This is a genomic window from Methylophilus sp. VKM B-3414 (assembly GCF_032248435.1).
Taxonomy (GTDB): Bacteria; Pseudomonadota; Gammaproteobacteria; order Burkholderiales; family Methylophilaceae; genus Methylophilus; species Methylophilus glucosoxydans.
In genome coordinates this window covers 599,218-656,888 of sequence record NZ_JAVTLI010000003.1, presented here as the reverse complement: position 1 = coordinate 656,888, position 57,671 = coordinate 599,218, and the positions used below count along the sequence as shown (strand labels likewise).

The following is a 57,671-nucleotide window of genomic DNA, read 5'->3' as shown; positions in this document are numbered from 1 at the left end:
GCCCGTAAAGACTCCAGCAGATTGCTCATTTAGATTTTCTTCAAGCCTAATTTGGCAAACAGGGCATTGTCAGACTCAACCTCAGGGTTGCCGGTCGTCAGTAATTTTTCACCGTAAAAAATACTGTTGGCCCCGGCATGGAAGCACAAGGTCTGCACGGCTTCGCCCATGCTCTGGCGGCCAGCAGACAAGCGGACAAAGCTGGTCGGCATGGTGATGCGGGCGATGGCAATCGTACGCACAAACTCCAGCGGATCCAATGGGTCGGTGCCATGCAAAGGCGTGCCTTCCACTTGGGTTAACAAGTTGATGGGCACGCTTTCCGGCGGTTGCTCCATATTGGCCAACTGCGCAATCAGGCCCGCGCGCTGCGCACGGGTTTCACCCATGCCAATAATGCCGCCGCTGCACACATTGATATTCATGCTACGCACGCGGTCCAGGGTGTCCAGACGGTCCTGATACGTCCGCGTGGTAATCACATCGCCATAGAACTCGGGCGCGGTATCCAGGTTATGGTTGTAATAATCCAGCCCAGCCTCTTTCAGTTGCTCGGCTTGCCCATCCTTGAGCATGCCCAGCGTGGCACAGGTTTGCAGCCCCATCGCCTTCACTTCAGAGATCATTTTGAGCACAGGCTCCAGGTCGCGCTGTTTGGGTCCGCGCCAGGCAGCTCCCATACAGAAACGGCTGGCACCGCTTTCTTTGGCTGCTTTGGCTGCGGCCAGCACCTCGTCCAACTGCATCAAGGGCTCGTTTTCAACCTCGGTATGATACCGCGCAGCTTGCGGGCAATAGCCGCAGTCTTCGGAACAGCCGCCCGTTTTAATCGACAGCAGTGTGCTGACCTGCACGGCGTTTGGATCAAAATGCTCCCTATGCACAGTGTGCGCTCTGTGCAGCAAATCATTGAACGGCAATTCAAACAGTGCCATGATATCTGCAACGCGCCAGCGCTCAACCGTTGGATGACAGGAAGCCGCAGGCTTCAAGCCATCCAGATTAATGACGGAGGTTTGCATTTCGGTGCCACAAGCAGTAGCAGAGGTGTGTTGTTCCATAAGTCCCACGCATTAAAAAATAGATGAATAATCCGGCCGAATTATATGTTGTTTAAAATCATACGTGAAAAAATTTTACAACAGCTTAAAATTTAAACAAATCAACACCACTCACTGGTTGTCGCAGTGGCTGGCAACGACGCTGCCCTGCCCGCTGTGCCATCAAGCCCCAGGCGCTCGCCAACCTTCAGCGACTGACGAGCCAATCCCCCCTCCAAACGGACTTTGTTTAGACTGCCAGGCCAGCCTGCCCTGGTACCAATCGCCGCGTTGCCCACAATGCGCATTACCAAATACGCGAGGTGAGCTGTGCGGCATCTGTTTACAGCATGCCCCCGCTTTTGACCAAACGCTGACCGTTTTTCGCTATGCCTATCCGCTAGATCGACTCTTGCATCAATTTAAATACCACCAGCAATTGCCATGGGGGGCGCTATTGGCACAGGCCTGGCTATCCCGCCTGCCAGTGTTACCCGCGAGCCAGCAGCCAGCCGTCCTGGTGGCGATGCCCATGCACCTGAACCGCATCAAACAGCGTGGGTTTAATCATGCGCTTGAATTAGCCAGGCACTTGCAAAAGCAGTGGCAAATTCCGTTAAGGATAGACGGCTGTGAGCGATTGATAGACACGCCAGCGCAAGCAGCGATGGACATGAAAACAAGAACACGCAATCTACGCGGTGCCTTTGCGACCTCGCAGCGATGGCAAGGTCAGCATGTGATGATCGTGGATGATGTGATGACGACAGGAGCCAGCATGCATGCGCTGGCAAAAGTTTTTAAACAGGCGGGAGCTGCACAGGTGACGGCGCTCGTGCTGGCACGCACCCTCAAACAGGATTAGCTAGCACAGATTATTCGGCATTGGCTTGTACGCTGCCGCCCAGTTGACGGATGCGCTGCGTAACAAATTCGAGCAAGCGCTCGCTTAAAGGCAGGCTTTGCGCCTGTTGCAAGTGCTGCAAGGCTTGCGCATTCTGGCCCACAGCTTGTAATGAAATGGCGTACGCCACCATCCATTGTGCATGCCCCGGCCGCAACAGCGTCGCGCGTTCAAAATGTGGCAAGGCGGCGGCATGCTGGCCGGTTTGCTGATAAGCCATGGCCAGCATCCATTGCGATTCGGCATCTTGCGCTAGCGCGCTGGCCACCGGTTTTAATGTTTGTAACACCGCCTCTGCCTGACCATGTGCCAACTGCCATCTGGCGAGTGATTTGGGCAAGCCCGCTTGAGCCGGAAACTGCTTGATGCCTGCCTGCAGAACCGAGACAGCCTCGGCCTCTTGCCGGGACTCAAATAAATAGGCGGCCAACAGCTGGCGTGCATCTTCAGACTGCGGATAAATCGTCAGCGCTTGCCTGAGCATTGCCAACGCCTCGTTCAAACGACCTTTTTGCTCATGATCAACGGCACGCTGGATCAAGACATTCACTTCCTGCTCCGGTCTGACATGTTTATTGACCATGCCTTTTTCGGCTGACTTTTCATCACTTTTGCCCTGGCTCTGCTCCGCATGCGTCTCCATCGTAGGCGCGATGGTGGCAACCGTGATTGCCGCCGTATCCGCGGACTTCATGCTGAACTCACCCTCGACTTGTTGTGCAGCAGCATTAGCCACTGGCTTCACTTGAGCAACGACAGCGCGCGCACTGGGCTTTGTAGAAGCAGATTCGGACTGCCAGGCACTGAACAATGACCTGGTCAACTGCGGCGGCGCCCAAGTCGCCACCGTGCCTGTCTCTGCGGCTACCGGGGCTAAAACAGTCTGTACGCGTGTTTTTTGACCTTGAGCCTGCGGCGCGGCCTGGGGTATCGCAGTCACATGCTGCGGATAAAAATACGCCATCAACATGGGCGCATTCATCCACACCCATCCGGCTGTCGCAAGCAGCAGCCCGCCGCCTATCAGGCGATTCAGCCAACGGCCAGGCGTTGCTGTCTGTGCAGACAACACTGGCTTGACCTGCCCGGTCCAACCATCAGTGGCGTTGCCCTGACGGGCCTCTACGTTTTGTAACACCTGATTAATCAAGCTCATTTGATTCCTCCGTCGCCTGCTAACGACCAAACCCGGCCAGGGTGGCATGCAAAGTCAACCACCATTTAAACCCATGCTCCAGCCAACGATGCTGTGCTTTGACACTGGCTTGTGTATCAAGAATCGCCGCTTTCACATCCTCGGTTGTAACCCTGTGCTGGCCGCGGCCAAACGCAGACAATAATGCTTTATGCGCCAGAATATTTAACAAGCGCGGAATACCGTTGGCATACCGGTATAGCAATCGCATGCTAGCCGGACTAAACACCATGCCGCCCTGATACCCAGCCACATGCATGCGATGATTCAAATAAAACGCTAATTCTTCCCATTGCAGGCCTTTGAGGTGATATTCAAAGCCAATGCGCTGCCGCAGTTGGCGAATAGACGAATGGTTGAGACGTTCTTCCAGCTCAGGCTGGCCAAAAATGACCACTTGTAACAACTTGCGCTTTTCGGTTTCGAGGTTACTCAGCAAGCGCAAGGCTTCCAGCGTTTCCAGCGGCATGGCTTGCACTTCATCAAGGCAGACCACCACATGCGTGCCTTTTTCAGCAAAGGTCAGCAATGTGCGATGCAGCGCATCTATCATGTCATGGTGGGTAAACTCAGGCTTGAAGGCGACGCCAAACTCGGTGGCCAGCGTCATCAGTAAGGCGTGCGGATCTAGATAAGGGTTGGGAAGGTAAGCAATCTGGCAACCGGGTTCCAAGGCTTTGAGCAGGCGCCGGCAGAGCAATGTTTTACCGGTGCCAACTTCACCTGTGATTTTGACAAAGCCTTCACCCGACTCAATCGCAATCAATAGCGTATTCAGCGCTTCTTGCAACGTGCGTGTGGCGTAATAAAAGCTCGTATCCGGCGTGATCGAAAATGGAAACTCTTTTAAGCCAAAATGCTGCAGGTACATGCCCGCTCCTAAAATGCGTTGTCTGACTTGAGTTTTTCTACCCGGTCCTGGCTGTCGAGCATATCTTGCGCCCAGTTATCGCCACTGCGGACCACGGTGGATTTGAGCAGAATGACCAGTTCTGTTTTGGTGGAGCTTTGGTCTTTCTGGCGGAACAGGTTACCCAAAAATTTGACATCGCCCAAACCAGGTACTTTTGTCCGTGTATTATCCACGGACTCTGACATCAGCCCGCCGATCGCAATCACACTGCCATCGCGGGTACGCACGATGCTATCGGTTTCATTGATGTTGGAGGAGGCCGTTGGAATCGTGTAGGTGCCACCGTTGGCACTGGACAAACTCACAGTACGGTTGACCTGGGTGACTTCACTGATAAACGGATGGACGTGCAGAATAATGTTGTCGTCTTTGTCAATTTGCGGTGTCACATCCAGTGAAATACCAGAAAAATACGGTTGCAGCTGAATATCTGGCGTCACTACGGCGCCACCCGTGGTGGTGGTGACATTGGTACGCACATTGGTCACGTAGAACGCATCATTCCCCACCTTGAGTACCGCTTTCTGATTGTTGATGGTGGCAATGCGCGGACTGGACAGGACTTCTACATTGCCCTGTGTTTCGAGAAAGTTAAGCAGCGCAGAAAAGTTTTTGCCTTGAACCGCTAACGCAAACATTGAGCCGCCTATCGACACCGGATCACTGTTACTCAAAGCGCCAGGTACGGTGCTGGTCAGCGTGCCGTTGGTCAGGGCACCGGTTTCTCCCAGGGTGGTATTGCCGTTGACGTTACCAAAGGTGTAATCGCGGCCGCGAATATTTCTGACCGCCGCCCAGTTAATCCCTTGTTGCGAGTTTCTATTCAGTTGCACCTTGATAATCTTGGCTTCCAGAATCACCTGACGATCTACGGTCACCTGCATCAGACTCAGAAATTTCTCCACCTGGCGGATTTCCTTGGGCATGGCTTTGACCATGATCAGGCCAGACTGCGCGTTAATGACTACCTTGCGCCCGTTTTCTTCGCCAATCAAGCTACTCAATGAGCCTGCAATCTCGTCCCAAAAGTCATTATTGGTACGCATACTCACATCTGAAGCATACACTTGCAGGTTGGAGGCGCCCGAGGCCGCCTGGTTGCCTGTGCCTGTCCCGGTTGAGCCAGAGCCAACGCCCATGGCGCCGTTCATGGCGGCGGCCTGCCCGGCCACGCCTGCGGCACCGCCCGCACCAGAACCGCTGGCCGTCCCGGACGTGACACGGGTGGCAGAAGACCCTCTGCGAGCGCCTGTAATGTAATTAACCTGGAAAACCCGGGTTTGCAGGGTTTGTGGCTCGACAAAAATCTGTTTGCCGTTCATTTTGTACTCATAACCATACAAGTCACGCAAGGCATTGAGCGCTTCAAACAGCGTGACATCGCGCAGGTTAATCGTAATCTCGCCTTTCAGCTCTGGGCTCAAGGCAATGCTATAAGGGCTGCCAGAGACGATACCCATCAATACCTGGCTAGCCGGGGCTTTGTTAACCACGAGGTCAAAACGCGGCTCGACACGTTTGGCCAGCGCTTTGGGTGGCTCAATTTTAAGTGGCTCAAACAACTCATCCGTCACTTCTTTAGGCGGCGGCACCACTTGTGCTTGCGCCTTGGCCGCAGAGGTCGCCAATTCGTTTTGTATTTTTGGCTGAATTGATGGATTGGTCGGCGTGAACGGGTTACTGGTGCATCCAGCCAACCCGGCGCCTATCATCATCACACCCAAGGTATTCACAAAAGTTTTCATAGCAGTCTCTCTATTGATATTCACCTGGCGGCCACTTCAGCCAATCGCAGGCATTTTCACTTTATTTTTTAACCGTTTTTGCCTGTTTGGCTTTTTTTACCTGCGCAGGCGGCGGTGCCTGCATCACAACACTGGTCAACCCCAAACCCAACAGTTTTTTCTCACCGTTTTGATTGGTAAACACCGCTTGCTGGTGCTTGACCGAAACCAGTTTAAAGCCTTGATAACGCTCACCCAAGTTGACGAGCTCGCCATTGACCACAGCAAACCCATGCTTGCCGTTGTCCTGAATGGCCGTGACTTGCCAAGCCTGCGCAGTCTCCGTTTGCGCCTCTGGCAGATAAGGCAATACGGCAGCTGGCGGCTTCGTAGGATCTATCATTTGCTCGGCGGCCTGGCTATGTGCCACGCTGACCAATACCATCCAAATCATGAATATGCGCATGCTATATCCCCAACCAGGCGTTTTCCCCACTCAGGGTATACACTTGAAAAATCAATTCGCTTTCTGGGTAACCGCCTTTAAGCTCGGCATTGTCCCATGCCAGCTGACGGCCGATCGCTTTCAGGGACTTGCTATACGCCATCAACGCAAAATACTGCCCTTTTAAATGGACTTTTACGGCGTGCTGGTAAACATGTGGCATGTTTTTCCAAGCCTCTTCCGAGGTTGATGACGCTTCAGTTCCTGGCGCGGCTTGCGCCTGCAATAACTTTCTTCGCGTTTCAATAAAATCCACCACCGGCAAGGATTGCATTTCAATCACTTGCACATCGGTATGCTTTTGCAACAGCTTTTTCAGCATCTCCACCATGGCTTGCGGTGGGACCATAAAGGCAGAAACTTTAAGTAACTCATCTGCCTGGCTAGCCATTTTTTGTCTGGTTTCTGCAATCTCCTGCTGAAACGCCTGCGTAGCTGGCTGTGGCGCCGCCTGGGCAGCAATCTTGGTCAGTTGCTCGGTCAGGGTGGTGGTATCGTTTTGTATCTTGAGGATTTCTTGCTGGGTATTAGCCAGTTGCACCCGCTGTGGCTCCAGCAAAAAGGTATCCATCAGGCCCACCACGGCAAACAAGCCGGTGCCAAACAACATCCAGCGCTCGCGCATGGAGAACGCTTGCCATTTGTCGCTGATTGCCTGTAGTTTTTCAGATCGCATGACTTACTGCCTCCCGCTCTGGTTGCCGGGCTGAGGTGGCACCGTCTGGCGCACAAATTCGTCCCAACTCATGCCATTCACCAATTTGTTTGTGGCTTGCGTATCACGCCCTTTGACTTCAAAGGTATACACTTTGAGCACAGGCAATGCTGTGTTCGCCTGATTCGAAGGGCCATTCCCGCCTTGTGGATTAACAGGCGCGGCTGAGGCCGGCGTCACTGGCGGAGCACCCCCGTCTTTGCCTGCAGGCGAGGTTGTGGCAACCTCTGGCGCTGGCGCAAGCGATGGACTCACTGCAGAGGCTCCAGCATTTCCGCCTGAACGCGACTGCGGCTGTTGCAACTCCAGTTGTTTGAACTGAATACCTGAGAACTCAGTCCCGGCAAATACAGACTGGTGAGAGAGCAAATCCAGATAGGCTGGAATATCTTCTGACTGCAACGCTTGCCCGGCAAGCGTCAAGTGTTGGACGGCAGGCTCAACTTTAAAACCGGTTAACCAGACGCCAGGTTGCTGTTGCCCGGTAAATGCACGCATGTAGTCGATCAGGTGTGCCGATTGTTCTGAAATGGACTGCTGGAAAATAGCCAGAATTTGGGTCTGCATCTCCAGTTGCGCTTTTAATGCTTTTAACTCAGCCTCAAGCTTGGTGTTATCGATAGGCATCGCCTTTTTCGAAAAAGCTTCCACTTTTTTCTGCATGGTTTCATACTGCGCAAGGGCTTGGTTACGCTGCACTTGCAATTGCTCGTTTTCAGCAGCCAGTCCAGTATAAAAGTAATACATCACCACTGCGGCCAGCACATAGACGGCCGCCACCATCGGCAGGCTAAACCACTCTCTGGCTTTAACACCACCGCCTTCATACAGGTTAATCTGCTGACTCATACGGCCGCCTCCTGACGCAAAGCAGCACCCAGGGCAGGCATCAACATGGCCTGTTTTTCAAGGCTGGAAAAATCCTGGTTGGCAGGCAGCTCAACAACATCTTCCAGGTTAAAAACGTTGACCGGCACATAGAGGCTGGAACTCAGGCCGCTCACCAGATAATCGCGATGCACGACCGGCGCCACCACCATACGGTTCAAGCTCAGGAAAGGAAACTGACGGTCAAAGCTGTCCAGCGAGCGTTGCAACTCAAGCACCAATTTATCAAAATTGATTCTGAAGATTTCATCCCTATCGTTCAAAAAGTCGCGATCCAGCTCAATCAGACGCGTATGGTAAAGCTCACCTTTTGCCGTAAACGTGATCAGGCAACCGCGTGGCAGGATGCTCACCATCACCAGCGCGCGATCTTCGTGTTCAAGCAAATGGGCAATATTGCGTTGCGCCAGCGCGTGTACATCAATCGAACGCAGGTTAAATCCGGCATCGACCAAATGATTACCCGCCCCGGTTACCGTAGCTTTTTTGGCGCAAATCGCCAGCATCAGCGCTTGGCGATTTGCCACAGAGGGATCCGAAGGCAGATCAATCCCATCAACCACCGCTTGTTCTACCGCATAATCAAGCAATCCCTTGAGTTTCCAGCGTAACGCCGGTTTTACTTCATCCTCTGGCAAATTGGGCTTGTCAATTTGCACGATGTTGTACTGGTCCACATTGAGTACCAGATTGCAGGGTAAAGACTTGAGGTCATTTTTGGTCACAAAGTGACGTAATGTGGAAGTAGCATCCAGCGGTATTTGCTCAACCGCCGCAAACGAAACCACCGGCTTGGTCCCTTCTGCAGGCGGCGTCAAGGCAACAGTACTCACATGCATGTCGGTAAAACTCACCCCTACCTGCTGCTTGTTTTTTTGTCTTTTAAACCATTGCATAGAGAGTCGCCAGTCTTTCAGAGTCACTTTACCATTTAAAATCAAAGAATAATAATACTTACTTCAAGCACAATCGCAAATTAGTATACACAAAAAAGCCGCACATCAAATCATCTTCTTATGCGCAAAATGACTTAACTGGCCATGCGCCATCGTGGCACCAGACAATCACGCTATCCGGCCACGCCTCATATATGCGAGCAACTTTAGTGCCTGAAACGGGAGATCAAATGCAGGAATAAGACGACAAAACCACCTGATTTAGGTGGTTTTGTATAGGCGAGGACGGATATCAACTAAAAGTTCTCGCGCATGTATATGATAGGTGCCTTATAAATACCGAAGGTGGCGCGCGCACTAGGGTCTGCGCCAAACCATCCCCCCAAACCATCTGTCCCGTCAGCGGCGTTAGACTGAACACTACTGGTACAAGTACGATCTCCGCCGGCACTGCCAAAATTGAGATCCAGATCTACACTCCCTGTATTGGGTGTTGTGCCCGACACGCCCGGAGCGCTCAAGCGCAAACTCATAACCCCATTATTCATGGCACTGTTCACGCTCAACACGGTTTCACAGGCATTAAGATTGCCTCTGTAGTTTTTCATGGCGATGGTATTCAGTGGAAAGCTGGTGCACGTATCGTCTGAACTGCGGCGATACCCACCGCCACCCCAGTACTGCACTTCAACGGGAACAATCAACGGCAATAACTCAGAGCCATGCGCAGGCGTAATGGCAACTCGTCCATAACGGTAGGTGGCACTTGATAAAGTAATCGTGGCAGGATCGGTTGCAACGCCATCGGAATCCTGTACGCGCGTCGTCACCGAAAAGGTTTGCTCTGCAATAGGGCTTGCAGGACGTGTCACGTTAAATCTTGCGGTCATCGCCGCTTTCCCGCCAGACCACCCCCCCTGTAGCGCAGGACTATGGACACTTTGACTTAATGTCCCACCTACCAGCGGAGGATTAGTTGAGAAATTAAAGTTTGCCCAAGCACTTGGATTATTGAACTTGGCATAACTGCTGGGTCCCGTGCCTGTGTAATATGTCGTGGTCGCCCCATACCCATTCTGGGCAGTAATGGTAAATGGTATCTCCAAACCAGCTTTGGTGATGGTATCCTGATTATAGTAGACAAAAGTACTACAAGCTTGCTTGCTCCCCCCTGTAGTGATCACAAACTTATTCGGAATGAATCTGCCAAAAAAACTACTTGCAGCGGTATTGCCAAAATTGCAGCCATATTTCTTGGGGGTACCCGTGCCCGTATTATCAAATCCGCCATTATCACAATCTCCATTAGCTTTATCTACAGCGGTAAAAGTATCGTCATAGACCCCTTGGGCTGCAAATTGAAAAAAGCCAACCTCACTGTACTTAAAACTATCACTGCTACTGGTGCCACTACTGGCCGCAGGAAATTTGTTAGGAGTTATAGGGTCATAGCTAATCTGCCCCATCGTCACTACACCATCATGCTGATAGACTTTTGACGTATCTATAGAAGGGGTTCCGTTATAGCCGCTTTCACCAGTCACAGCTGTTAAGTTAAAACTATCTGTGCCTGCCTTAAGCTTGTAAGTATAGGTCGGCGAGGGGGTAGTAGACGAGAGGCTTGTGTTGGTAGTTGAAACTGTAAAGGACTGCGGCCGAATGGCAAAGTTATCAGAAGAACAACCCGATTTGTTCTGACCGGCGTCACTCACCTGACAACGCACCTTGGTATATGCTTGCTTCACATCTGAGGCGTTGAATGTCACTGTTTTATGCCCGCCATCCGAAGCCATGAAGCTAACAGACTTGGTCGCGATGATGTTCGTACTGCAGGTGTTATTACTATCGGTGACCAAATCAACTTTTAAACCAGACGAATTGTAGCCGTTGGACTGTTCACCATTGGCAAGTACGGCAACCACCTCAACATTAAAAGACTGACCAAGCACCTTGGTGTAGAGTGGGTTACGCTTAGATGAGTCAGCTTTTAGGTTGTTATATTTAATGGGGGCACTTTCCATACACTCAAACGTATTCACACACGCCGTGTTCGTCATGGTAAAACTACAACTTTGCGAATTATTTGCCGTGTTCCAGCACTTGATGCCATTCATCGGCCCTTTGCTGAGGCCCGTCGCTCCCAAGGTATAAGTAGCTGCAGCGCTACCTTGTAAGGTAATGGTGTCAATGGTGCGGTCACTCCCAACGTCGAACTGGGCGTCCGGTGTCACCGTGACGGTTGGAGAGCTGGGAGAAATGGTCAGCGTCCCCGTAAGGCTACCTGAATTGATTAACTGGTTATCCGGACAAGGCATGGTAGAAACCAAACAAGCCATGACCTGAATATCGACCGGACATAAAGAGGAACTGCCAGGGTGGCGTATTTCCAGGTGATCATAATCAGGCACCAGGGTTGAGCCAACCACAAAGTCATAGCTGAATGTGTATGTTCCAGGCGATGTAAAGTCGTATTCAATCGCAGCGCCTGTGTCTGTTAAAGTGGTATTGACTGTATTCCCCAATGGGTCTGTTTTGGCTAGCGCACAGGCGACGGAATTGTCATTGGTCCAGAATGTTGCGTAATTGCCTACGCAATAACGGCTAAATTGACCATCCCGCTCCCTGAAGCTTTCAACCACATCCAAATTGGCAGGAAGCGCTGTACTAGAGGGACATGCAATATTGGTTGAACCACTTCCAGATTGGCATTTTCCCGCATAAGGATAAGTCCCGGCCACCTGTTTGCCGTTGGTATCCACGTAGCGGACACCACATCCGCAGTCAGAGCCGCCTAAATAGGTATCCACCACATGGTAATACCGCACTGGATTACTTGAGCTCACTGGATACAACAAAGGAATATTAATAGTCACCTTTGCAGTCACAAAGTCATAAGGATAGGTATAACTCCAGTCTATTGTTACTTGTGGCCCGCCTCCGACATTGCTCCCGGGAACGGTGAACTGCGAACGGGTTGTCTGCGCGTTTCCAGCTGAGGCGTTGGCCGGCGTCACCGCTGTCATCGCTTGAGGGGTATAGTTTGATGGCGAATCATAGGCAAAATGATCAGGTCCATAAATGGTCTTATTACCACGGATGTAAATGCCGTTATCAAGCCTATTCTTCGATCTTGGACTAATAATTGTGTCTTGTGGCGTCATATCTTGGTCTGGCTGACCTGAGAATAACTGGCCCGATCCATTTAATCGTTGCACCTGGATTTGTGTGTAACGGTCAATAAAAACTCTTAATCCGTTACTGCTGCTCGTACCACCATTCTGGTTCAGGATGGCCGTCGCAGCCAACACGAATCCCGGAGCTAACAGTCCGGCAATACAAAGCCCCCATAAAACAGTTAATCTCAACCAGGCAAACAATGTCTTATTCCTTCTCAACTACACTCTTCTGTACCCATCAGGCAACGACTCAAGCTCACTGTTACTTTGCGCTCAATATAATCAAGCGCGCCAGCCGCTCCTTTTGAGGCGGTAGCGGTAATGGTATACATGCCGATATTCTGTGTCCCTGCCCGGTCTTGTGGCATCGGGTTTGTTTGATTACATGTCAATGCAATGTTAAAGCCATTAATCGTAAACGGATTAGGCGGCGTAGGGCATGGTTGCATTGAGGCCGACCCTGGCGCAATCACCTGATAAGCCGCCCACTCGACGCCAGCCTTGGCAGCCAGGTAAGCTTGTGCACCTTGCACATCCTGTATCGTGCCTTGATTGGCCAACAATGACAGCCGCATGGAATAACCCACAAGCGACGCCAATATCACCATTAAGAAGATTGCCACAGGCAACATAAATCCTTTTATGCGATGAAGCGTATTTTTCATGGCGAATTCACCACATTAATCAGGTTAACCAGGCGCACAACGCCACCATTTTTACTGAGCTCTAGCTGTGCTATTACCACGCCGCTATGCTGCATGACGCCTTCTGTATAAGTAAAACTACAGCCCGTGACATCTTGCGCAACGATACTCGGGGTGAGTCCGGCAAAGTTTGAGGGGTGCGCAGAGGGAATCGCGTAATTTGAATACATCAACAGGCGTCGGTTGGCTAAATCGCACACATAAAATACGGCTCCGTTCACCACATAAAAACGGCTCCCTGGAGAAGGCAATGGAAAGGCGGAACCACTAAATGTAAGCGTGCTGAGATTAGTGCCAGTGCTGGTTAAGGATCGAATCGTATCCCCCGCATACACATCTGCTCCTTGAATACCAAGGTTATAAATCACCAACTGGTCGCCAGAGTCTACAGAAGGCACACGGTCGCCGAGTACGTTAAAAGTGTCATTCGCACTGACAAAATCCAGCGTATCCTGCTGGTAGCGGCCGCCAGCTTTGATCGGCACAAACTCTACATAGGAATTATCAGCAGCCACCCAGACACTGTTTGGCAAGGCGTTGCGGATATCGCGTGACATGCGGCGCAATGAGATATCGGCGCGATCAGCGAGCTCATAATAAGCCTCGGAATTCACATAAGCCAAAATGGAATTTTTGATAAAGGTGACGGAAATACCGCCGAGAATTGCCATCACCACAATGACGATGACCAACTCCACCAAGGTGAAGCCTGAAATAGCAGATTTGGGTTGGTTAAATTTTCGGCGCATAACGAACCCTGTATCCAGTCAGCCGGATGGTAGTGTCTGCGGGACCTGTCACCGTAATCACAATCTGTAACACCGCATCTGCTGGCAGCGCTGCAAAAGCACCACTCCCGCCCGCCTGAGTAATTGCAACGGATGCCGCGTAAGGGTTTAAGCCCGGTAAGGCAGTCGCATTGCCAATGCGGCAAATGCCGGCACATCCACCACCAGGCATGGAAAATCCACCATAATCGGCCACATTATCAAATGGATCGGTGGCACTGTAACGGCTCTCTGTAGAGGGAGTGGGGCCATTTAAGGTCGCATTTTGTGGATTGGTACAATCGCCATAACTTGTCGCCGTAGAAGCATTCGGGTCATCGGGATCACAATAAGTAAAAGGCATTTGCTGGACTTCTTGCATCAGCGACTCAGCAATGGCGATTGCTTGCTTGCGCGCCAGTGGATCTGCAGAATGACGTCCCATAAATGAGAGCGCACCGATAACACCGGCGATGGCGGTGGTGACAATCACCATAAACACCACCATCTCCACCAATGAAAAACCTGCATGCAAGCGCACGCACAATTTGCCTGGTTGTCTGTAAGAGTGATGTTTGTTGTGATGCATTGTTATTATCCAGCCTGTAACTGGTGGACTGATCAGTGTATGTATCCGGTGTCCGCCTCAACAGTCACGGTCACAGATTGCGCATTATTTTTCTTGTTGGTCGCTTTATAGTTAACCGTAGAATTAGGCACCACCCGCCCGAGTGCGTCAAAGCCAACGCTTACGTTGTCTGAGGTGATATCCACATTCTTGCTGCTGGTAAATACATATGCAGCAGTCGTCTCAGGATTGATCACTGCCTGATTGCACGCGGTATCGAAACATAAGCTAACCGTATCTGGCACCGCATTATTGAGAATCACATACACATTCCGACGCTGGGCAATTGCCGTTTTTTGCGCATAGCGTAATGTAGATGAAAGTAAACCCGCGTCACCGCGGGTTTCGAAGATATCGCCGTTGGCAAATCTAGGAGCAGCTACCGCCGCTAATATCCCCATTAGCATAATCACAACCACAAGCTCAACGAGGGTAAAGCCCTTCATTACCAGCGCTTAGCTAACAGGCATTACCTACAGTTGCCAAACCAGTAGTAGGATCGTAGGTAATAACACAACTCCCTTTAGTGTAGGTTGCATTATTACTACCAGCTGCGAATGTAAAACCTGCTCTATCTTGAATCGCCGCATCAATGCCACCACTAGTGGCAGCAGGCCATCCTTCACCAGTTGAACCTGCAGCATTTACCGTGACATTAGTATTATCCATTTTTACAGTTGTGCCCGAAGCACCACCTGCTATCCATGCCGCCTTGGCCAAGCTTGCTGCTGATGACACCGCACCAGCCAATCCTTGTGCAGCCGCTTTTTGCGCATTTGCTTGCACATTGATAAATCTCGGCAAGGCTGTCGCAGCCAAAATACCGAGTACAGCAATCACAACCACCAACTCAACTAATGTAAAACCAGCTTGTTTTTTCATTACTCAAACTCCTAATCAAAATGCCCTGCCGTTCTTATCACAGTGGCAGGTTAACACTGCGTTAAACTCTCATTAGCAAATACTATGCCAGACAATTTTGGTCCATTGACTCTGGTCCAGTTTTTAATCATGCCAGAGAATGAGTTTAACTCCCTTTAAGCATCACTGAACTCATATCCCATATTGGTAAAAACACCCCCAACGCAAGTATTAACACTAGCACCCCTAGAAATACAATCAAAATAGGCTCAATCTGGGCACCCAAAGTTTTAACGTCATACTCCACATCGGACTGATACATATCAGCAACCTCCTGCATTAAGGTGTCCAAGGAACCGGACTCTTCACCTACCGCAATCATTTGCAAAACCAGTGAGTTAAAGACCCCGGTTTGCGTCGCAGTTCTGAGAATGGTCTCACCTCGCTCGATGCCTGCAGACATGCTTAAGATTTTGGCCGAAATATAGTCATTTTCAACCGTTTGTGACACTAGCCGCAACGCGGAGAGAATGGGCAATCCACTCCGAGTAGACAGCGCAAAGCTACGCGCAAAACGCGCCATGGTACCTTTAAAAATAATTTTTCCAGCAATCGGGATACGCATTTTGATACGGTCCCAATTAGACCGACCACTTGCCGTTTTAACATAAGCTTTAAAAGACCAACCTGCCGCGGCTATCATGCCGATCAGTACAAACCAGTAGTTGCGCATGAAGTTTGAAAAAGCGATCAGCATTTTTGTAATCAATGGCAAATCGGCATGCATGGTGGCAAACACTTTTTCAAACTGCGGAATCACCATGACGTTAATCACCACAATGGCAATGGCCATGGCGGTAATTACAAACATGGGGTATTGCAAAGCTGATTTGATTTGCCCACGCATAAAGCGGTCAAACTCTATATGTTCGGCCAAGCGCAGAAAAATATTGTCCAGATTACCCGTTGTCTCACCCACTCGAATCATACTTATGTAAAAATTATCGAACACCTTTGGGTGTTCAGTCATGGCAACCGACAATTCTCGGCCAGAATCCAGGCCCACGCGCAATTGGCCAATGACTTGCGCCAGCTTAGAGTTGCCCACCGAGCTTTGAATTCCTGAGAGGGCGCGCATAATCGGAATCCCAGCCTTGAGCAAGGTATACATTTGCCGACTGAAGATCATTACTTCAAGACTGGTAATTTTCTCTTCAAACAGGTTAATCGCAACAGCACCCGTTTTCTTGGGCTTAATCTCTACCGGCGTAATTCGGGTACCAATTAACGCGGTGCCCAAGGCATCGGCATCGGCGGCTTCTTGTACCCCAGTCACCACCATGCCATCTTCGGTACGCCCTTTGTATTCAAATAATGGCATAGGCGTTATTCTTCAAACTGGTTATCGACACGCATGATTTCTTCCAGCGTGGTTTTACCTTCAATCGCCAATTGCAGCGATTGGTCGCGCAGGGTTTTACCTTTGAGACGTTCACGCGCTTTTTTGATAAAGATGTTGGTATCCGGCATGTTGGCTGCCATTGCCAGCTCATCGGTCATTTCAAGAAACTCATACAAGCCCACCCGCCCCAGATAACCGGTGCGGTTGCAATGTTGACAGCCTTTGCCATGGCGGAAGTTGGTCGGTAAGGTTGCATCCGGCAACACCTGATTGAGCCACACTGTTTCACTCTCTGTAGGTGCATGCTCTTCAGCACAGTGCGGGCAAATTAGCCTTACCAGACGTTGCGCCATAACACCGAGCAAGGACATGGCCACCATAAAGCGCGGCACGCCCATGTCAATCAAACGCACCGGAGCAGTTGAAGCATCGTTGGTATGCAAAGTGGAAAGCACCAGGTGACCCGTCATGGAGGCACGCAGACCGGTTTGCGCAGTTTCTTCATCCCGCATCTCGCCCACCAGCACAATATCGGGATCCTGCCGCAAAATGGCACGTAGCAACTTGGGGAAGTCCAGCTCGATTTTTTCATTCACCTGCGTCTGAATAATGCCGGGTAAACGATACTCCACCGGGTCTTCCACCGTAATGACTTTGGTCTCAGGCGTATTTAGCTCGCTAAGCGCTGAATAGAGGGTGGTGGTTTTACCACTCCCGGTAGGCCCGGTAACCAGTACCATGCCACTGGGTCGATTAATCATTTTGCGGAAGCGTGCCAGCAAAGCCGGCGGCATACCCAGTTTATCGAGCTGAAAATGGGCAGTGTTCTGAATCAGCAGACGCATGACCACCGTTTCGCCATACTGCGTTGGCATGGTCGAAATACGCATATCGACCGCCTTACCTTTGACCGAGAAGCCAAAACGACCATCTTGTGGCAGGCGCTTTTCAGAGATATCCAAGCCAGCCATGATCTTGAGACGCATGACCAACGCAGTGGCAATTTTGATATCTGCCTGGGTTTGAAAATGCATGACACCATCAATCCGAAAGCGGATCAGCAGCTTGTTGTCTTGCGGCTCAATGTGCACGTCAGACGCTCGCACTTGCACCGCGTCCTCAAAAATCGTCTGCAACAGCTTGACCACAGGCGCATCGTCCACGCCCAGGTCTACACCCATCATGCTTGAGAGATCGGCATTGCTGTCTGCCAGGTCCTCTTGCAACTCAAGCGCCAGTGAAGAAATCTGCTCAGTCTGGCGATAGGAACGATCAATGGTCTGCATGAGCAGACTCTCTTGCACCACGACGATATCAATATCACGCCTGAGCAGCCTGACCAACTCGTCATAGGCATAGACATCCGAAGGGTCAACCATCGCCACCAGAATGCTGTCTGGGCGCTCTTCGAGAAAAATGGCACGGAAACGACGTGCCTGCACTTCAGGGAGTTTTTGAACCTGCTTGGGATCCAGCTCATACTGGCCAAGATCCAGGAAAGGGATATTGAGCTGATGTGCAACGGCTTCAGCAATTTGCCGCTCGTTGGCATAGCCTTTTTCAGCAATCACCCGTCCAAGGCGGCGGCCTGTCTTGCGCTGCTCTTCCAGCGCCTGATCCAGTTCAGCTTGGGTCATGAAATTCTGTCTGACCAGAATTTCACCTAATCTAATTTTCTCGGGACGAGCCATGGCGTTGTAATTATTTATCTTGAGATACTTTCTCGACTATCATATCACCGTCATACTATCCTTGCGTAAGCAAACAAGCAGCCAAACATGTTTCATATCGTGCTTTTCGAACCCGAAATCCCGCCCAATACAGGCAACATTATCCGTCTCTGTGCCAATGCAGGTGCCAAGCTACATCTGGTCAAACCACTGGGTTTTGAACTTTCAGATAAACAGTTAAAGCGGGCTGGGCTGGACTACCATGAATATGCAGCGTTGACCGTGTATGAAAACTGGGCGGAATGCCAGCAAGCGCTGCATGGAAAACGCATGTTTGCCTTGACCACCAAAGGCAGCACGCGCCACAGTGATTTGCAGTTTAAAGACGAGGATGTATTTGTGTTTGGACCAGAGTCACGTGGCTTGCCAGAAGAAATTCGCGCCCAATTTGCGGCAGAGCATCGTGTCAGATTGCCAATGTTGCCGCATAGCCGTAGCCTGAATTTATCCAACTCAGCCGCAATTTTGCTGTATGAAGCCTGGCGACAAGTCGGATTTACCGGTGGTGTTTAAAATCACCTTCTAAAACTTACAGACAAAAAAAGCCCCGATTAAGGGGTAAATCGGGGCAATAGGCCTCATCGTAAAGGCTTCCGCTCAGGGAGGAAAGAAGCGGAAAGATGATTCATCATCATCGTGCAAGTATGAGTGTAAGAGGTTTTAAAAAGTTCCAGAAAAATGTTGAGTGCAACGATTTGCCGACTACAAGCACGTGCTTAGACTGCGCCTGAAACGCTGCATCATGCGATAATAACGGCATGTATTCTGAAAATAATCTGTTACAGGGCCTGAATGATAAACAACTGCAAGCGGTCACCCTGCCGCATGTCTCGGCACTAATTCTAGCCGGGGCGGGCAGTGGCAAAACCCGCGTGCTCACCACACGGATTGCCTGGCTGATCCAAACCGGGCAAACCTCCCCCATGGGCCTGATGGCAGTGACGTTTACCAACAAAGCAGCCAAGGAAATGCTGACCCGCCTCACCAGCATGTTGCCGATTAATACACGCGGCATGTGGGCAGGCACATTTCACGGCTTGTGTAACCGCATGTTGCGCGCGCATTACCGTGAAGCGGGCTTACCGAATACCTTTCAGATTTTAGATACCGCCGACCAGCTTTCTGCCATCAAGCGCGTGATGAAACTGATGAATGTGGATGATGAAAAATATCCACCCAAGCAGGTGATGGGCTATATCAATAGCTGCAAAGAGGAAGGCCTGCGTGCGGATAGCGTCGATGCTTACGACGGCCATAGCCAGAAACTGCGCGAAATTTATGCGGCCTATGATCAGCAATGTAACCGCGAAGGCGTGGCCGATTTTGCCGAATTATTGTTGCGTTGCTACGAGCTGCTAGAACGCGAACCGCACATCCGTGCGCATTATCAGCAACGCTTTCAATATATCCTGGTCGATGAGTTTCAGGACACCAACCGTCTGCAATACCTGTGGCTAAAACTGTTAGGCGGCGCACATAACAGTATTTTTGCCGTCGGGGATGACGACCAGAGCATTTACGCATTCCGTGGCGCACGCGTCGGCAATATGAATGACTTCCAGCGCGACTTCAACGTGCAGAATATCGTCAAGCTCGAAGAAAACTACCGTTCGCACAGCAACATCCTCGATGCCGCCAACGCCATCATTGCCAACAACCGCAACCGTTTGGGTAAAAACCTGTGGACCTCGGCCGGCAAGGGCGAGCCGATTCGCATTTATGAGGCTTACAACGATACCGACGAAGCGCAGTTTATTGTCGATGAAGTGAATATGCTGCAAAAAGAAGGCGTGCCCTTGGGCGAGATGGCCCTACTCTACCGCAGCAATGCGCAGTCCCGCATTCTCGAACATACCCTGTTTTCGGCCAACATCCCTTACCGCGTGTATGGGGGTCTGCGCTTTTTCGAGCGGGCTGAAATCAAACACGCTTTGGCCTACATGCGGCTGATTGCCAACGCCAACGACGACACGGCCTTGTTGCGTATTATTAACTTCCCGCCCCGCGGCATCGGTGCGCGTGGACTGGAGCAACTGCAAGAAGCTGCGCGCCAAAATGAATGCAGCTTATGGCAGGCCGCCACCAACAAAGTCGGTGAAGGCAAGCTAGGCAGCAAAGGCTTAGATGGCTTTGTCGCCTTGATCAGGCAAATTGTTGACCAAGGCTACGGCATCACGCTGGGTGAAATGGCAGAAATGGTCATCAACCTGAGTGGCCTGATGGCGCACTACCAAAACGACAAAGAAGGCGAAGACCGCATTGAAAACTTGCAAGAGCTGGTGACGGCTGCGGTCGCCTTTAGCAAGCAGGACTTGGGCAACCATCACAACATGGAGGAAGATGCCGACCTGCTGACCCAGTTTCTGAACCATGCCAGCCTAGAAGCAGGCGACCATCAAGCCGACGTTGGCCATGAGGCCCTGCAACTGATGACCGTGCATGCCGCCAAAGGTCTGGAGTTTCAGAGTGTGTTTATCAGCGGCGTTGAAGAAGGCCTGTTCCCACACGAGCAAGCTGCCTATGAAAATGGTGGCCTTGAGGAAGAGCGGCGGCTTATGTACGTCGCCGTCACGCGCGCGCGCCAGCGCTTGTATATGACATATGCGCAAAGCCGCATGCTGCATGGGCAAGTCCGCTACGGCATCCCGTCACGCTTTGTCGATGAAATCCCTGCCGACCTCACCAAACGCCTGAATAGTAAACCGGCTGCCAAACCTTATGCGGCAGGCGGTCAATACAACATGCCAGCTGCACAACCGGCAAGCACCCAGTCCAACTATCCGTTCAAGATTGGTCAAAGTGTGCGCCACAGCAAATTTGGCGAAGGGGTTGTGGTTAGCTATGAGGGGAACGCCAGCGATCTGGCGGTGAAAGTGAATTTTGGCAGCAGCGGATTAAAAACACTGATGCTCGAATACGCCAAGCTGGAAAAGATCTAGCCAGACCAAACCATTGAAAACCTATGCAGAAAAATTGGGTGGCTCAAAAATGAGTCTTTATCTGATAGGTGGCATGTTTTGTCTGCCATTCGTCATTGCCTACCACGACGTCCCAATCCCGAACTTCTACAATGAGTGGATCGCCGGGCTGCTTGGATTACTGGCACTTTGGCCCTTGATCACCAAGCCGTTCTGGCAATCGCCCACGCTTCCCAGATCAAGCTTCATCTTTTTAGTACTCCTGCTACTCACTTACTTACAAGCCATGCTGATTGGGGCTACTGCCCCCCATTTGCCTTTGATTCAAGGGTACTTGATCTGGGGCTTTTTGCTTACAACGCTGGGGTATCAATTGCGCCAACAGCATGGCTGGGAAGCTGTTTCCATTGTGCTTGCTTGGTCACTACTCATCGGCAGTGCAATCAATGGGTTATTTGTTGTAATGCAACTTTTACAGCACAGCGGCATCGTCCTTCCTATCCCAAGGCTGGAAAGCTACGGCATGTTGGCACAACGCAATCACTTTGCAAATTTCATCAGCCTTGGCATCGTGTCATTAATGTATTTACATGCCAAACGCGCAATCCAGAATCGATGGACTGTCATTAGCCTGGCGATGGCTTTAGTAATGCTGTCTTTTTCTGGCTCGCGCAGTGCAATGCTTTATTTGGGCGCGATTGCATTGCTGTGCGGGTTGTTGCATTTAACCTTGCAGTATCAAAAACGCTCAATTCAAACCACCGAGCGTCTACTCAAGATCAGCCTCATGTTACTGCCCAGTTTTCTCATGCTTCAATTAGCAATGAATTCCTGGCTTCCTGAGACCTTTATCCAGACCCCTCTTACGCGTGCCATGGACGGGATCAGCAACCCTTCAGCCTCGTTACGCCTGCAGTTCTGGCAAACCAGCCTGGCTTTGTTTAGTCAGTCTCCCCTACTAGGCATGGGCGTTGGGCAAATGCGCTGGCAAACTTATCTTCTGGCCGCGACCCCCAGCATAAACCCATCCCATATGTTCTTTGAGCATGCCCACAACCTGTTTTTAAACCTGATGGCAGAAATGGGCCTACTCGGCTTACTCACGGCATTGGGCGGATTATTGTTATGGGCAAGGGCATTTTTCAGGCACCATGTCACGACAGTGGAAACCTGGTGGTTGCTTGGGTGCCTGGGCATCATTTTCATACACAGCATGGTTGAATATCCTTTGTGGTATAGCTACTTTCTTGGGATCTTCGCTTTTTTGCTCGGAATGGGGGAAGCCTCGACAGTTACCCTCGCCAACTTTTCTCAATCCGCCCGTAAGTTATTAAGGCTATCACTGGCAGGCGTATTAGTGTATGGCCTCTGGCAACTGGCCTTCATGCAGATCGGCTATCAAAAACTTGAAAAACAAATTCTGTTTGCCAGCCAGCCAGAAATGTCGCTTGCTCAAAAGCAAGACTTTGTGAATAAGATGCTTTGGGTCAATCAAAATACACTGCTTGCTCCTTATGCTGAGCTGGTGTTGGCCACCTATTTAGCCCCCAATCCAACTCAAGCAGAGCTTCAACGATCGATCGCAGAAAACGCGATTCGCTTCATTCCGCTGCGAAGACCATGTTTACATTTCATTCTATTGCTGGAGCTACTTGAAAAACATGATCAAGCCAGCGCGCACTTGAGACGTCTGCTCAGCGTTGCAAATGGAAACCTGGAGCAGGACATACAACAGCTGCCGAATCAAGAAGCACGGATACTGAGGGAGATGGTGATCCAGCAAAAAAACGCTGACGCCACTGCCACGGCGCCCTAACAACATTCAGATAGTCATAAATATTTCATCCAATCTTGACATTTCCTTGATCAAGAATCTTCACGCTTCGTCGATACTGCTAGCATGATTTATGCTGCCCCCAATACCGAAATTGAAGCCATCCTGGCACAGAGAAACCTGTTGCCCTTGTTTCAGCCCATTATTGATATCAAGCAAGCGCAGGTGTTTGCGCATGAGGCGCTAATTCGTGGACCACTGGAGTCCAAACTACATGCGCCGATTGCCCTGCTCAATGCAGCCAAGTTATGTGGGCGGGATATCGAGATGGAGTCTATCGCGCGCGATGTGATTTTTGAAGAATATCGCCGGGCGAACCATGCCATGCCACTGTTTGTAAACTTTAGCCCAGATGCCTTGCTGCACAGCGAAAGTGACTGGTCATTAAGCTTGGCGCAGCTGGAGAACTATCAGCTTGCAGCCAGCGATATTGTTATCGAAATCACCGAGAGTTCCACCATACGCGATTACGCCGAACTCAAAGAGGCGGTCACCAAACTCAAGGCACTCGGGTTTAAAATCGCGCTCGATGATCTGGGTGAAGGGACTTCAAGTTTGCGTTTGTGGTCTGAGCTGTCACCGCACTATGTCAAAATCGACAAGCATTTTATTGCCAACATCCACAACGATCCGATCAAGCTGGAATTTGTCCGCGGCATTCAGAAAATTGCGCTGGAGTCGAACACGCTGACGATAGCCGAGGGCATAGAAACCAAAGAAGAGCTGGCGGTCATCAAAGACTTGAAAATAGACTATGCCCAGGGCTACCTGCTGGGCCGTCCGTTCCCCAAATTTCAGGCGACTTTGTCCGAAGAAGTGAGCACGCTGCTCAACAAAAACATTATTCGTTTATTTGCGGACCAGCAAACCATGGTCTCCAAACAAGCAACCGTATCCGGGCTCACCAGCTATCAAGTGGCGGCGCTGCCTGAAATGACCAATGAAGAAGTCTATGACTGGTTTCATCACGACAACAATCTCAACTCTATCCCGGTCACCGACCATAAAGGCAAGCCACTGGGGCTGATCAGCCGTTATGACACCATAGACCGCTTTGCGAGGCGTTACCAAAAAGAATTACATGGCAAGAAATCCTGCACCACATTTATGGATACGCAATGCCTCATCATCCAAAAGGACATGCACATCCTGGCCTTGAGCGAGCTGATCCTGCAAGCCGATCCCAAGTATTTACTGAACGGCTTTATTATTGTCGACGGCGAGCGTTATGTGGGCATGGGCAGTGGTCATGCGCTGTTGCGCGAAGTGACCAACATGCAGATTCATGCCGCACGCTATGCCAACCCACTCACCCTGCTCCCGGGCAATGTGCCGATTAATGCTCATATCGACAAGCTGCTGGAACGGCGCATAGCGTTTGTCGCCTGTTATTGTGACCTTGATCATTTCAAGCCGTTTAACGATGCCTATGGTTATCGCCGCGGCGACGAGGTGATCCAGTTTGTCGGACGCATGCTGAGCAGCATGGTGAACCATGAGCATGATTTTGTCGGCCATATCGGCGGTGACGACTTTGTGATTGTGTTTCAGAGTGAAGACTGGGAAAGGATATGCCGCGACATTCTGGACACGGTGGCGAAGGTCATGCCAGACTTTTATGACCTCAAGGATGTGCAGTCAGGTGGCATTCATATTGAAGACCGCTTGGGCAATGAACACTTTTTCCCGTTTGGCAGTTTGTCTATCGGCGCAGTGAGAGTTAGCGCCGAGTTTTTTGCCAGCCATCATGAAGTGGCTGGCGCCATGAGTCATGCCAAAAAGCAAGCCAAAAAGATTGTCGGTAACAGCCTGTTTACCGAGCGCCGCAAGCGATAACGTTGCAAGCAGCAAGCAATTAAACGCTGGCCTCGACTTGTGGTGCTGCCCTGAAGGCATCTTTGTAGCTGATGTATTGAAAGGCAAACATCAGTGCATTGATGACCAGCAAGGCAATAAATACCAGCAGCGGCATCAGCAGCTGCGTGACCGTTGGAATCAGCACGCCTAAAATGCCAATCACCAGCCCCAGTCCCAGCATTACCACCAGCATGCCCAGCATCATGACTAGCCAGGCTACGCCCATGGGCACGGTATATTGCAGCATGCCGGCGATACTGGATTTGATCGCTTTCACCAGCGGATAGCCATTGAGGGCAATCAGCATGGGGGAAAACCAGGTAGCAATAAACAAAGGCAAGAGCAGTAACAGCAACTTCACAATAAATGACAACGTGTTTTCAAGAAACTTGGTCATTTGTGAATCACTCATGCCGGCTTTGGTCGGCGCATGCGAAATGAGCGAAGCAAGTTCGCTGCTGAGCAGATAGGTCGCCAACACGGCATAAATCAGGCAGCTAGCGCCCAACAGCAACAAAGGCTTAAGATGCAGCTTGAGATGTTGCCAGGCATCACCGGGCGACATTTCACCGTGCATATCCACCTGACGGTAGAGCATCACAATCCAGGCCATGCAGACGGGCCAGATCACCACACTCACCATGCCTAGAAACCCCAGCAATGGCAAGGATGGCAACACCATAAAAATGAAGATGTAGGCCAGCGAGCACAACATCCAGATATGTGGCTGCGTTTTAAATAAAGCCAGGCTTTCTTTGACCCAGCGAATCCCGCGCTGGCTGTTTGTTTCTGTCATGTGACTCCCTTTTATAGCGCGACTAAGTAAGCGCTTGACGATTCAGCAATACCCGCTCGAAATGAGCCGGGTCTTTGGCATGGGTCAATTCCCCCGCCACAGGATAGTAAAAATCATACAGGCGCGATAGCCAGAAGCGCAAGGCAGCGCGGCGCAACAAGGCCGGCCAGAAGGATTTTTCTTCTGCAGTGAACGGGCGAACCGCGTGATAGGCATTCATGAACACGGCCAGCTTGTCATCGACAAACGCACCGTTGGCGTCTACGCACCACTCATTCACCGCAATGGCCACATCGTAGGCCAGTACATCATGGCAGGCATAGTAAAAATCAATAAAGCCGCCCAACACATTGCCGTCAAACAACACGTTATCGCGGAATAAATCGCCGTGTATCACACCATGTGGCAGACCAGACAAATCCAGGCCATGCTGAAACTGCAATTCCTCTTGCAACAAATGCTGCTGTACGGGTGCAAGCTTGGGCATCACCTGCTGCGCTGTCATCACGCGCCAGCCCTGACCGCGCTGATTGTGTGATTGCTCATGAAACGCCATACCCGCCAGATGCATACGCGCAAGCGTCTGTGCCACGGCTTCAATCTGGGTCAGGTTAGGTTGACTGACATCACTGCCACGCAGGCAGCTCACCATCAGGGCAGGTTTGCCATGAATCCGGTGCAAGGCCACGCCGTCTTTATCGACAATCGGGCTTGGGCATTGAATGCCGTGCTGCGATAAATGCGTCATTAAGTGCACAAAATAAGGCAGCTCGTCAAAATCGTTTTTCTCGAACACGGTCAGCACAAAGCGTGACTCACTGGTTTCGACAAAATAATTGGTATTGGTAATGCCAGCCGCAATGCCGCGCAAGGTTTGCAGCTCGCCAACATTAAAAGGCGCCAACCATAGGCGCACTTCATCCAGACTCAGAGTGGTAAAAACAGACATGTGGGTGACAACCCTACCCTTACGGGCAGGTCAAAAACATTTAGAAGCGGAAAAGAATCCATTTGGGCACGGACACCGGGCGAGAAGGACCATCATGCACCCACTCGCCATTACGGTCTTCCCGGTGCAGGTAGTAAGACTTGCCGCTCGGTGGCGTCACTTTCACCATATAGACCTCACCATTCAGGCTATATTCCTCAACCTCGTTATCACCATCCTTGCGCTTGGAGATGGTCGGCTGGTCTATGGGTTGTCCTTCAATGACTTTGGGCGGAGAGGGAATGTCATCCAGCAACTCGGCATCTTTGGGGGCCGCAGCACTAGCCAGCATGGAAAAACTCGCAAGGCACAGTGTGGCCAGCATAAAACGGGAAACATTACGCATGGAAGACTCCTTAGTCAGTGATCGCTATTCTAGCAAAAAGCCGTGCCGTGGCGGACATCCAGCGCTGAATAAACTTTAAATATCCTGGCTTTGCGCGCAGCGATTACAGGTACAACTGCATCTTGCGCTCCGCCGGCGTCAATTCGAAGCCAGTGGTTTCATAATGTTTGAAAATCGCGTCCACGATCTGTTGCGGCTCATCAATCACCTGCACCAGATGCATATCGGTCGGCGAGGCCATGCCTTCTGCCACCAGCGTATTGCGCAACCAGTCTATCAAGCCTGCCCAAAACTGGCTGCCGACCAGGATAATCGGAATCTTGCGGCTTTTGCCCGTTTGCACCAGCGTGATCGCTTCCATCAGTTCATCCAGCGTGCCAAAGCCGCCCGGCATGACGACAAATGCGCTGGCATATTTAACGAACATCACCTTGCGCATAAAAAAGTATTTAAAACTGATGCCGATATCCTGATAGGGATTACCGTGCTGCTCGAAAGGCAACTTGATATTCAGCCCGACACTGGCGCCACGGCCTGGAAAAGCCCCTTTATTGGCCGCCTCCATAATGCCTGGCCCGCCGCCAGAAATCACACTAAAGCCGGAGTCTGATAATAGTCGGGCAATTTCTTCGGTGCGTTGATAATACGGATGGTCAGGCTTGGTACGAGCACTGCCAAAAATCGACACCGCAGGCGTAATCGCCTTGAGGTTTTCAGTGGCGCCGACAAACTCGGCCATGATTTCAAAGGCATGCCAGGATTCATGGCTGGCACTATCGCCATTGAGCAACTCAGGCTCGACCATAGTTGGCAGCTTGGGGGTGGTCATCATTCAATCCTTCAACAATCAAAACCAAATTAGTGTACATGAAGTGGCTTTGAAATGCGTAAAATACGCCATTGATTTGACTCTTGAGAACACACGATGAAAACCCTGCTTCTGGTCGATGGCTCCAGTTATTTATACCGCGCGTTTCATGCCATGCCGGATTTGCGCAACTCGGCCAACGAGCCGGTCGGGGCGATTCAAGGCGTGCTGAATATGTTGCGGCGCCTGCACAAGGACTATCCTTCTGACTATAGCGCCTGTGTGTTTGACGCCAAGGGCAAAACCTTTCGCGACGATCTCTATCGCGAATACAAGGCCAACCGCGCCAGCATGCCGGACGATTTGCGCGTGCAGATTGAACCGCTATACGAAACCATCCGCGCGATGGGCTGGCCGCTGATTATTGAAGAAGGCGTTGAAGCCGACGATGTGATTGGCGCACTGGCCAAGCAGGCCGAAAAAGAAGGTATCCGCACCATTATCTCGACTGGCGATAAAGACATCACGCAACTGGTAAATGAAAATATTACCGTGGTCAACACCATGCGTGATGCCTTCCGTAAAACCGATGATGTATTGGATATTGCCGGCGTAGAAAATAAATTCGGCATCCCGCCCAGCAAAATTATCGACTACCTGACATTGGTCGGTGACAGTGTAGACAATGTGCCTGGGGTCGAAAAAGTCGGCCCAAAAACGGCGGTCAAATGGCTGACAGAATATGGCTCTCTCGACAATATCATTGCCAATGCCGACAACATCAAAGGCGTGGTCGGCGAGAACTTGCGCAAAGCCCTACCCTGGTTACCCACGGCACGCGAGCTGATCACCATCCGCTGTGATATCGGTATCCGTGAGCATTTTGATGAACTGATCCCCAAAGCCCCGGACAAGCCTGCACTACTCGCGCTGTTTGACCATTTTGAGTTCAGAAGCTGGAAGCGTGACTTAGACAAATTGCCAGACGGTGCCACAGCACCATTGATTGAAAATTCAGCCCAACCGACCGTCGAGGAGCTTAGCGGGCAAGCCGGTGGCGATTACTCGCCGGATACGCGACGGCTTTACCAGACCATCTTATCGGACAGTGAACTGGAACCGTGGCTCACCAAACTGGAACAAGCCGCCCTGCTTTGCTTTGACACTGAGACGACCTCACTGGACCCCATGCAAGCCAAAATTGTCGGCGTCTCGTTCAGCGTTACGCCGGGGGAAGCGGCTTACATCCCGCTCACCCATGATTACTTTGATGCGCCTCCACAACTGGCTTTGACGGCGACCCTGGCTAAACTCAAACCCATCCTTGAAAACCCGGACATTAAAAAAGTCGGCCAGAACCTCAAATACGATATGCATGTGCTGGCCAATCATGGCATCACGCTGCAAGGCATTGCGCACGACACCCTGTTGCAATCGTATGTGTTTGAGAGCCACAAAGGGCATGGCATGGATGAACTCAGCGAGCGCCATCTGGGCATTGCCCCCATCAGCTACGAAACCGTGGCGGGCAAAGGCGCAAAACAAGTGTCGTTCAGCCAGGTCACCGTCGAGGTGGCTGCCGAATATGCAGCGGAAGACGCCGACATCACGCTGCAACTGCATCAGGCCCTGTACCCGCAAGTGACAGTCTCGGACAAACTGCGCTTTATTTATGAGCAGGTGGAAATGCCCAGCATGCAAGTGTTGCAACGCATGGAGCGCAACGGCGTGTTGATCGACAGCCACATGCTCAACCGCCAGAGCAATGAAATTGGCCTGCGTTTGATGGAGATTGAAAAACAGGCGTATGAGCTGGCCGGACAACCGTTTAACTTGGGCTCGCCCAAGCAGTTGCAAGAAATCCTGTTTGGCAAACTGGGTATCAAACCCTTGAAAAAAACGCCTTCTGGCGCCCCCAGTACCGACGAAGATGTATTGCAGGAACTGGCGCTGGATTACCCGTTGCCCAAGGTAATTCTGGAACACCGCAGCTTGGCCAAGCTGAAATCCACCTACACCGACAAGTTGCCGAAAATGATCAACGCGCAAACCGGGCGCGTGCATACCAACTACAACCAGGCAGTGGCAATTACCGGACGGCTGGCCAGCTCGGACCCCAACCTGCAAAACATTCCGGTGCGCACCGCCGAAGGCCGACGCATCCGCGAAGCTTTTATCGCCCCGCCCGGTAGCCAGATCATCTCGGCGGACTATTCGCAGATTGAGCTGCGCATCATGGCGCATCTCTCACAAGATGCCGGAATGCTGACGGCCTTTGCCAATAACGAAGACATCCATCGCGCCACGGCCGCAGAAATTTTTGGCGTGGACAAAGCAGCCGTAGATAACGAGCAGCGACGCTATGCCAAAGTGATTAACTTTGGCCTCATCTATGGCATGAGCGCGTTTGGCCTGGCGCAAAACCTCAATATCGAGCGCGGCGCGGCGGCCAATTACATTGAACGCTATTTTGCGCGTTACCCCGGTGTCAAAGCCTATATGGAAAACACACGCGCACTGGCCAAGCAGCAAGGCTATGTCGAAACCTATTTCGGCAGACGCTTATGGGTACCTGAAATCAACAGCGCTAACGTACAAAGAAGAAACGGCGCAGAACGCGCCGCCATTAATGCCCCCATGCAAGGCACGGCGGCCGACCTGATCAAACTGGCGATGATCGCCGTCGACCAATGGCTGACCGAGCAAAAACTGCAGACCAAACTCATCATGCAGGTGCACGATGAACTGGTGCTGGAAGTGCCTGAACATGAACTGGCATTAGTCAAACAAACCTTGCCCGTGCTCATGCAAGAAGTGGCAACCTTATCGGTGCCGTTACTAGCCGAGGTTGGCGTAGGCAACAATTGGGAGAGTGCCCACTAGACAGTGACCTAACTTACGGTCAATATGAGCCTATCTTTTTTAACTGTTGAGCTTGGTCATGAAGTCATTAGTGATGATAGGCATTATATTGATTGCAGCCGGTGCAGCCGGGCTGATTTTCAAAGGGTTTAGTTACGAGAGCACAGAGACCGTGGCAAAAATCGGCTCTTTAGAGGCCAATGCAGAGATCACCAAAGAGGTGGAAGTCCCGCAAGCGCTGAGCCTGATTGTGATTGCGGCGGGGGCAGCCTTGTTGATCATCGGTCTGAAAAAATAAATCCTCAAGTCAGTGTAGGCGCGGCGCCATCTGGATGTTTGCAGTGAGTGAGTCAGCTGAATCTGACAGGTTTTTCCTAGATGGGCTGACAGATGACAGGCGCAACTGTGCTTAGCATAGAGCTTCATCATAACAACAGGGGAGTACACACATGCTTTGGACAATTGTTGTAGGGATTATCGCGGGTTGGTTGGCAGGCTTGATCATGAAAGGCGATGGCTTTGGGCTGATTTGGGATTTGGTGCTTGGTATTGCCGGTGCAGTGGTCGGCGGCTGGCTGTTTGGCCTGCTGGGCTTGAGTGCCAGTGGTGGCATGATAGGCAGCATTATCGTCGCCACCATCGGTGCCGTCTTCCTGATTTTTATTTCCCGCCTGCTCAGGTCGGCATAAAGCAGCATTCACCGTTACTGCAGTACAGCCTAGCTGGAAAAGATGACTTTTCCAGCTTCGCCTTTTTTGGCCTGATACATCGCATTATCCGCCTTCTGCAGTAAGGCTTCGATGTCGTCGGCCGTTTTAGGCCAGTCATAAGCAATACCGATACTACAGCCTACCGCGATCTCCTGACCTGATTGCAACTTGATGGGCTGACTGATGCTTTCGACCAGCTTGCCTGCAACCATGCGGGCCAACTCTTCCGGCTGGGAGGCAAAGGTCAGCAAAATGACAAACTCATCCCCGCCAAAACGACACACCATATCTTCTTCGCGCAACACATCAGGTAATCGTTGTGCGATGGCCATCAACACTTCATCGCCCACAGGATGGCCATGGGTATCGTTGACAGCTTTAAACCCATCAAGATCTACAAATAATAAAATAATGCCCCGTTGCGGCTGGCTGCTTTGAAGCTGGCTGACAATGCCATGCATCATACTCAGCATGCCGCGCCGGTTGAACAAGCCGGTCAGCGGATCTTCGGTCAACAGTTTCTCTAGGGCGTTTTGCTGCTGGCGAAATACGGTTAAATCCATCAAAAAGCTGATACAAAAATCCAGCTCATCTTCAATCACACGGGTCAGTGCAATCCGCAATGGAATTTCGCGCCCATCCGCATGTATCCCGTGACGCTCAGCGACCACTTTTCCAGCCTGGTCATGTTGCCTGCGTTTGCGCGAGAGTGTGCTGAGCTGCTTCCAGTCGGGGATCATTTTGCCAAGCGAACGGCCCACGATTGCCTGCGACTGAACGCCAAACATAGCCTCAAAAGCGCGGTTCACCATCTGGATATGTCCCTTGGCATCCGTAATCACAATGGCGTCTATCGCGTGCTGAAAGATCACGCGCATTTGATGCTCCCTGAACTGTAACTCGCGGGCCAATTGCCGCTGCCGACTAATCATGGTTTGCGCCAGAATAGCGCCTAGCAAGGTCACCAAGCCCATGGTGACCAGCAAGGACAAATACAGCCGGTCTACGGTGGGCACAGGCTCATCAAACTGTATGGGGCCAGTAAAGCTGGCCGCAGCCATGCCAAGATAGTGCATGCTGGTAATGGCAGCCGCCATGACCAGGCCGCTGAACAAATGGCGCCAGGGCCGCAGTCGCCGCAAACGGGTACAGCGTTGATGAAACCACAACGCCAGAATGGCTAGCATCACTGCTGAGAAGACGGACACCAGTACCAGCCATGGATTAAACGCCATAACAGCAGCCGTTTGCATGGCCAGCATGCCGGTGTAATGCATCACCCCGATGCCCAGGCCGATCAAGGCGCCGCTAATGGTTAAATCGTAAGGAGATTTTCTTGCTTGCGCCAACCATTGCATGGATGCCCAGGAGGCAACAAATGCTGGCAGCAAGGAGAGCAAGGTGATGACCAGCTCATAACGCACCGTGGCACACAGCTCGAAAGCCAGCATGCCAATAAAATGCATGCCCCACACCGCGGCACCCATCGCCAGGCCACCGCCAAGGATGGTCAAGCGGCGGTCGCGCTTGAGTTTGAATTGCTGGGAGACCTCGGCCAGATGGATGGCAATGACTGAGGCCGTGAGTGCGATCAGGTAGGATAAGGCAACCATCGCGGGATCATAGCGAGATGAAAGGATGGTGTCTGCTGGACTCACAAAATCAAAGAGAAAACTGTTCAATGGATTTCTTTCGATAATGTACTGATCACTGACTGAAAAGCTGGCTAGGCCAGCACGCAATGGGTCAAAACCACATCAAAGCACTTGTACACTTACGCACTCACCAGACTGCAAAAGTGCTGCAACAATGGCTATGCTGTGAATTTTCAGCAATTGCTTGGTATTATGCTGCTGTTAAAACGCTCACTCAAAAGTAATTTACTCAATATAACATGCGCCAATTTGGGATTTATATCATCGGTGACGAGATCCTGTCCGGCAAGCGCCAGGATGCCCATCTCAGCAAGGTCATTGCGCTTCTGTCTGCCCGCGGCTTGCAACTGAGCTGGGCGCATTTTATCGGCGATATCCCCGAGCAAATCACGCAGTTACTCAAGGCCAGTATGGCGCGCGGCGAGATTGTGTTTAGCTTTGGTGGCATCGGCGCCACCCCGGATGACTACACCCGCCAATGTGCAGCCGCGGCTGCCGGGGTACCGATTGAGCGACATGCAGGCGCCGTTGCCAATATTGAAGCGCAATATGGGGAAGCGGCTTACCCTAAACGCGTACTCATGGCTGATTTTCCGCAAGGTTGTGAGCTGATCCCCAACCCGATTAACCGCGTGGCCGGATTCAGCATTCACGAGCATTACTTTGTGCCCGGCTTTCCAGAAATGGCACACCCGATGGTGGAATGGGTGCTGGAGACGTATTACAGTCACCTGTTTCATGGCCAGGACTATCTGGAGCAAGCCATTGTCGTCACTGAGGCTGGCGAAAGCGACTTGATTGACTTGATGAACAGCATGCTCAACCGTTATCCCATGCTCAAGTTGTTCAGCTTGCCACGCACCAACCAGCGCCGCACCACTGAAGTCGGCCTCAAGGGCGAAAGTGCGCATGTGCTTGCAGCCATGCTGGAGCTGAAGGCTGGCGTGTCTGCATTAGGCTACCCCTGGGTGGATGTTTAACCCGAATGGAATGCCGCCAACACTGCGGAGCCTGCTGCATTGCCCCGTCTATCAATAGTCCGATCCCCGGCATGCCACATGGCAAGCCCGCGGGTGTGCCATGCATACAACTAGATGAGGCCTATCGCTGCAAATTGTTTGGGCAGCCACAACGCCCAGCGTTTTGTGGCGGATTAAGCCCTAGCCTGGAGATGTGTGGCGAAGAACAGCAAGGAAGCGAATATGCCATCCAGTGGCTGAGTGCCCTCGAACGTGCCACTCAGCCAGGCAACGCCTAATGGAAATCTGGCTTTAGGACTGACGATACGCCCTGCGCATGAGCCAGAGCCCTGCCAGAATCATAGGCACACAGAGCCATTGTCCCATGCTGAGCCCCAGCGATAGCAGGCCCAAGAAGCTATCTGGCTCGCGCGTAAACTCAACCAGAAAACGGAAGCTGCCGTAACAGAGCAAGAACATGGCGGACACTGCACCGATGGGTCGTTTTTTGCCCGCAAAACACCAGAGAATCACAAACAGCGCGATCCCCTCTAGTGCAAACTCGTACAACTGCGAAGGATGCCGTGCCACCTGATCCACGGCTGGGAACACCATGCCCCAATCCGCATGGGTAGGCCGCCCCCATAACTCGCCATTGATAAAATTACCCAGTCTGCCTGCCCCCAGGCCAATCGGCACGAGCGGCGCCACAAAGTCCATCAATTGCAACCAAATCACGCCGCGCTTGCGGGCAAACAAGGCCATGGCCACCATGACGCCAATAAAGCCGCCATGAAACGACATGCCCCCTTGCCACAGGGCAAAGATTTCCAGCGGATGTTGCAGGAAATAACTGGGCTGGTAAAACACCACATAGCCTAACCGCCCACCCAGCACGACACCGAGCGCGATGTAAAACAGCATGTCGTCCGGGTCACGCGCCTGCCAGGGCGAGTTAGGGTCCAGTTTACGCAACCGGTTGACCTGATACTGCCCCAACCACAGGCCACCAAAAAAACCGATCAGGTACATCAAACCGTACCAGTGGATACCGAAACTGCCGATTTGTAATGCGATGGGGTTAAAGCCCGGATGGGTAAACATGCCGTATCACCGTGAAAAAAACTGCATTATAACTGCTGACCCGACCAGCGCAGGCAAACAGAGACTAAAAGCCACTCAATCACTGAATGCACCCAGCATTCAATCCGGGTTGGATGCGCTTGGCGACATGCGCCAGACGGCCAGCAAACTGATCAAGGCCATGCTGGAAAGATAGGCCCCTACCCAGGTCAAGCCGCCCTGATTGACCAGAGATTGAGCAATGGCCGGTGCGAAGGAGGCACCCAGAATACCACCGAGCTGATAGCTGAGCCCTGCCCCACTATAACGCACAGCAACCGGGAACTGCTGTGGCAGAAAAGCGCCCATGGGGGCAAAAGTGACGCCCATTAAAAACAGCGCGGCAAACAGAAAAACTAGGATCAGCCAGCTATCTGCACTGCCTAGTAACGGCGCCAGGGCAAATCCCAGCAATACGGCCAGACCTTGCCCGAGCATCAGCACGGGTCGCTGGCCAACCTTGTCTGAACACCAGGCAGCCAGCGGCGTCGCCATGGCCATGCCAAGCACAGCGATGCACAACAGCCCTAGAAAAACCGGGCGCGCAATGTGCAAGGTTTGCGTGCCATAACTCAGGCAAAACACCGTCGCCGTATAAAACAGGTGATAACACACCCCCATGGCCAGCGCACCGAGCACAATGGCACGTCCATGCCTGACCAACAATGCCTTAAGCGGCCAGCGATGCAACTCTTTTGAAGACTGTGCCTGCGCGAATGCGGGCGTTTCAGCCAGCTTGAAGCGGACATATAGCCCGACCATGACCAGCGCCGCACTGACGATAAACGGCACGCGCCAGCCCCACTGCTCAAATTGTGTCTCCGTTAGCCCCAGAGTTAAGGCCAAAAAGGTCAAGGTTGCGAGTAAAAAGCCGATCGAAGGCCCCAGTTGCGGAAACATGCCAAACCAGCTGCGACGATGTACGGGCGCATATTCGGTTGCCAGCAAGGCAGCCCCTGCCCACTCGCCGCCCAAGCCGATGCCTTGACCAAACCGTAACAGACAAAGCAGCGCCGGCGCCCACAGCCCCCATTGATCGTAGCCTGGCAAGACGCCAATCAGAAACGTCGAGCAGCCCATGACCAGCAATGACGCGGCCAGGGTGGATTTGCGTCCGATACGGTCACCAAAATGACCAAACAGCAAAGCGCCCAGTGGCCGTGCAATAAACGCCAGACCAAAGGTTAGCAAGGCATTTAACGATTGCACCGCTGGCGCGCTGGCGGGGAAAAAGACCTTACCAATGACCAGCGCTGCCGCCATGGCATAAATATAAAAATCGTAAAATTCGATGGCTGTACCAATAAAACTGGCAAAGGCAATGTGCTTGAGTGAGGGGCTAGACATCGCAGCATCTTAGCTGGCAGACCGTAAATCTCCAAGCCTCGCCAGCATGCGGCCGGCCAAATAAAAACGCCGGGAGATAATTACTCCCGGCGCGCTGAATAAAGCCATGACTTACTTGGAAGCCTCGGCTTTTTTCTTTAGTGGCTCTGGATCCCAACCCGCGCCCAGGGCTTTAAACAGTGACACGGTGGCTGTCAGCGTGTTTTGTCGGCTCTGAACCAAGGCTTGTGTCGCCTCATTATGGTTACGTTGCGCATCCAGCACTTCAAGATAGCTGGAGTAACCCGCCTGATACCGATTTTGCGAAATACGCAAAATGTTGGCAGTGGTTTTTTGCTTGGACTCTGCAACCGCTTCTTGTTCACGGTATTGGCGCGCATTCACCAGCGCATCATTCACTTCGCTAAACGCAGTCCGCAAGGCAGCCTGGTAGTTAATCACGGCCTGCTTCTGCAAGGCAGAGGCCTGATCGACCCTGGCGTTCAAGCGTCCACCATTGAATATTGGCAAGCTTGCTGCAAAGCCCAGTGTCCAGATTTTGGCTGGCGCCGTAAACAGGTCACTCAGGATTTTACTCTCGCCACCATAAGCCCCGGTCAGTGACAAGGTCGGATACAGGGCTGCTTTTGCCAATTTCACATTCGCATGTGCAGCGATCAAATCCTGCTCAGTCTGGCGGATATCCGGACGTGATTCCAGCAAGGTGGATGGCAAGCCTGCGGGAGGCATCGGCGGTATCGGCATGGACATTAAACCGCCGACCGGGATTTTGACGCTTAAGTCTGCAGTCAACACTCCGAGCTGATGCTCGCTGATTGAACGTTGGCGCTGCAACTCCAGCGATTGCGCGCGTAAATTGGTCACCACCAGCTCAGCCTGATTAACATCCAGCGCGGTATTGACGCCTGCATCCAGCTGCCGCTGTGTCATGGCCAGGCTTTCTTGCGCCGTTTTGATGTTTTCGGCGTTGACTGCCAACTGTCCATCCAGACTACGGATTATCAGGTATTGATTGGTCACGAGCCCTACCAATGACCAGCGTACTGCCTCACGGGCATACTCGGTCGACAGCAGATTGGCCCGTGCCGCGACATTGGCCGTTCTCAACTTGCCCCACACATCCAGCTCAATACTGCCGTTTAACGCCAGTTTATTGTCATTACGCGGGTTGACCCCGAAAACCGGGTTAGGCCCTGCCCCGGTAATTCTGGTACGGGTATTGTTGTTGTCCAGCGTGATGGTCGGCAGCACATTGCCAGAGGTTTCACGCGCCACGGCATCGTATTGTTCAATGCGTGCCACGGCGAGCTGCACATCACTGTTGTTGACCAGCGCAGTATCAATCAGCCGGGTTAACACTGGATCATTAAACAAGGACCACCATTGCTGCATTTGTGCCGCAGGCACCGCCGTCGACGTCGCCGCTTGGGGCTCGACATACCCCTGTGGCAGCGGACTGTCAGGGCGGCTGTATAGCGGGCCCAGTAACTGGCAACCTGCCAACGACAAGGCTGCCAGCGCGATGATGAGCGGGCGTTGTGCCCACACCAGTTGTTTTACTGTCGGTTTCATACCGCTTCCTCTTCTTCAACATGACCATGGTGACGCACTTTTTTCTCACTGGTCAGCCAGGTAAAGAACAATGGGATAAAGATGGTGGCAATAAAGGTTGCCAGCAACATGCCGCCGAAGACGCCCGTCCCCATGGATTGACGCGCTGCAGCACCTGCACCGGTCGCAAATACCAGTGGAATAATCCCCAGCACAAACGCCATGGACGTCATCACAATCGGTCTGAAGCGCAAGCGGGCGGCTTCAAGCGCAGCTTCAGCCAACGGCATGCCCTCTTCCATTTTTTGCGAGGCAAATTCCACAATCAGGATGGCGTTTTTAGCCGCCAGACCAATCAGTGTAATCAGGCCAATCTGGAAGTAGATGTCGTTGTTCATGCCACGCGTCAACACTGCCAGCAAGGCACCTGTCATGGCAAACGGGATCGCCATGATCACTGCCAGCGGCAAGGACCAGGTTTCAAACTGTGCCGCCAGGATCAGGAACACCATGATGGTGGCGAAGCCAAAGGCCACCAGCGCAGCAGAACCGGTCCGTTTTTCCTGGTAAGCCTGACCGGTCCAGGCAATCTGGTAACCATCCGGCAAGTTTTCCTTGGCGATTTTTTCCACCAGTTTGATCGCATCGCCAGAGCTCACGCCGGGCGCACCGCTACCGAACACTTTGGCAGACAGCAGGCCATTGTAGCGTTCCAGCTGTTCGGCACCGACGATGTTGCTGACTTTTGCCAATGCAGACATCGGCACCATATTGCCATTCGGATTATCATCCGTCGGCTGGCTACGTACATACACTTTGCCCAGGTCTTCAGGCTTCATGCGGTAACCCGCCTCGGCTTGCAACTGCACGCGGTAAGTCCGGCCATTACGGTTAAAGTCGTTAACATAGAGCGAACCCATGGTGCTCTGCAAGGTCGCGTAAATATCCGCAATTTTCACATTCTGTGACAAGGCTTTGGCTTCATCTACCTCGATGTACAACTGCGGTACGGTCGGCCGGAAGAAACTATTAATCTGTGTCAGTTGCGGATTGGCACGCATTGCATCCATAAAGTTGTTCATGACTTGCGCCAGCTTGATGGGATCCGTATCCCCATGACTCTGCACATAGACCTCAAAACCACCCGCAGAACCCAAGCCACGAATCGCTGGCGGGTTCACGGCAAAGCCCATGCCATCCGGCTGACTCATGCCTATGCCGATCAACTTTCCAACCATCTGGTCGGCATTGGTCGTACGCTTTTCCCAATCCGTCATACGGACAAACATGGTCGCCGCATTGGTTTTGTTGGCGCCGGTGAGCAATTCAAACCCATTCACCGCAAACTCATGCGCAGTGGCAGGATCTTTCGCGACCGCTGACCGGATGTTTTCCATGGTCTGGGAAGTCCGCTTCAAGGTGGCACCATCTGGCATCACCACAATGCTAATGACATAGCCCTGATCTTCTGGCGGCACAAATCCACCGGGCACGGTACGGAACAGGAAGATCATCACCACCAGCATGGCCCCAAACACGACGGCACCAATCAATTTGTGACGAAGAGTCAAGCGGACGGTGCCCGTGTACAAGTTTGTCAACCGGCCAAAGCCCTGGTTAAACTTTCTGAAAAAAGCATTTTCGTGATGACCGCCACTCTTCAGAATCATGGCACATAAAGCAGGGGTCAGCGTTAACGCCACCACGCCTGAAATGACCACAGCAATGGCCACAGTGACCGCGAACTGACGATAGAGCTGCCCGGCAATGCCGCCCTGGAATGCCACAGGAACAAACACTGCGCACAGGACCAGTACAATCGCCACCACCGCCGCTTGCACTTGTGCGATAGACTTAATCGCCGCATGCAGCGGGTTCAAGCCTTCCTCTTTCATCAAACGCTCGGTGTTCTCAAGCACCACGATCGCATCATCCACCACAATGCCGATGGCCAGAATCATGGCAAACAGAGTCAGCAGGTTGATCGAAAAGCCGAACACATACAAGCCGGCAAACGTACCAACAATCGAAATCGGCACTGCAATCATCGGAATGAGGGTTGCGCGCCAGCTTTGCAGGAACAGGAACACCACGATCACGACCAGTACCAGTGCCTCACCAAAGGTATGGAACACTTCTTTGATGGTGGCTTTCACAAAGTCACTGGTGTCATAAGGAATGTTGTATTCCATGCCTTGCGGGAATTTGGCTTTTAACTCTTCCACCTTGGCCTTGATCGCATTGGCGGTATCCAGTGCATTGGCACCGGTCTGTAAAAAGACCGGCATTGCCACACCGGCCTGGCCATCGAGTGCAGAAGTCACGTTATAGCTTTGTGCGCCCAACTCGATGCGTGCCACATCTTTCAGGTGCAAGACACCGTTGGGGCCTTGCGCACGCAAAATAATGTTGCCGAACTCTTCAGGGTCAATCAACCGTCCTTTAGCTGTCACGGTAAATGACAATTGCTGATCAGGCAAAGCGGGCTCGGCACCGATCTTGCCTGCGGCATACTGCGCGTTTTGTGCGCTGATGGCCGCAGAAACATCGCTGGTAGACACCCCCAGTTGCGCCATGCGGTCAGGACGCAACCAGACACGCATGGAGTAATCTTGCCCACCAAAAATGGTGACATCGCCCACGCCCTTGATGCGCTTGAATTCATCCAGCAAATTCAAGGTGGCGTAGTTACTCAGGAACAAACGATTATGGTCTTTGTTTTTCGAGGTGAGCATCACGACCAGCAGGATGTCATTCGAACGTTTTTGAACCACAACCCCGGTCCGGCGTACATCTTCGGGCAAACGCGGCAACGCAATGTTCACGCGGTTACTAACGTTAAAGGTCGCCTGATTGACATCGGTACCGACATCAAATGTGGCGGTAATGGTTAAGGTCCCACTGCTGTCAGAACTGGAGTTAAAGTAAAGCAGGTTTTCCACACCACTTAGCTGCTCCTCAATCGGGGCAGCCACGGTTTTTGACAGTGTTTCTGCGCTGGCACCAGGATAGCTGGCCGTAATCAGCACCGTAGGGGGTGCAATTTGCGGATATTGGGCAATCGGCAACTGGAATGCCGCTGCGAGACCTGCCAACACGATGATGATAGACAGCACGCTGGCAAAAATCGGGCGTGTGATAAAAAATCGGGTCATATCGTTTTCCCTGAGACGGGCCTGGTACATGCCCAGGCCCTTGGTAACATAATGGGCTTATTCAACAAAGACGGTGAATGCGTTAAGACTTGGCTGGTGCCGGTGCCGCTTGGGCTGGCGCAGCGTCTGGTGCATGTGGAGCCACCGGTGCACCAGGTCTCACCTTGATCAGGTTGTCGACAATGACCTGATCGCCGGCTTTCAAGCCATCCAGTACCGTCCAGCGGTTGTCAAACCAGCCACCCGCGACAATCGGCCTGACCGCGGCCACCGTTTTGCCTTCTTTATCTTTTTCGGCCACAAAGACAAACTTGCCTTGCTGACCAGTCAATACGGCCGTTTGCGGAATCAGGAAGACGCCATCACGCTTGCCAGTGGTCAGGCGCACTCGCACAAACTGACCTGGCAACAAGGCACTGTCCGCATTCTGGAACTCGGCCCGCAGTTGCTGCGTCCCCAATGCCGGGTCAATCTGACTGGCAGAGAAGTTAATCTTGCCTGAATAACGATATTCAGTATTGTCTGCCAGGATCAATCGTACATCCTGCACGCGGCCTGGGCGCAAATGCCCGCCCAACGCTGTGAGCTCGGACTCGGACAGGCTGAAGCGGACCCAAATCGGCGACAATTGTACGATGGTGCTCAACAGGGTAGTGTTGGCACTGACCAACGCCCCTTCTGACAACACAAAGCGACCGGCAATCCCACTCTCTGGCGCTTTAACATGCGTATAAGACAGATTCAGCTCTGCTTCACGCAGTTGCGCCTGATATTGCAACAAAGTCGCTGCGGCAACAGAGTTATCAGAGGCCGCATTATCATATTCACGCTGACTGATAGAGTGGCTCTCCAGCAAACCCTTAAGACGTTGCGCCTCACGTGCCGTTTGCTCAATGCGGGCTTTTTGCTGTGCAATCAGCGCCTTGGACTGATCTACCTGCAACTGGTACGGAACAGGATCAATCAAGAACATATCCTGCCCGGCCTTGACCGCATCCCCTTCTTGATAGAGGCGTTTAAGCACAATACCACCGACGCGGGGACGCACTTCAATTTGCTTGGCGCCCTCGGTTTGCGCAACCACCTCAGTCTGCACCGGGATGGTTTCAGCGGCGACGGTTTGTACGGTGACTGGCATCGCAGGCATGCCGCCTGCGGCTGGATTTTGCTGCTGTGAAGATTTTCCGCAAGCACTCAATCCCAGGCTTAAAGCAAGCACGAGCAAGGCATGACGAGGCTGGATAGTCTGTGAAATCAACATGTTATCCTCTGTTTAGTTTTAAAATAGACTTGATTACATACATCATTGGATGTATATTATATACAAACACGAATGTATGTAAATGGATTTTGCAAAAAATTTGCCCATCTCGAGCCGTCACAAGTTGCCAGTGACCGCTGATAAAATACGCCATTCAAATGAAACATTCATGAATTTATGAAAGAGCGATAAATACTTATGGTACGTAAAACCAAAGAAGATGCCGCCATCACGCGCCAACACATTATTGATGCTGCGCGACAGATGTTTCTGCAAAAAGGGGTTAGCCGCACCAGCCTGGAACAGATTGCCTCCCATGCCAATGTTACGCGCGGCGCCGTCTATTGGCATTTCCAGAATAAGGCAGATTTGTTTCATGCCATGCGCGAAGAAGTGTATTTGCCACTGATAGACCGCATGGATGACACCCTACTCGGGAACGCGGAAGAGTCCAATATTGACCCGCTGGGCCGCATTCGCAAACACCTCGAAAACACCGTACAGATTCTTAATGACGACACCACCACGCGCGCAACTTATGAAGTCATGATGACCAAGTGTGAATACGTGGATGAGTTTGCCGATGTACTGAAATCTATTTTAGGTAACTGTAGCGGACTCGTGCACAAAATGGAACAGGCCTACGCCAAAGCACAGGAAATCGGCCAGGTCGGCACCCAGCTTAGTCCGCAAGAACTCGCCTGGGACACCCACCTGTTTTTCTCAGGCCTAATGCACATGTGGGTCAAAGACACCGAAGGAACGTTATTCCGCGACCGCGCCATGCAACTAATCAACACACACATTAATCTGCGTAAAAAATAAGCAAAAATGCTACTTTAAACATTCCCTCGTCTGCGATTTGCAGTTAAAATAGTCAGTCTTTTCACTGACTTATCCAAGCATGCAAATCGGACCGCATCAACTTAAGAACAACCTGGTGGTTGCCCCTATGGCGGGCGTGACTGACCGTCCTTTCCGCATGTTGTGCAAAAAAATGGGGGCAGGGCTGGCCGTCTCCGAAATGGTCACCTCCAATTCCTTATTGTATGGCAGTGAAAAAACCAAGCGCCGCGCCAACCATGAAGGCGAAGTCAGCCCGATCTCGGTACAAATTGCCGGCGCAGAACCGGCCATGATGGCCGAGGCCGCCAAACATAACGTCGACAATGGTGCACAAATCATCGACATCAACATGGGTTGCCCGGCCAAAAAAATCTGTAATGTGATGGCAGGGTCTGCCCTGCTGCGAGACGAGCCGCTGGTGTCCCAAATTCTCAAGGCTGTGGTGAATGCGGTGGATGTGCCAGTCACCCTGAAAATCCGTACCGGCTGGGATAGACAAAATAAAAACGCCATCCAGATTGCCAGAATGGCAGAAGACATCGGCATTCAGGCGCTGACGATTCATGGCCGCACGCGCAATGACCTTTACCATGGCGACGCCGAATATGACACGATTGCCGCCGTCAAGCAGCAAATCAAGATTCCGCTGATTGCCAATGGCGATATCACCACGCCAGAAAAAGCCAAATTTGTGCTTGATTACACCCAGGCCGACGCCGTCATGATCGGCCGTGCAGCCCAAGGCCGCCCCTGGATCTTCCGCGAAACCGAGCACTTTCTGAAGACTGGCGAGCACATGCTGCCGCCGACCGTAGATGAAATTCACCAGGTGATGCTGGAGCACTTGCATGACTTGTATGCTTTTTATGGTGACCTCACTGGCATGCGCGTCGCACGCAAGCATATTTCCTGGTATACCAAGGGCTTATCTGGCTCTGCTGCCTTCCGTCACAATATGAATACCTTGCAAACCATAGAATTACAATTACAAGCCATCAATGACTTCTTTACCGAGCTCCGTGCGAAAAACGACCGTCTGGTCTACGCCGAGGAGACTGAACTGGATCAAGAGCACCCAGGCACCCAGGAGCTCGCAGCCTAATGCAAACTGATAGTAAATTAAGTCTCGCCGTACGCGAGTCTCTGGACGACTATTTCATGCATCTGGATGGGCAACCGCCGCATGCGATTTACGAAATGGTGCTTGGCTGCGTGGAAAAGCCCATGCTGGAATACGTATTGAACAAAGTGGGCGGCAACCAGAGCAAAGCCGCCGACATGCTGGGCATTAACCGCAATACCCTAAGAAAAAAAATGGCCGCCTACGGCCTAGAATAAGCATGACCCCGGTCTGATGACATCTCAACATCAGACCTTTTTCATTTTTTAGCCTTTTCATTTTTTATTTAGCGACTCCATTCAAACTCATTATGACGATTAAACGCGCGCTTATCAGTGTTTCCGATAAAACCGGTGTGCTGGAACTGGCACAATCCCTACACCAACTGGGTGTAGAAATCCTTTCCACGGGGGGCACTGCAAAACTGTTCCGTGACAACCACATTCCCGTCAAAGAAGTGAGCGACTTTACCGGTTTTCCAGAAATGCTGGATGGCCGGGTCAAAACGCTGCACCCCAAGGTGCACGGTGGCCTGCTGGGACGCCGCGACCTGCCTGAACATGTGGCGGCCATGCAGCAATATGGCATTGAGAATATCGACTTGCTCGCCGTCAATCTCTATCCGTTTGAAGCGACGGTGGCCAAGCCCAACTGCACGCTTGAAGATGCGATTGAAAACATTGATATCGGCGGTCCGGCCATGGTACGTTCCGCAGCCAAAAACTGGAACGATGTCGCCGTACTGACAGACGCTGCCCAGTACGCTGAAGTGGTCAACGAGTTGAAAGCTAATCAGGGCGCCGTGTCCAAAGCGACACGTTTCAAATTGTCTGTGGCCGCATTTAACCGCATTGCCCAATACGATGCCGCCATCAGCAACTACTTGTCCGCCATTGACTTCACCGAAACCGAAGCGGCAGGCAAGCCAGTCCTGAGCCAGTTCCCAGGCCAGATGAACAGCAATTTTGTCAAAGTACAAGACCTGCGTTATGGTGAAAACAGCCATCAGCAAGCCGCCTTCTACCGTGACCTCTACCCTGCCCCAGGCAGCCTGGCCACCGCGCAACAATTGCAGGGCAAAGAATTGAGTTACAACAACATCGCCGATGCAGATGCGGCTTGGGAAGCTGTGAAATCTTTCACCGGCCCGGCCTGCGTGATTGTCAAACACGCCAACCCTTGCGGTGTAGCCCTGGGCGTGAACGCACTGGAAGCCTACAGCAAAGCCTTCAAAACCGATCCGACCTCAGCTTTTGGTGGCATCATTGCCTTCAACTGCACGCTTGATGGCGCAGCTGCCGAAGCCGTTTCCAAACAATTTGTCGAAGTGCTGATTGCCCCCGATTTTACGCCAGAAGCCCTAGCCATTTTTACCGCCAAAGCCAATGTCCGCGTGTTGAAAATTGCCTTGCCCCAAGGTGGCAATACGGCTTGGGAACAAGGCCGCAATGCCGTCGACTCCAAACGTGTGGGTTCAGGCATTTTGCTGCAATCTGCCGACAACCATGAGATGCACATGGCAGACCTGAAAGTGGTCACCAAACTGCAACCAACGCCACAACAAATGCAAGACCTGCTGTTTGCCTGGAACGTGGCTAAATACGTCAAGTCCAATGCCATCGTATTCTGTGGCAATGGCATGACCTTAGGCGTGGGTGCAGGCCAGATGAGCCGTGTCGACAGTACCAAAATCGCCGCCATCAAGGCGCAAAATGCCTGCTTGAGCCTGCAAGGCTCAGTGGTCGCTTCTGACGCATTTTTCCCGTTCCGGGACGGCGTAGACGTACTGGCCGATGCAGGTGCGAGTTGCGTGATCCATCCCGGTGGTAGCATGCGCGATGAGGAAGTGATTGCGGCGGCTGATGAACGTGGCCTGGCCATGGTCGTGACCGGCATTCGCCACTTTAGACATTAATTCTTTTTGCCACAGAGAACACAAAGAACGTCTTCAAAGCATTCCGCCTTTGAGTGCTACTCTGTGTCTTCTGAGTTCTCTGTGGCTCAAACTTAATCAGGTAATAAAAGATGAAAATTTTAGTGATTGGTTCTGGCGGTCGTGAGCACGCACTGGCCTGGAAAGCCGCACAAAACAAAGCAGTGAGCCGCGTTTATGTTGCTCCCGGTAATGCAGGCACCGCGACAAATCCTGACATGATCAATGTGCCGATAACCAAAATCGATGAGTTGGTGAAATTTGCCGAAGATGAGCAAATTGCGCTGACTATTGTCGGCCCGGAAGCCCCGTTATCGCAAGGCGTGGTCGATGCATTCCGCGCCGCTGACCTGAAGATTTTTGGCCCGACTAAAGCAGCGGCACAATTGGAAAGCTCCAAGGATTTTGCCAAAGCATTTATGGTCCGCCACAACATCCCTACCGCCAAATACCAGACCTTCAGCGAGGTCGCACCAGCGCATGCCTACATTGATGCCAATGGCGCACCCATCGTCATTAAGGCGGACGGCCTGGCAGCGGGCAAAGGCGTGGTGGTTGCCATGACATTGGAAGAGGCCCACGCCGCAGTCGATGCGATGCTGGCTGACAATAAGCTCGGCGATGCCGGTGCACGCGTAGTCATTGAAGAGTTTTTGACTGGCGAAGAAGCCAGCTTTATGGTCATGGTCGATGGCAAAAACATCTTGCCGCTCGCCACCAGCCAGGACCACAAACGCCTGCTTGATGCCGACCAAGGCCCCAACACCGGCGGCATGGGCGCTTACTCGCCTGCGCCAGTGGTGACGCCAGAGATCCACGCCAAAGCCATGCGCGAGATTATTGTGCCTACCGTTGAAGGCATGGCCAAAGATGGCATTCCCTACACTGGCTTTCTGTATGCCGGGTTGATGATTACACCGGCAGGCGATGTGAAAACACTGGAGTTCAATTGCCGCATGGGTGACCCCGAAACGCAGCCCATCATGATGCGCCTGAAATCAGACCTGGTCGAACTGGCTGAACACGCAGTCAATGGCACGCTGGACCAGGCACAAGCAGAATGGGACAGACGTTTTGCCTTGGGTGTGGTGATGGCAAGCGCCAATTACCCGGATACCCCCAGATTGGGCGATGAAATTCATGGCTTGCCGAAAGACGTACAGGATGGTCATGTGTTCCACGCTGGCACCACCCTCAAGGACGGCAAGGTAGTCACCAGTGGCGGTCGCGTCTTGTGTGTGACGGCCTTGGGCGAAACGGTCAAGTTTGCGCAACAGCAAGCTTATAAAGTACTGGAACAAATCCAGTTCGACGGTGCTCAGTACCGTAAAGATATCGGTTACCGCGCCATCAAAAACTAAGCTGTCATGACAAACCAGATCCAACCCCAGGCCGTCTTTGATTACCTGCAAGGCTTGCAGGCCCGTATTGTCGAAGCCATTGAACTCGTCGATGGCAAAACCTTTTTGCAGGATAGCTGGCAGCGCCCTGAAGGTGGGGGCGGGAACTCTTGCCTGCTCGAAGGCGGCAACGTGTTTGAGCGGGCTGGGGTTGGCTTTTCACATGTGCTCGGCAACAAGCTGCCGCCTGCGGCCAGCGTCGCACATCCCGAAGCAGCGGGCCGCCCCTGGGAGGCCATGGGCGTCTCCCTGGTGTTTCACCCGCACAACCCCTATGTGCCGACCGTACACATGAATGTGCGTTTTTTTGTCGCGCGGGCGCAACAGGCGGGTGAAGAGGATATCTGGTGGTTTGGCGGCGGCATGGATCTGACGCCTTACTATGGCTTTGAAGACGATTGCATCCACTTTCACCGCGTTAATAAAGAAGCGCTGGCTGCCTTTGGCGCCGATTATTACCCCAAATTCAAAAAAGACTGTGATGCTTACTTTTTCCTCAAGCATCGCAAGGAGCCGCGCGGAATCGGCGGTGTCTTTTTTGATGACTTTAGTGAATTGGGCTTTGAAAAAAGCTTTGCCTTGCAACGTGCGGTGGGTGATGCCTTTATCAATGCCTATTTGCCCATTGTGCAACGGCGTAAAGAGACGCCTTATGGCGAACGCGAACGCGATTTCCAGGCTTATCGCAGAGGCCGTTATGTTGAGTTCAACCTGATTTTTGATCGCGGCACGATCTTTGGGTTACAGTCCAATGGACGTACAGAGTCCATCTTGCTCTCTATGCCGCCCATCGTTAAATGGCGCTATGACTGGAAACCTGAAGCCCGTAGCGCAGAGGCCAAACTGTATACTGACTTTTTGATTGAAAAGGACTGGGTTTAATATGCGAGTTTCAGTAGAAGCCAGACAACACGCGCAAGCCCTGCTGGATTTTATTGATCAAAGCCCCAGCCCTTGGCACGCGGTAGACACGGTCGCAAGCCGACTCAAGGCGCATGGCTTTAAAAACCTGCGTGAAAACGAACCTTGGCAATTCAAGGCAGGGGGTAAATATTTCGTAGTGCGTGATGGCGGCTCCATCATTGCCTTTGTACTTGGTCAACAAGCCCTTCCCGACAGCGGCCTGCGCATTGTCGGCGCGCATACCGACTCACCCGGCCTGCGCCTGAAACCGCATGCAGCTTACAGCACAGAAGGTCTGGCGCAACTAGGGGTAGAAGTCTATGGCGGCCCCATTCTGGCCACTTTTACCGACCGCGACTTGAGTCTGGCCGGTCGTGTGGTGCTCCGCACCCCTGAGGGCCTGCAAACGCGTCTGGTCAAATTGGAGCAGCCGATGGCGCGTCTGCCCAATCTGGCCATACACATGAACCGCGAAGTGAATGAAAAAGGCCTGGTACTCAACAAGCAAACCGGTCTGCCCCTGATTTTTGGTCACGCAGCCAACAGCACCGAAGCCAAACAATTGCTGATTGATACACTCGCCGGCAAACTGGCCGTGCCCGCAGACGTCATTGCTGGCTGGGATCTCACTTTTTATGACACCCAGCGCGGCAGTTTCTGGGGCATGGAACAAGAATTTATTGCCAACAGCCAACTGGACAACCTGGCCTCGTGCCATGCCGCGTTGGAAGCCCTGTTAGGCACCGAAACGCCGCAGGCGACCTCTATTTGTGCACTGTTTGACCACGAAGAGGTGGGCTCTGAAAGCGCCACGGGGGCGGGTGGCAGTTTTTTGCTGGATGTGATTGAGCGAATTTGTCATAGCACTCATCTCACGCCAGAAGACAAGCTGCGCAGCTTTGCCAACAGTTTTTTTATCAGTGCCGATATGGCGCATGCCTTTCACCCCAATCATGCCGGCAGCTATGAACCGTGTCACCATGTGCAAGTCAACCAGGGCCCGGTCATTAAAACCAATGCCAACCAGCGCTACAGCACCAATGCCGTCACGGCTGCGCGCTTTATCCACTTGTGTGAACAAGCGGAGGTCCCCTATCAACAATATGCGCACCGCACCGATTTAGGCTGCGGCAGCACCATAGGGCCCATCATGGCAGCGCAATTAGGCATCGCCACCGTCGATGTCGGTAACCCGATGTGGGCCATGCACAGCCTGCGCGAAAGTGCGGGTGTGCTCGATCATGGCTACATGATTGCCACACTCAGCCGGCATTACGCGAGCTAATCCATCAGCAGCATTGACGCTGGTACAACGATTGCTTTACCCTAGGCAGACATGGGGAGAAACAATCAATGCTAGAACAATTATTGCGCAAAAAACCTATCCAACCACATGCGCATACCGGCCTGAAAAAATGTTTAACCGCCTTTGACCTGGCCTTGCTAGGCATCGGTGGCGCCATCGGTACCGGCATTTTTGTCCTGACCGGTATCGCGGCCGCGACCCAATCTGGCCCTGCCGTCGTCCTTTCATTTATTATTGCGGCCATCGCTGCAGGATTTGCGGCGTTATCTTATGCCGAACTCTCGTCTTCAGTTGGCGGCTCTGGCAGCGCCTATGGTTACAGCTATGTCGCGTTTGGCGAGTTTGCTGCATGGATGATGGGATGGATGCTATTACTGGAGTATGGCGTTGGCGCTGCAGCGGTTGCCAATGGCTGGGCAGGTTACTTTGTAAACACCTTGAGCAACCTCGGGCTACACTTGCCAGCGCACCTGACCAAGGCACCGGTGTTAGGCGGCACCATCAACCTGCCAGCCTTTGCCATTATCTGGGTACTGACCCTGCTACTCATGGTCGGCGTCAAGGAAAGTGCGCGAGCCAATAACCTGATGGTGATTATCAAACTGTCCACGATTGCGATTTTTCTCGCCTTGTCCGTGGGTCATATTCACACCGAAAACTGGCTGCCATTTATGCCGTTTGGCTGGTTTGAAACGCTGGACAATGGCAAAAATATTGGCGTACTGGCTGGCGCCTCGCTGGTCTTTTTTGCCTATTTTGGCTTTGATGCTGTGTCAACCGCGGCCGAAGAATGCAAACTGCCACAACGCGACTTACCGATTGGGCTGATCGCTTCACTATCATTTTGTACCATTATTTATATCATCGTCTCTGGCACGCTGACCGGTGTGATTCCTTATCACGAGCTGAATACCTCGTCACCCGTGGCTTATGCATTGACCAAACTGGGTTATACCTGGTCATCCACACTGGTGGCGACTGGCGTGCTGGCTGGCTTGATTACTGTGCTGCTGGTGCTGCTCTACGGCCTGACACGTATTTTATTTGCCATGAGCCGCGACGGCCTGATTTCCCCGGTATTTTCAGCAGTGAATCCTGACCGCCAAACACCCAGTAAAATTATCTTGCTTTGCGGAACGGTGGTTTCCATCGTGGCCGGTTTTATCCCGCTCGGCGAATTGGCAGAAACGGTCAATATCGGGACGCTAGCCAGTTTCATTATGGTCTGCATTGGCGTGATCCGCTTGCGTCAGACCCATCCAGACTTACCGCGGCCGTTCAAAAATCCTTTTAATCCGCTGATCCCACTCGGAGGTGTCATCACCTGCGGTGCGCTGATGTCGTTTTTACCCGCCTCAACCTGGCATCGCTTTGGCTTGTGGGCGGTGGTGGGCGTGGTGTTCTATTTTGTTTACTCACTCAGACACAGCCGCTTGCGCTAATCATTTAGGCCGCGCGAGCAGCAATAAAAAAGCCGACGATTGAGTCGGCTTTTTTGATTCACAGCAACGCTGGAATTACAGAGACAATACCCATTCAACAATGGTTTTGATGTCTTCGTCTTTCACTTGTGGGCTGTTTGCTGGCATTGGAATATTGCCCCAAACACCGCTACCACCCGCTTTAACTTTAGCGATCAATTTAGCTTCAGCACCTTTGTCGCCTTTGTATTTAGCAGCAACATCTTTGTAAGCTGGGCCCAATACTTTAGCATCCACACTGTGGCAAGCCAAACAGCCGCTTTTTTGTGCCAATGCTTTAGCAGCGGCAGCGTCAACAGCGTGAGCAGAACCTGCCATCAACATGGTCGCTGCTGCGATTGCGGATAATAAAACTTTCATGCGATCTCCTTGAATATCCTCTAAATAAATAGAACCCCGAAATGCAATTTTCGTGCATGTGGCATCTTACCTGACCAGCCAAAATCTACAATAGTAAAACCGCTAAAATACGAGGCCGTATTGATAATTTGAACCAGTTTGGCGTTTTGCCAACACCCTAAAAACGCACGTGAAACAAGATGGTTGACACGTGTCACAACAAGGTTACAGGGTCTCGATCGAATACTCGGCGCTCAGGACATGTTTGCGGCCTGGATTAATCACCACCATATTATCCAGCGCGTTGGTTGTTTCCACACAAATGGTCTTGCGCCACTCTTCGCCCACGCCCATATCGCCCATGGTCGCAGCCTTATCGGCACCAGGATTCCAGACGACCGTAGTATCACTGCCGGATTTGGACACATGGATGATGCGGTTATAGCCGCTGTCATGGATAGAACAATCAGAGCTGTGATCGACATAAACGCGGTCATATTCGTGGCCGTCAAAGCTCAATGGGTTGTGCTCGACGTTGCGCTCGTATTTGAGTAGCTTATCCAGATAAACCAAATCTTGCATGCCGGTGATTTTAATATTGGATAAATCACTCACATTAAAATAGGTGTGAAAGGCTTCACTAATCACAAATGGATGCTCAGCCAGATTGGTGGTCGCCAGATCAATCCGCAAGCGGCGGCCAATGGTAATGGTCAGCGTCAGCTCATAAGGATAGGACAACTGACGTTGTGCTTCTGGCGTTTGCTGCATTTCGAGAATGATGCGGGTGGCACCGGTCGGCGTTGCGTCAATATCCATGACTCGCCAGGGAATCACGCGCGCAAAGCCATGCGGACACAAAGTGCTGTCGGTAGGATGTGCGCCAAACCACGGCCAGCAAATGGGGACGCCACCGCGGATAGAACGCCCTTTGACATACCGCGCATTGCTAGACAACCATAAAACCGGGTGTGAAAGGAACTTGGGTTGCCAGTGCATGACATGTGCGCCCTGCAAGGCAATCTTGCCGGTCGCCAGCGGATTATCAATTTCGAGATATTGCAGACCGTTTTCGTCTTGCCATTGATTGACATGCGCATGCAACTTCATGCGCTTGGTCATTTCCATGCTTTTGGCGAGGATGCTACATTCGTCGTTCATTATCTTCCCCTTTCGATCTGGGTCACATCACGCACGGCGCCTTTGGCGGCACTGGTGCTCATGGCGGCGTAAGCACGCAAGGCAGGTGAGACCAGGCGCTCACGGCTCAGCGGTTTCCATGCCTGGGCACCTTTGGCCTCCATGTTTGCACGGCGGTGCGCCATTTCTTCATCAGTCACCGCCAGGTGTATGGTGCGATTCGGAATATCAATTTCTATGGTATCGCCTTCCTGCACCAGGCCGATCGCACCGCCTTCAGCAGCTTCTGGCGAGGCATGCCCAATACTCAGGCCGGATGTACCGCCTGAGAAACGGCCATCAGTCAGCAAGGCACAGGCTTTACCCAACCCTTTGGACTTGAGGTAGGAGGTCGGATAAAGCATTTCTTGCATGCCCGGCCCGCCACGCGGCCCTTCATAGCGAATCACCACGACATCCCCGGCCACAATCTTGTCGTTAAGAATGGCGTCCACGGCAGAGTCCTGGCTTTCAAATACACGGGCGCGCCCGGTGAATTTAAGAATACTGTCATCCACGCCTGCTGTTTTCACGATACAGCCATCTTGCGCAATATTGCCATACAGCACGGCCAGCCCCCCATCCAGCGAGTAGGCATGGGCCTTGTCGCGGATACAGCCGTTTTCGCGGTCATTATCCAGCTCTGGCCATAGCATGCTCTGGCTAAACGCGATGGTGGTTGAAATGCCACCAGGCGCAGCACGATAAAACTTTTTCACGTCCTCATCCTGCGTGGTCATAATGTCCCATTTGGCCAGTGCTTCGCCCATGGTTGCACTATGAACGGTTGGCACGCCCGTATGGATGACACCGGCACGATTCAGTTCGGCCAGGATGCCCATCACGCCACCGGCACGATGCACATCTTCCATGTGATATTTGCTGGTTGCAGGTGCCACTTTGGAAACGCACGGTACCTGACGTGAGATGCGGTCGATGTCTTTCATGGTGAAATCGACACCGGCTTCATGCGCAGCCGCCAGCAAATGCAAGACGGTATTGGTAGAGCCGCCCATGGCCACATCCAGACTCATGGCATTCTCAAACGCTTGCATGGTCGCGATATTGCGTGGCAACACACTGTAATCATCCTGCTCGTAGTGGCGTTTTGCCAGCTCAACAATCAGTCGACCCGCTTGCAAGAACAACTGCTTGCGCGCAGCATGGGTGGCGAGTGTAGAACCATTGCCTGGCAAACTTAAGCCCAGGGCTTCAGTCAGACAGTTCATCGAGTTGGCGGTAAACATGCCCGAACAGGAACCGCAGGTTGGGCACGCAGAACGTTCTACCTCTGCCACCTCTTCATCACTGACATGACTATCTGCGGCTTCGACCATGGCATCGACCAAATCGAGCTTGCGTATCTGGCCTTGCCAGTTCACTTTACCGGCTTCCATCGGCCCACCAGAGACAAATACGACAGGGATATTCAAGCGTAATGCCGCCATCAACATGCCCGGCGTGATCTTGTCACAGTTGGAGATACACACCAGCGCATCCGCACAGTGCGCATTCACCATATACTCAACACTGTCAGCAATCAAATCACGGCTAGGCAGGCTGTAGAGCATGCCTCCATGCCCCATGGCGATACCGTCATCGACAGCAATCGTGTTAAATTCCTTGGCTACGCCACCCGCTTTTTCAATTTCACGGGCAACCAGTTGGCCTAGATCTTTTAAATGCACGTGGCCAGGAACAAACTGCGTAAACGAGTTAGCCACCGCGATAATCGGCTTGGAAAAATCTTCATCTTTCATACCAGTGGCACGCCACAAGGCGCGGGCACCAGCCATGTTACGACCTTGAGTAGTCGTGTGAGAACGGTATTTAGGCATGGGAAACACTAGGATTGACGTTAAAATCCTATTTTAACTGAATCCGTAGCCGCATGTGCGGCTGAAACAGCTTTGTTACATTCGCGGCGCGCGATAAAAAATGCTAAGGACGGTATTGCTTGTGTTGATAGGACGAGCAATGCCGGCTCACCGCCTGGCTGCGTAGCGCCTGGTGCTTGGTATGCTGGCCACGCGTACGTTTACGCCAGGCAATAAATGCAGCCGAACTTAATTGCTGCCGCATGAGGATAATCACGTCTGCCTGCCTGAGCCCAAACTGGCTGGCAATCGCCTCAAACGGCGTACGATCCTCCCACGCCATCTCAATAATGCGCGAAATATCCCCTGGATCCATTTCAGTCAGCAACACCGTTTGACGCCTGTCCATTTTTGATCTTGCCATTGTTTGAAAAATGCCGCCCGCCCTAGCGGAGGCGGCGCATCAGGCAAATGCGCATGATGCTCGGCATAATGAGCCAGATAGCGTTCATAGGCATCATCGCCAGAAAGCTGTCTGACGCGCTGCCATATTTGCTTGAGCAATCGCATGATGTTCCTCCTCTAGCCCAGTTTAGTCGCCACGTACGCCGCTTCATGACTTGCACTCACGGGCAAACCGGCCAGGCTACGTCTACTCATCCTGACCATATCCACAACCACCACCCACAGCATGGTCACAAAAAACAAGGTGAGCCAGGCATCTAACTGCTGGTTAAAAATCAGTTGCGGCGCAACAGCCGCCTTTTCTGGCGGCAATACCCCTGTAGACAGCTTCTGCGCCAAATCATTCGCGGCCGCAAAAAAACCGACCCGGATATCCTGACTAAAAATCTTCTCGTAAGCCGCACTGGTGGTCACCACCAGCAACCAGACCAAGGACAACGCAGTGATCCAGGCCTTATTCGCGCGGCCAGACTTGATCAAGATCCCGGTGGCAACCGACAGGGCAATCGCGGCCAACATCTGGTTGGCAATCCCAAACAGCGGCCATAAAATATTGACCCCGCCATTCGGGTCAATCACCCCGATATAGAGGAAATAACCCCAGCCAGCGACGATCAACGCGCTGGTTAACACCACTGACGGCGTATAGGAGGTTTCCCCTAACTTGGGATGCAAGTTACCCAACATATCTTGCAGCATAAAGCGACCCACGCGCGTGCCTGCATCGAGTGTGGTGAGAATGAAGATCGCCTCAAACATAATGGCGAAGTGATACCACAAGGCCAGCAAATGCTCTCCGAATACCGTGCCCAGAATACTGGCCATACCCACCGCTAGGCTAGGTGCGCCCCCGGTGCGGGCAAACAAGGTCGTTTCCCCCATCGCACTTGCCAGATGCTGCATCTGTTCCACGGTGACCGGATAGCCCCAACTGCTGATGGTATTCACAGCATCCAGCGCCTCTTTACCGACCACGCCTGCCGGGCTGTTAATCGCAAAATAGACGCCAGGCTCTAACACGGTTGCCGCGATCATGGCCATGATGGCAACAAAACTCTCTAGCAACATGGCGCCATAACCGATCATGCGGATATCGCCCTCACTGGAAATCAGCTTGGGCGTGGTACCGCTGGCAATCAAGGCATGAAAGCCAGAAATCGCGCCGCAGGCAATCGTAATAAACACAAACGGAAACAACTTGCCGCCAAAAATCGGCCCCGTGCCATCAATAAACGGCGTGATCGCGGGCATGTGTATCTCGGGCCGTAGCCATAAAATCGCCACAGCCAGCATCATGACCGTGCCCAGCTTCATATAAGTCGATAAATAATCGCGGGGGGCCAGCAACAACCACACCGGCAACACAGCCGCGGCAAAGCCATAGGCAATCACGCTAAACGCCAATGGCAAGCCTTCATGGTCAAACAGCGCCGCCAGGGTCGGATGATGATCAACCCAGCCACCCAACACCACTGAACCAAGCAGCAAAGCGACGCCCAACAACGACGCCTCAAGCACACGACCCGGACGCAGATAACGCATATAGACACCGACGACCATGGCAATAGGAATGGTCGCGGCAACCGTCGACGTGCCCCAGGGGCTGTGTTTCATGGCGTTGACCACGACCAGACCCAGCACTGCGATCAAAATAATCATGATGACCAACGTTGCAATCATGGCGGCGGTTCCACCAATAGCGCCGATTTCATCTCGCGCCATTTGCCCCAGACTGCGGCCATCGCGGCGGGTAGATAAAAACAGCGTGACCATATCCTGCACTGCGCCGCCCAGCACAGCCCCGATCAGTATCCATAAGGTGCCTGGCAAAAATCCGAATTGTGCCGCCAGGGTAGGCCCAACCAAAGGACCTGGCCCGGCAATGGCCGCAAAGTGATGACCGAAGACCACCCAGCGATGCGTGGGCACATAATCGCGGCCATTATTCAACCGCTCTGCCGGTGTGGCCCGGGTGGCATCAATACTCAGCACTTTGGCCGCAATCCAGGCCGCATAAAAACGATAGGCAATCAGGTAAACACACACTGCCGCCGTGATCAGCCACAGTGCATTCAATGTTTCTCCACGCCACCAGGCAATTTGTGCAAAAGCGGTAGCCCCCAAGAGTGCCAGCAATCCCCAAAACACCTGCCCCAACAACCCTTTTAACATGCCATTTCTTCCTTTTTTTAATCTCTGCACTGTAACAAAAAGCGCTCATCTGCGCAAAACTCTACACAGGCCCACTCCTCCTAGCGAACTGGTGCAACTGCACTGTGGTGGTGCAGACTAGTTAGAACAGCGCCGCCATCAAAAAAGAAAGGTCCCGCCTGTTTCCTGATTAGAATCATATTGTTATCAAAGCTTATCCAGCTGGCATACAGTTTGCTAAAACTCTAGCAGTAATAATCTGATTAAACGATCAATGAGACCACCCAATTCTGTTATGGCTTCTGGCATGCCTCCCGTTCCACGCGACATTCTGAGTCTTGAAGACCAGAAGTTGGTGGATAGCGCGCGTGACATTCTCATGCATCAGCGCGATCTCAGCGAAGACCAGGCTTATTCACTCCTGGCTGAAATGGCTTTTAAGCGTAAAACCGGCATCGCCGATATTTCGCTACAGTTAGTTAACATCACCAAACGACTCACCACCTAAAGCCAC

At 52.2% G+C, this 57,671-nt stretch carries 52 protein-coding genes (1 of these 52 running past the window's edge); 19 read left to right on the top strand and 33 right to left on the bottom strand.

Annotation, left to right across the window (positions count from 1 at the left end; genetic code table 11):
- Positions 1-29, bottom strand: the 5' portion of a protein-coding gene (bioF, locus tag Q9292_RS05435) for an 8-amino-7-oxononanoate synthase (protein WP_313985609.1). 1,156 nt of this gene lie to the left of the window's left edge; the window shows 29 of its 1,185 coding nt (coding positions 1-29); its start codon is at positions 27-29; its stop codon lies off the left edge, out of view.
- Positions 30-1,061, bottom strand: coding sequence for a biotin synthase BioB (gene bioB, locus Q9292_RS05430; RefSeq protein ID WP_409934468.1), 1,032 nt, complete (start codon positions 1,059-1,061; stop codon positions 30-32).
- A 391-nt stretch (positions 1,062-1,452) separates the two neighbouring features.
- On the opposite strand from bioB, the gene Q9292_RS05425 reads away from it, so the two are divergent.
- The gene (locus tag Q9292_RS05425; protein WP_275356318.1) at positions 1,453-1,905 is read left to right on the top strand and encodes a ComF family protein; all 453 of its coding nucleotides are present in this window, start codon (positions 1,453-1,455) and stop codon (positions 1,903-1,905) included.
- A 10-nt stretch (positions 1,906-1,915) separates the two neighbouring features.
- On the opposite strand, the gene Q9292_RS05420 is transcribed toward Q9292_RS05425, so the two are convergent.
- The 15 genes from Q9292_RS05420 to Q9292_RS05350 all read right to left on the bottom strand — a co-directional run bounded on the left by Q9292_RS05420 (position 1,916) and on the right by Q9292_RS05350 (position 17,955).
- Positions 1,916-3,100 (bottom strand): tetratricopeptide repeat protein, encoded by a 1,185-nt coding sequence (locus Q9292_RS05420; RefSeq protein ID WP_313985605.1) that lies wholly within the window; start codon positions 3,098-3,100, stop codon positions 1,916-1,918.
- A gap of 19 nt (positions 3,101-3,119) precedes the next feature.
- Positions 3,120-4,010 carry an ExeA family protein gene (locus Q9292_RS05415; protein WP_194748670.1) on the bottom strand — a complete coding sequence of 297 codons (891 nt, stop codon included), beginning with the start codon at positions 4,008-4,010 and terminating at the stop codon, positions 3,120-3,122.
- Between the two features lie 8 nt (positions 4,011-4,018).
- Complete coding sequence (gene mshL / locus Q9292_RS05410) at positions 4,019-5,797, bottom strand: pilus (MSHA type) biogenesis protein MshL (protein WP_275356320.1); 1,779 nt, start codon at positions 5,795-5,797, stop codon at positions 4,019-4,021.
- Positions 5,798-5,858: 61 nt separating this feature from the next.
- Positions 5,859-6,230 carry a hypothetical protein gene (locus Q9292_RS05405; protein ID WP_313985602.1) on the bottom strand — a complete coding sequence of 124 codons (372 nt, stop codon included), beginning with the start codon at positions 6,228-6,230 and terminating at the stop codon, positions 5,859-5,861.
- A gap of 13 nt (positions 6,231-6,243) precedes the next feature.
- Positions 6,244-6,957 (bottom strand): type II secretion system protein GspM, encoded by a 714-nt coding sequence (gene gspM, locus Q9292_RS05400; RefSeq protein WP_194748673.1) that lies wholly within the window; start codon positions 6,955-6,957, stop codon positions 6,244-6,246.
- Positions 6,958-6,960: 3 nt separating this feature from the next.
- The gene (locus tag Q9292_RS05395; RefSeq protein WP_313985599.1) at positions 6,961-7,845 is read right to left on the bottom strand and encodes a PilN domain-containing protein; all 885 of its coding nucleotides are present in this window, start codon (positions 7,843-7,845) and stop codon (positions 6,961-6,963) included.
- On the bottom strand, positions 7,842-8,780 hold the full coding sequence (locus tag Q9292_RS05390; protein ID WP_194748675.1) for a hypothetical protein: 939 nt from the start codon (positions 8,778-8,780) through the stop codon (positions 7,842-7,844). The genes Q9292_RS05395 and Q9292_RS05390 overlap by 4 nt, the downstream gene beginning before the upstream one ends.
- Before the next feature lie 296 nt (positions 8,781-9,076).
- Positions 9,077-12,175, bottom strand: coding sequence for a DUF6701 domain-containing protein (locus tag Q9292_RS05385; protein ID WP_313985596.1), 3,099 nt, complete (start codon positions 12,173-12,175; stop codon positions 9,077-9,079).
- Complete coding sequence (locus tag Q9292_RS05380) at positions 12,172-12,531, bottom strand: hypothetical protein (protein ID WP_313985594.1); 360 nt, start codon at positions 12,529-12,531, stop codon at positions 12,172-12,174. Before Q9292_RS05380 ends, Q9292_RS05385 begins: the two co-directional genes overlap by 4 nt.
- A gap of 86 nt (positions 12,532-12,617) precedes the next feature.
- Positions 12,618-13,409, bottom strand: a complete 792-nt coding sequence (locus Q9292_RS05375; protein ID WP_313985591.1) for a prepilin-type N-terminal cleavage/methylation domain-containing protein — start codon at positions 13,407-13,409, stop codon at positions 12,618-12,620.
- Positions 13,393-14,016 carry a type II secretion system protein gene (locus tag Q9292_RS05370; protein ID WP_313985589.1) on the bottom strand — a complete coding sequence of 208 codons (624 nt, stop codon included), beginning with the start codon at positions 14,014-14,016 and terminating at the stop codon, positions 13,393-13,395. Before Q9292_RS05370 ends, Q9292_RS05375 begins: the two co-directional genes overlap by 17 nt.
- Before the next feature lie 32 nt (positions 14,017-14,048).
- Positions 14,049-14,501 (bottom strand): Tfp pilus assembly protein FimT/FimU, encoded by a 453-nt coding sequence (locus Q9292_RS05365; protein WP_313985587.1) that lies wholly within the window; start codon positions 14,499-14,501, stop codon positions 14,049-14,051.
- Positions 14,502-14,514: 13 nt separating this feature from the next.
- Positions 14,515-14,937: a type II secretion system protein gene (locus Q9292_RS05360; protein ID WP_313985585.1), complete on the bottom strand. Its 423-nt coding sequence runs from the start codon at positions 14,935-14,937 to the stop codon at positions 14,515-14,517.
- Positions 14,938-15,082: 145 nt separating this feature from the next.
- Positions 15,083-16,297: a type II secretion system F family protein gene (locus Q9292_RS05355; RefSeq protein WP_313985583.1), complete on the bottom strand. Its 1,215-nt coding sequence runs from the start codon at positions 16,295-16,297 to the stop codon at positions 15,083-15,085.
- A 5-nt stretch (positions 16,298-16,302) separates the two neighbouring features.
- Entirely contained in the window at positions 16,303-17,955 is a 1,653-nt protein-coding gene (locus Q9292_RS05350) for a GspE/PulE family protein (protein ID WP_313985580.1), read from the bottom strand.
- Positions 17,956-18,096: 141 nt separating this feature from the next.
- On the opposite strand from Q9292_RS05350, the gene trmL reads away from it, so the two are divergent.
- The 4 genes from trmL (at position 18,097) to Q9292_RS05330 (ending at position 24,636) form a co-directional block, all read left to right on the top strand.
- A complete protein-coding gene (trmL, locus tag Q9292_RS05345; RefSeq protein WP_313985577.1) occupies positions 18,097-18,561 on the top strand; it encodes a tRNA (uridine(34)/cytosine(34)/5-carboxymethylaminomethyluridine(34)-2'-O)-methyltransferase TrmL in 465 nt (154 codons plus the stop codon).
- A 245-nt stretch (positions 18,562-18,806) separates the two neighbouring features.
- Positions 18,807-20,987 carry a DNA helicase II gene (gene uvrD / locus Q9292_RS05340; RefSeq protein ID WP_313985575.1) on the top strand — a complete coding sequence of 727 codons (2,181 nt, stop codon included), beginning with the start codon at positions 18,807-18,809 and terminating at the stop codon, positions 20,985-20,987.
- A 13-nt stretch (positions 20,988-21,000) separates the two neighbouring features.
- Complete coding sequence (locus Q9292_RS05335) at positions 21,001-22,782, top strand: PglL family O-oligosaccharyltransferase (RefSeq protein ID WP_313985573.1); 1,782 nt, start codon at positions 21,001-21,003, stop codon at positions 22,780-22,782.
- Positions 22,783-22,866: 84 nt separating this feature from the next.
- Positions 22,867-24,636: a GGDEF domain-containing protein gene (locus tag Q9292_RS05330; RefSeq protein WP_194748683.1), complete on the top strand. Its 1,770-nt coding sequence runs from the start codon at positions 22,867-22,869 to the stop codon at positions 24,634-24,636.
- Positions 24,637-24,655: 19 nt separating this feature from the next.
- On the opposite strand, the gene Q9292_RS05325 is transcribed toward Q9292_RS05330, so the two are convergent.
- The 4 genes from Q9292_RS05325 to Q9292_RS05310 form a co-directional block, all read right to left on the bottom strand.
- Entirely contained in the window at positions 24,656-25,453 is a 798-nt protein-coding gene (locus Q9292_RS05325; RefSeq protein WP_194748684.1) for a BPSS1780 family membrane protein, read from the bottom strand.
- A gap of 22 nt (positions 25,454-25,475) precedes the next feature.
- Positions 25,476-26,402 (bottom strand): homoserine kinase, encoded by a 927-nt coding sequence (locus Q9292_RS05320; RefSeq protein WP_313985567.1) that lies wholly within the window; start codon positions 26,400-26,402, stop codon positions 25,476-25,478.
- Between the two features lie 40 nt (positions 26,403-26,442).
- Positions 26,443-26,787, bottom strand: a complete 345-nt coding sequence (locus tag Q9292_RS05315; RefSeq protein WP_194748686.1) for a DUF2782 domain-containing protein — start codon at positions 26,785-26,787, stop codon at positions 26,443-26,445.
- Positions 26,788-26,890: 103 nt separating this feature from the next.
- The gene (locus Q9292_RS05310) at positions 26,891-27,616 is read right to left on the bottom strand and encodes a TIGR00730 family Rossman fold protein (RefSeq protein ID WP_194749104.1); all 726 of its coding nucleotides are present in this window, start codon (positions 27,614-27,616) and stop codon (positions 26,891-26,893) included.
- Positions 27,617-27,712: 96 nt separating this feature from the next.
- On the opposite strand from Q9292_RS05310, the gene polA reads away from it, so the two are divergent.
- From polA to Q9292_RS05295, 3 genes are all read left to right on the top strand, one after another.
- Positions 27,713-30,478, top strand: a complete 2,766-nt coding sequence (gene polA / locus Q9292_RS05305; RefSeq protein ID WP_313985563.1) for a DNA polymerase I — start codon at positions 27,713-27,715, stop codon at positions 30,476-30,478.
- 58 nt (positions 30,479-30,536) lie between these two features.
- Positions 30,537-30,755 (top strand): hypothetical protein, encoded by a 219-nt coding sequence (locus Q9292_RS05300; RefSeq protein ID WP_313985560.1) that lies wholly within the window; start codon positions 30,537-30,539, stop codon positions 30,753-30,755.
- Between the two features lie 151 nt (positions 30,756-30,906).
- Positions 30,907-31,146 (top strand): GlsB/YeaQ/YmgE family stress response membrane protein, encoded by a 240-nt coding sequence (locus Q9292_RS05295; protein ID WP_194748688.1) that lies wholly within the window; start codon positions 30,907-30,909, stop codon positions 31,144-31,146.
- Between the two features lie 29 nt (positions 31,147-31,175).
- Here Q9292_RS05295 and Q9292_RS05290 read toward each other — a convergent pair whose 3' ends face one another.
- Entirely contained in the window at positions 31,176-32,825 is a 1,650-nt protein-coding gene (locus tag Q9292_RS05290) for an MHYT domain-containing protein (RefSeq protein WP_313985811.1), read from the bottom strand.
- Between the two features lie 236 nt (positions 32,826-33,061).
- On the opposite strand from Q9292_RS05290, the gene Q9292_RS05285 reads away from it, so the two are divergent.
- Together Q9292_RS05285 and Q9292_RS05280 are read left to right on the top strand one after the other, a co-directional pair.
- The gene (locus Q9292_RS05285; protein WP_313985554.1) at positions 33,062-33,802 is read left to right on the top strand and encodes a competence/damage-inducible protein A; all 741 of its coding nucleotides are present in this window, start codon (positions 33,062-33,064) and stop codon (positions 33,800-33,802) included.
- Between the two features lie 5 nt (positions 33,803-33,807).
- The gene (locus Q9292_RS05280; RefSeq protein WP_313985551.1) at positions 33,808-34,080 is read left to right on the top strand and encodes a YkgJ family cysteine cluster protein; all 273 of its coding nucleotides are present in this window, start codon (positions 33,808-33,810) and stop codon (positions 34,078-34,080) included.
- 13 nt (positions 34,081-34,093) lie between these two features.
- On the opposite strand, the gene lgt is transcribed toward Q9292_RS05280, so the two are convergent.
- From lgt to Q9292_RS05255, 5 genes are all read right to left on the bottom strand, one after another.
- Positions 34,094-34,885, bottom strand: a complete 792-nt coding sequence (gene lgt, locus Q9292_RS05275) for a prolipoprotein diacylglyceryl transferase (protein WP_313985548.1) — start codon at positions 34,883-34,885, stop codon at positions 34,094-34,096.
- Between the two features lie 99 nt (positions 34,886-34,984).
- Positions 34,985-36,250 carry an MFS transporter gene (locus Q9292_RS05270; RefSeq protein WP_313985545.1) on the bottom strand — a complete coding sequence of 422 codons (1,266 nt, stop codon included), beginning with the start codon at positions 36,248-36,250 and terminating at the stop codon, positions 34,985-34,987.
- 111 nt (positions 36,251-36,361) lie between these two features.
- Positions 36,362-37,822 carry an efflux transporter outer membrane subunit gene (locus tag Q9292_RS05265; protein ID WP_275356342.1) on the bottom strand — a complete coding sequence of 487 codons (1,461 nt, stop codon included), beginning with the start codon at positions 37,820-37,822 and terminating at the stop codon, positions 36,362-36,364.
- Positions 37,819-40,956 (bottom strand): multidrug efflux RND transporter permease subunit, encoded by a 3,138-nt coding sequence (locus Q9292_RS05260; RefSeq protein WP_313985541.1) that lies wholly within the window; start codon positions 40,954-40,956, stop codon positions 37,819-37,821. Before Q9292_RS05260 ends, Q9292_RS05265 begins: the two co-directional genes overlap by 4 nt.
- A gap of 82 nt (positions 40,957-41,038) precedes the next feature.
- On the bottom strand, positions 41,039-42,217 hold the full coding sequence (locus tag Q9292_RS05255) for an efflux RND transporter periplasmic adaptor subunit (RefSeq protein ID WP_275356344.1): 1,179 nt from the start codon (positions 42,215-42,217) through the stop codon (positions 41,039-41,041).
- A gap of 198 nt (positions 42,218-42,415) precedes the next feature.
- On the opposite strand from Q9292_RS05255, the gene Q9292_RS05250 reads away from it, so the two are divergent.
- The 8 genes from Q9292_RS05250 (at position 42,416) to Q9292_RS05215 (ending at position 51,167) form a co-directional block, all read left to right on the top strand.
- Complete coding sequence (locus Q9292_RS05250; protein WP_194748696.1) at positions 42,416-43,042, top strand: TetR family transcriptional regulator; 627 nt, start codon at positions 42,416-42,418, stop codon at positions 43,040-43,042.
- Positions 43,043-43,121: 79 nt separating this feature from the next.
- On the top strand, positions 43,122-44,165 hold the full coding sequence (gene dusB, locus Q9292_RS05245) for a tRNA dihydrouridine synthase DusB (RefSeq protein ID WP_275356345.1): 1,044 nt from the start codon (positions 43,122-43,124) through the stop codon (positions 44,163-44,165).
- Positions 44,165-44,401, top strand: coding sequence for a helix-turn-helix domain-containing protein (locus Q9292_RS05240; RefSeq protein WP_194748698.1), 237 nt, complete (start codon positions 44,165-44,167; stop codon positions 44,399-44,401). Before dusB ends, Q9292_RS05240 begins: the two co-directional genes overlap by 1 nt.
- 92 nt (positions 44,402-44,493) lie before the next feature.
- On the top strand, positions 44,494-46,098 hold the full coding sequence (purH, locus tag Q9292_RS05235; protein ID WP_313985532.1) for a bifunctional phosphoribosylaminoimidazolecarboxamide formyltransferase/IMP cyclohydrolase: 1,605 nt from the start codon (positions 44,494-44,496) through the stop codon (positions 46,096-46,098).
- 110 nt (positions 46,099-46,208) lie between these two features.
- On the top strand, positions 46,209-47,477 hold the full coding sequence (gene purD / locus Q9292_RS05230; RefSeq protein ID WP_194748700.1) for a phosphoribosylamine--glycine ligase: 1,269 nt from the start codon (positions 46,209-46,211) through the stop codon (positions 47,475-47,477).
- Between the two features lie 6 nt (positions 47,478-47,483).
- Complete coding sequence (gene hemF, locus Q9292_RS05225; RefSeq protein WP_194748701.1) at positions 47,484-48,398, top strand: oxygen-dependent coproporphyrinogen oxidase; 915 nt, start codon at positions 47,484-47,486, stop codon at positions 48,396-48,398.
- A gap of 1 nt (position 48,399) precedes the next feature.
- Entirely contained in the window at positions 48,400-49,704 is a 1,305-nt protein-coding gene (locus Q9292_RS05220) for a M18 family aminopeptidase (RefSeq protein WP_313985528.1), read from the top strand.
- 68 nt (positions 49,705-49,772) lie between these two features.
- Positions 49,773-51,167, top strand: coding sequence for an amino acid permease (locus Q9292_RS05215; RefSeq protein ID WP_275356348.1), 1,395 nt, complete (start codon positions 49,773-49,775; stop codon positions 51,165-51,167).
- 75 nt (positions 51,168-51,242) lie between these two features.
- Here the strand turns inward: Q9292_RS05215 and Q9292_RS05210 are convergent, their stop codons facing one another.
- The 6 genes from Q9292_RS05210 to Q9292_RS05185 form a co-directional block, all read right to left on the bottom strand.
- A complete protein-coding gene (locus Q9292_RS05210) occupies positions 51,243-51,566 on the bottom strand; it encodes a c-type cytochrome (protein WP_194748704.1) in 324 nt (107 codons plus the stop codon).
- 204 nt (positions 51,567-51,770) lie between these two features.
- Complete coding sequence (locus tag Q9292_RS05205) at positions 51,771-52,706, bottom strand: D-hexose-6-phosphate mutarotase (RefSeq protein WP_194748705.1); 936 nt, start codon at positions 52,704-52,706, stop codon at positions 51,771-51,773.
- Complete coding sequence (ilvD, locus tag Q9292_RS05200; RefSeq protein ID WP_313985518.1) at positions 52,706-54,562, bottom strand: dihydroxy-acid dehydratase; 1,857 nt, start codon at positions 54,560-54,562, stop codon at positions 52,706-52,708. Before ilvD ends, Q9292_RS05205 begins: the two co-directional genes overlap by 1 nt.
- A gap of 103 nt (positions 54,563-54,665) precedes the next feature.
- Entirely contained in the window at positions 54,666-54,950 is a 285-nt protein-coding gene (locus tag Q9292_RS05195; RefSeq protein WP_313985514.1) for a TIGR03643 family protein, read from the bottom strand.
- Positions 54,923-55,111 (bottom strand): YbdD/YjiX family protein, encoded by a 189-nt coding sequence (locus tag Q9292_RS05190; protein WP_275356349.1) that lies wholly within the window; start codon positions 55,109-55,111, stop codon positions 54,923-54,925. Before Q9292_RS05190 ends, Q9292_RS05195 begins: the two co-directional genes overlap by 28 nt.
- A 12-nt stretch (positions 55,112-55,123) precedes the next feature.
- Entirely contained in the window at positions 55,124-57,178 is a 2,055-nt protein-coding gene (locus Q9292_RS05185) for a carbon starvation CstA family protein (RefSeq protein WP_313985511.1), read from the bottom strand.
- A 286-nt stretch (positions 57,179-57,464) separates the two neighbouring features.
- On the opposite strand from Q9292_RS05185, the gene Q9292_RS05180 reads away from it, so the two are divergent.
- The gene (locus tag Q9292_RS05180; RefSeq protein WP_228518840.1) at positions 57,465-57,665 is read left to right on the top strand and encodes an ANTAR domain-containing protein; all 201 of its coding nucleotides are present in this window, start codon (positions 57,465-57,467) and stop codon (positions 57,663-57,665) included.
- Positions 57,666-57,671 lie beyond the last annotated feature (6 nt).

Bases quoted from the DNA above. Each gene is read 5' to 3' on its own strand.
- Q9292_RS05365 (WP_313985587.1), bottom strand. From the start codon at position 14,501: ATGAAGGGCTTTACCCTCGTTGAGCTTGTGGTTGTGATTATGCTAATG.
- Q9292_RS05415 (WP_194748670.1), bottom strand. From the start codon at position 4,010: ATGTACCTGCAGCATTTTGGCTTAAAAGAGTTTCCATTTTCGATCACG.
- Q9292_RS05185 (WP_313985511.1), bottom strand. From the start codon at position 57,178: ATGTTAAAAGGGTTGTTGGGGCAGGTGTTTTGGGGATTGCTGGCACTC.
- purH (WP_313985532.1), top strand. From the start codon at position 44,494: ATGACGATTAAACGCGCGCTTATCAGTGTTTCCGATAAAACCGGTGTG.
- hemF (WP_194748701.1), top strand. From the start codon at position 47,484: ATGACAAACCAGATCCAACCCCAGGCCGTCTTTGATTACCTGCAAGGC.
- Q9292_RS05330 (WP_194748683.1), top strand. From the start codon at position 22,867: ATGATTTATGCTGCCCCCAATACCGAAATTGAAGCCATCCTGGCACAG.
- Q9292_RS05355 (WP_313985583.1), bottom strand. From the start codon at position 16,297: ATGCCATTATTTGAATACAAAGGGCGTACCGAAGATGGCATGGTGGTG.
- Q9292_RS05360 (WP_313985585.1), bottom strand. From the start codon at position 14,937: ATGAAAAAACAAGCTGGTTTTACATTAGTTGAGTTGGTGGTTGTGATT.
- Q9292_RS05190 (WP_275356349.1), bottom strand. From the start codon at position 55,111: ATGCGATTGCTCAAGCAAATATGGCAGCGCGTCAGACAGCTTTCTGGC.
- Q9292_RS05295 (WP_194748688.1), top strand. From the start codon at position 30,907: ATGCTTTGGACAATTGTTGTAGGGATTATCGCGGGTTGGTTGGCAGGC.
- Q9292_RS05220 (WP_313985528.1), top strand. From the start codon at position 48,400: ATGCGAGTTTCAGTAGAAGCCAGACAACACGCGCAAGCCCTGCTGGAT.
- polA (WP_313985563.1), top strand. From the start codon at position 27,713: ATGAAAACCCTGCTTCTGGTCGATGGCTCCAGTTATTTATACCGCGCG.
- Q9292_RS05270 (WP_313985545.1), bottom strand. From the start codon at position 36,250: ATGTCTAGCCCCTCACTCAAGCACATTGCCTTTGCCAGTTTTATTGGT.
- uvrD (WP_313985575.1), top strand. From the start codon at position 18,807: ATGTATTCTGAAAATAATCTGTTACAGGGCCTGAATGATAAACAACTG.
- Q9292_RS05285 (WP_313985554.1), top strand. From the start codon at position 33,062: ATGCGCCAATTTGGGATTTATATCATCGGTGACGAGATCCTGTCCGGC.
- bioB (WP_409934468.1), bottom strand. From the start codon at position 1,061: ATGGAACAACACACCTCTGCTACTGCTTGTGGCACCGAAATGCAAACC.
- Q9292_RS05390 (WP_194748675.1), bottom strand. From the start codon at position 8,780: ATGCAATGGTTTAAAAGACAAAAAAACAAGCAGCAGGTAGGGGTGAGT.
- Q9292_RS05260 (WP_313985541.1), bottom strand. From the start codon at position 40,956: ATGACCCGATTTTTTATCACACGCCCGATTTTTGCCAGCGTGCTGTCT.
- trmL (WP_313985577.1), top strand. From the start codon at position 18,097: ATGTTTCATATCGTGCTTTTCGAACCCGAAATCCCGCCCAATACAGGC.
- Q9292_RS05255 (WP_275356344.1), bottom strand. From the start codon at position 42,217: ATGTTGATTTCACAGACTATCCAGCCTCGTCATGCCTTGCTCGTGCTT.
- Q9292_RS05250 (WP_194748696.1), top strand. From the start codon at position 42,416: ATGGTACGTAAAACCAAAGAAGATGCCGCCATCACGCGCCAACACATT.
- Q9292_RS05375 (WP_313985591.1), bottom strand. From the start codon at position 13,409: ATGCGCCGAAAATTTAACCAACCCAAATCTGCTATTTCAGGCTTCACC.
- Q9292_RS05210 (WP_194748704.1), bottom strand. From the start codon at position 51,566: ATGAAAGTTTTATTATCCGCAATCGCAGCAGCGACCATGTTGATGGCA.
- Q9292_RS05195 (WP_313985514.1), bottom strand. From the start codon at position 54,950: ATGGACAGGCGTCAAACGGTGTTGCTGACTGAAATGGATCCAGGGGAT.
- Q9292_RS05240 (WP_194748698.1), top strand. From the start codon at position 44,165: ATGCAAACTGATAGTAAATTAAGTCTCGCCGTACGCGAGTCTCTGGAC.
- ilvD (WP_313985518.1), bottom strand. From the start codon at position 54,562: ATGCCTAAATACCGTTCTCACACGACTACTCAAGGTCGTAACATGGCT.
- gspM (WP_194748673.1), bottom strand. From the start codon at position 6,957: ATGCGATCTGAAAAACTACAGGCAATCAGCGACAAATGGCAAGCGTTC.
- purD (WP_194748700.1), top strand. From the start codon at position 46,209: ATGAAAATTTTAGTGATTGGTTCTGGCGGTCGTGAGCACGCACTGGCC.
- mshL (WP_275356320.1), bottom strand. From the start codon at position 5,797: ATGAAAACTTTTGTGAATACCTTGGGTGTGATGATGATAGGCGCCGGG.
- Q9292_RS05280 (WP_313985551.1), top strand. From the start codon at position 33,808: ATGGAATGCCGCCAACACTGCGGAGCCTGCTGCATTGCCCCGTCTATC.
- Q9292_RS05395 (WP_313985599.1), bottom strand. From the start codon at position 7,845: ATGAGTCAGCAGATTAACCTGTATGAAGGCGGTGGTGTTAAAGCCAGA.
- Q9292_RS05300 (WP_313985560.1), top strand. From the start codon at position 30,537: ATGAAGTCATTAGTGATGATAGGCATTATATTGATTGCAGCCGGTGCA.
- Q9292_RS05320 (WP_313985567.1), bottom strand. From the start codon at position 26,402: ATGTCTGTTTTTACCACTCTGAGTCTGGATGAAGTGCGCCTATGGTTG.
- Q9292_RS05350 (WP_313985580.1), bottom strand. From the start codon at position 17,955: ATGACCCAAGCTGAACTGGATCAGGCGCTGGAAGAGCAGCGCAAGACA.
- Q9292_RS05405 (WP_313985602.1), bottom strand. From the start codon at position 6,230: ATGATTTGGATGGTATTGGTCAGCGTGGCACATAGCCAGGCCGCCGAG.
- Q9292_RS05205 (WP_194748705.1), bottom strand. From the start codon at position 52,706: ATGAACGACGAATGTAGCATCCTCGCCAAAAGCATGGAAATGACCAAG.
- Q9292_RS05180 (WP_228518840.1), top strand. From the start codon at position 57,465: ATGCCTCCCGTTCCACGCGACATTCTGAGTCTTGAAGACCAGAAGTTG.
- Q9292_RS05265 (WP_275356342.1), bottom strand. From the start codon at position 37,822: ATGAAACCGACAGTAAAACAACTGGTGTGGGCACAACGCCCGCTCATC.
- Q9292_RS05215 (WP_275356348.1), top strand. From the start codon at position 49,773: ATGCTAGAACAATTATTGCGCAAAAAACCTATCCAACCACATGCGCAT.
- Q9292_RS05420 (WP_313985605.1), bottom strand. From the start codon at position 3,100: ATGAGCTTGATTAATCAGGTGTTACAAAACGTAGAGGCCCGTCAGGGC.
- Q9292_RS05380 (WP_313985594.1), bottom strand. From the start codon at position 12,531: ATGCGGCTGTCATTGTTGGCCAATCAAGGCACGATACAGGATGTGCAA.
- Q9292_RS05325 (WP_194748684.1), bottom strand. From the start codon at position 25,453: ATGACAGAAACAAACAGCCAGCGCGGGATTCGCTGGGTCAAAGAAAGC.
- dusB (WP_275356345.1), top strand. From the start codon at position 43,122: ATGCAAATCGGACCGCATCAACTTAAGAACAACCTGGTGGTTGCCCCT.
- Q9292_RS05310 (WP_194749104.1), bottom strand. From the start codon at position 27,616: ATGACCACCCCCAAGCTGCCAACTATGGTCGAGCCTGAGTTGCTCAAT.
- lgt (WP_313985548.1), bottom strand. From the start codon at position 34,885: ATGTTTACCCATCCGGGCTTTAACCCCATCGCATTACAAATCGGCAGT.
- Q9292_RS05370 (WP_313985589.1), bottom strand. From the start codon at position 14,016: ATGCATCACAACAAACATCACTCTTACAGACAACCAGGCAAATTGTGC.
- Q9292_RS05315 (WP_194748686.1), bottom strand. From the start codon at position 26,787: ATGCGTAATGTTTCCCGTTTTATGCTGGCCACACTGTGCCTTGCGAGT.